The 57,671-nt window shown below is 72.8% G+C and carries 48 protein-coding genes (2 of these 48 cut by a window edge); 24 read left to right on the forward strand and 24 right to left on the reverse strand.

Annotation, left to right across the window (positions count from 1 at the left end; translation table 11 throughout):
* The 3 genes in view from O7623_RS08755 to O7623_RS08765 are tightly spaced (each overlapping or abutting the next) and all read right to left on the reverse strand, a layout consistent with a single transcriptional unit that may run on beyond the window.
* A protein-coding gene (locus O7623_RS08755; RefSeq protein ID WP_282228104.1) for a carbohydrate ABC transporter permease crosses the window boundary here: on the reverse strand, positions 1–229 show its start. It extends 755 nt beyond the left edge of the window; only the first 229 of its 984 coding nucleotides appear in the window; its start codon is at positions 227–229; the stop codon falls past the left edge of the window.
* Positions 226–1,284: an ABC transporter permease subunit gene (locus O7623_RS08760; protein ID WP_282228105.1), complete on the reverse strand. Its 1,059-nt coding sequence runs from the start codon at positions 1,282–1,284 to the stop codon at positions 226–228. Before O7623_RS08760 ends, O7623_RS08755 begins: the two co-directional genes overlap by 4 nt.
* The gene (locus O7623_RS08765; protein WP_282228106.1) at positions 1,281–2,963 is read right to left on the reverse strand and encodes an extracellular solute-binding protein; all 1,683 of its coding nucleotides are present in this window, start codon (positions 2,961–2,963) and stop codon (positions 1,281–1,283) included. The genes O7623_RS08760 and O7623_RS08765 overlap by 4 nt, the downstream gene beginning before the upstream one ends.
* A 162-nt stretch (positions 2,964–3,125) precedes the next feature.
* Between O7623_RS08765 and O7623_RS08770 the strand changes: the two genes are divergently transcribed.
* The 5 genes from O7623_RS08770 to O7623_RS08790 all read left to right on the forward strand — a co-directional run bounded on the left by O7623_RS08770 (position 3,126) and on the right by O7623_RS08790 (position 10,656).
* Positions 3,126–3,299, forward strand: a complete 174-nt coding sequence (locus tag O7623_RS08770; protein WP_282228107.1) for a hypothetical protein — start codon at positions 3,126–3,128, stop codon at positions 3,297–3,299.
* Positions 3,300–3,309: 10 nt separating this feature from the next.
* Complete coding sequence (locus tag O7623_RS08775; protein ID WP_282228108.1) at positions 3,310–4,539, forward strand: ROK family transcriptional regulator; 1,230 nt, start codon at positions 3,310–3,312, stop codon at positions 4,537–4,539.
* A 349-nt stretch (positions 4,540–4,888) separates the two neighbouring features.
* A complete protein-coding gene (locus O7623_RS08780; RefSeq protein WP_282228109.1) occupies positions 4,889–7,837 on the forward strand; it encodes a glycoside hydrolase family 3 protein in 2,949 nt (982 codons plus the stop codon).
* Positions 7,837–9,003 carry a LacI family DNA-binding transcriptional regulator gene (locus tag O7623_RS08785; RefSeq protein ID WP_282228110.1) on the forward strand — a complete coding sequence of 389 codons (1,167 nt, stop codon included), beginning with the start codon at positions 7,837–7,839 and terminating at the stop codon, positions 9,001–9,003. Before O7623_RS08780 ends, O7623_RS08785 begins: the two co-directional genes overlap by 1 nt.
* 174 nt (positions 9,004–9,177) lie before the next feature.
* Positions 9,178–10,656 carry a pyridoxal-dependent decarboxylase gene (locus O7623_RS08790; protein WP_282228111.1) on the forward strand — a complete coding sequence of 493 codons (1,479 nt, stop codon included), beginning with the start codon at positions 9,178–9,180 and terminating at the stop codon, positions 10,654–10,656.
* Here the strand turns inward: O7623_RS08790 and O7623_RS08795 are convergent, their stop codons facing one another.
* From O7623_RS08795 to pyk, 4 genes are all read right to left on the reverse strand, one after another.
* The gene (locus O7623_RS08795) at positions 10,657–11,565 is read right to left on the reverse strand and encodes a sulfite exporter TauE/SafE family protein (protein WP_282228112.1); all 909 of its coding nucleotides are present in this window, start codon (positions 11,563–11,565) and stop codon (positions 10,657–10,659) included.
* Between the two features lie 162 nt (positions 11,566–11,727).
* Complete coding sequence (locus tag O7623_RS08800; protein ID WP_282228113.1) at positions 11,728–12,189, reverse strand: Rrf2 family transcriptional regulator; 462 nt, start codon at positions 12,187–12,189, stop codon at positions 11,728–11,730.
* A 79-nt stretch (positions 12,190–12,268) separates the two neighbouring features.
* Positions 12,269–13,135 carry an acyl-CoA thioesterase II gene (locus O7623_RS08805; protein ID WP_282229354.1) on the reverse strand — a complete coding sequence of 289 codons (867 nt, stop codon included), beginning with the start codon at positions 13,133–13,135 and terminating at the stop codon, positions 12,269–12,271.
* 95 nt (positions 13,136–13,230) lie between these two features.
* Positions 13,231–14,679 carry a pyruvate kinase gene (pyk, locus tag O7623_RS08810; RefSeq protein WP_282228114.1) on the reverse strand — a complete coding sequence of 483 codons (1,449 nt, stop codon included), beginning with the start codon at positions 14,677–14,679 and terminating at the stop codon, positions 13,231–13,233.
* A gap of 281 nt (positions 14,680–14,960) precedes the next feature.
* Here pyk and O7623_RS08815 point away from each other — a divergent pair, with 281 nt between their 5' ends.
* Positions 14,961–16,223 (forward strand): endonuclease/exonuclease/phosphatase family protein, encoded by a 1,263-nt coding sequence (locus tag O7623_RS08815; RefSeq protein WP_282228115.1) that lies wholly within the window; start codon positions 14,961–14,963, stop codon positions 16,221–16,223.
* A gap of 70 nt (positions 16,224–16,293) precedes the next feature.
* On the opposite strand, the gene O7623_RS08820 is transcribed toward O7623_RS08815, so the two are convergent.
* The 3 genes from O7623_RS08820 to O7623_RS08830 are packed head-to-tail and all read right to left on the reverse strand — an operon-like array spanning position 16,294 to position 18,208.
* Complete coding sequence (locus O7623_RS08820; protein WP_282228116.1) at positions 16,294–16,905, reverse strand: hypothetical protein; 612 nt, start codon at positions 16,903–16,905, stop codon at positions 16,294–16,296.
* Complete coding sequence (locus O7623_RS08825) at positions 16,902–17,951, reverse strand: helix-turn-helix transcriptional regulator (RefSeq protein ID WP_282228117.1); 1,050 nt, start codon at positions 17,949–17,951, stop codon at positions 16,902–16,904. The genes O7623_RS08820 and O7623_RS08825 overlap by 4 nt, the downstream gene beginning before the upstream one ends.
* 35 nt (positions 17,952–17,986) lie before the next feature.
* The gene (locus O7623_RS08830; protein ID WP_282228118.1) at positions 17,987–18,208 is read right to left on the reverse strand and encodes a hypothetical protein; all 222 of its coding nucleotides are present in this window, start codon (positions 18,206–18,208) and stop codon (positions 17,987–17,989) included.
* A 68-nt stretch (positions 18,209–18,276) separates the two neighbouring features.
* On the opposite strand from O7623_RS08830, the gene O7623_RS08835 reads away from it, so the two are divergent.
* On the forward strand, positions 18,277–18,984 hold the full coding sequence (locus tag O7623_RS08835; protein WP_282228119.1) for a hypothetical protein: 708 nt from the start codon (positions 18,277–18,279) through the stop codon (positions 18,982–18,984).
* Between the two features lie 29 nt (positions 18,985–19,013).
* Here the strand turns inward: O7623_RS08835 and O7623_RS08840 are convergent, their stop codons facing one another.
* From O7623_RS08840 to O7623_RS08850, 3 genes are all read right to left on the reverse strand, one after another.
* Positions 19,014–20,747, reverse strand: a complete 1,734-nt coding sequence (locus O7623_RS08840) for a hypothetical protein (protein WP_282228120.1) — start codon at positions 20,745–20,747, stop codon at positions 19,014–19,016.
* 68 nt (positions 20,748–20,815) lie between these two features.
* Positions 20,816–21,361, reverse strand: a complete 546-nt coding sequence (locus tag O7623_RS08845; protein WP_282228121.1) for a hypothetical protein — start codon at positions 21,359–21,361, stop codon at positions 20,816–20,818.
* Positions 21,362–21,504: 143 nt separating this feature from the next.
* Entirely contained in the window at positions 21,505–22,065 is a 561-nt protein-coding gene (locus tag O7623_RS08850; RefSeq protein WP_282228122.1) for a hypothetical protein, read from the reverse strand.
* Here O7623_RS08850 and O7623_RS08855 point away from each other — a divergent pair.
* From O7623_RS08855 to grpE, 4 genes are all read left to right on the forward strand, one after another.
* Complete coding sequence (locus O7623_RS08855; protein WP_282228123.1) at positions 22,057–22,485, forward strand: hypothetical protein; 429 nt, start codon at positions 22,057–22,059, stop codon at positions 22,483–22,485. The genes O7623_RS08850 and O7623_RS08855 overlap by 9 nt on opposite strands.
* A 17-nt stretch (positions 22,486–22,502) precedes the next feature.
* Positions 22,503–22,940 carry an HIT family protein gene (locus tag O7623_RS08860; protein ID WP_282228124.1) on the forward strand — a complete coding sequence of 146 codons (438 nt, stop codon included), beginning with the start codon at positions 22,503–22,505 and terminating at the stop codon, positions 22,938–22,940.
* 128 nt (positions 22,941–23,068) lie between these two features.
* Positions 23,069–23,233, forward strand: coding sequence for a hypothetical protein (locus O7623_RS08865; protein ID WP_282228125.1), 165 nt, complete (start codon positions 23,069–23,071; stop codon positions 23,231–23,233).
* Positions 23,234–23,337: 104 nt separating this feature from the next.
* The gene (gene grpE / locus O7623_RS08870; protein WP_282228126.1) at positions 23,338–23,859 is read left to right on the forward strand and encodes a nucleotide exchange factor GrpE; all 522 of its coding nucleotides are present in this window, start codon (positions 23,338–23,340) and stop codon (positions 23,857–23,859) included.
* A 57-nt stretch (positions 23,860–23,916) separates the two neighbouring features.
* On the opposite strand, the gene O7623_RS08875 is transcribed toward grpE, so the two are convergent.
* Genes O7623_RS08875 through O7623_RS08895 form a run of 5 tightly spaced genes read right to left on the reverse strand, consistent with a single transcriptional unit; the run spans position 23,917 to position 30,949 of the window.
* Positions 23,917–25,830, reverse strand: a complete 1,914-nt coding sequence (locus tag O7623_RS08875) for an Hsp70 family protein (RefSeq protein ID WP_282228127.1) — start codon at positions 25,828–25,830, stop codon at positions 23,917–23,919.
* Between the two features lie 8 nt (positions 25,831–25,838).
* Entirely contained in the window at positions 25,839–27,716 is a 1,878-nt protein-coding gene (locus O7623_RS08880) for a dynamin family protein (RefSeq protein ID WP_282228128.1), read from the reverse strand.
* Entirely contained in the window at positions 27,689–29,320 is a 1,632-nt protein-coding gene (locus O7623_RS08885; RefSeq protein ID WP_282228129.1) for a GTPase, read from the reverse strand. Before O7623_RS08885 ends, O7623_RS08880 begins: the two co-directional genes overlap by 28 nt.
* Complete coding sequence (locus O7623_RS08890; protein WP_282228130.1) at positions 29,317–30,318, reverse strand: hypothetical protein; 1,002 nt, start codon at positions 30,316–30,318, stop codon at positions 29,317–29,319. The genes O7623_RS08885 and O7623_RS08890 overlap by 4 nt, the downstream gene beginning before the upstream one ends.
* Positions 30,319–30,355: 37 nt before the next feature.
* The gene (locus tag O7623_RS08895) at positions 30,356–30,949 is read right to left on the reverse strand and encodes an RNA polymerase sigma factor (RefSeq protein ID WP_282228131.1); all 594 of its coding nucleotides are present in this window, start codon (positions 30,947–30,949) and stop codon (positions 30,356–30,358) included.
* 220 nt (positions 30,950–31,169) lie between these two features.
* Between O7623_RS08895 and O7623_RS08900 the strand changes: the two genes are divergently transcribed.
* The 8 genes from O7623_RS08900 (at position 31,170) to O7623_RS08935 (ending at position 44,336) form a co-directional block, all read left to right on the forward strand.
* Positions 31,170–32,387: an Hsp70 family protein gene (locus O7623_RS08900; protein ID WP_282228132.1), complete on the forward strand. Its 1,218-nt coding sequence runs from the start codon at positions 31,170–31,172 to the stop codon at positions 32,385–32,387.
* Positions 32,375–33,268: a hypothetical protein gene (locus O7623_RS08905; RefSeq protein WP_282228133.1), complete on the forward strand. Its 894-nt coding sequence runs from the start codon at positions 32,375–32,377 to the stop codon at positions 33,266–33,268. The genes O7623_RS08900 and O7623_RS08905 overlap by 13 nt, the downstream gene beginning before the upstream one ends.
* Before the next feature lie 27 nt (positions 33,269–33,295).
* On the forward strand, positions 33,296–34,381 hold the full coding sequence (locus O7623_RS08910) for a hypothetical protein (RefSeq protein ID WP_282228134.1): 1,086 nt from the start codon (positions 33,296–33,298) through the stop codon (positions 34,379–34,381).
* Between the two features lie 41 nt (positions 34,382–34,422).
* Positions 34,423–35,562: a hypothetical protein gene (locus O7623_RS08915; protein WP_282228135.1), complete on the forward strand. Its 1,140-nt coding sequence runs from the start codon at positions 34,423–34,425 to the stop codon at positions 35,560–35,562.
* A 3-nt stretch (positions 35,563–35,565) separates the two neighbouring features.
* Complete coding sequence (locus O7623_RS08920) at positions 35,566–37,461, forward strand: dynamin family protein (protein ID WP_282228136.1); 1,896 nt, start codon at positions 35,566–35,568, stop codon at positions 37,459–37,461.
* Positions 37,458–38,927 (forward strand): GTPase domain-containing protein, encoded by a 1,470-nt coding sequence (locus O7623_RS08925; protein WP_282228137.1) that lies wholly within the window; start codon positions 37,458–37,460, stop codon positions 38,925–38,927. The genes O7623_RS08920 and O7623_RS08925 overlap by 4 nt, the downstream gene beginning before the upstream one ends.
* Before the next feature lie 105 nt (positions 38,928–39,032).
* Complete coding sequence (locus O7623_RS08930) at positions 39,033–41,264, forward strand: S8 family peptidase (RefSeq protein ID WP_282228138.1); 2,232 nt, start codon at positions 39,033–39,035, stop codon at positions 41,262–41,264.
* A 234-nt stretch (positions 41,265–41,498) separates the two neighbouring features.
* Entirely contained in the window at positions 41,499–44,336 is a 2,838-nt protein-coding gene (locus O7623_RS08935) for a glycoside hydrolase N-terminal domain-containing protein (RefSeq protein ID WP_282228139.1), read from the forward strand.
* A 31-nt stretch (positions 44,337–44,367) separates the two neighbouring features.
* Here O7623_RS08935 and O7623_RS08940 read toward each other — a convergent pair whose 3' ends face one another.
* Genes O7623_RS08940 through O7623_RS08950 form a run of 3 tightly spaced genes read right to left on the reverse strand, consistent with a single transcriptional unit; the run spans position 44,368 to position 47,703 of the window.
* The gene (locus O7623_RS08940) at positions 44,368–46,089 is read right to left on the reverse strand and encodes a phospholipid carrier-dependent glycosyltransferase (RefSeq protein ID WP_282228140.1); all 1,722 of its coding nucleotides are present in this window, start codon (positions 46,087–46,089) and stop codon (positions 44,368–44,370) included.
* A gap of 11 nt (positions 46,090–46,100) precedes the next feature.
* Positions 46,101–46,808: a hypothetical protein gene (locus O7623_RS08945; protein ID WP_282228141.1), complete on the reverse strand. Its 708-nt coding sequence runs from the start codon at positions 46,806–46,808 to the stop codon at positions 46,101–46,103.
* A 31-nt stretch (positions 46,809–46,839) separates the two neighbouring features.
* Complete coding sequence (locus O7623_RS08950; RefSeq protein WP_282228142.1) at positions 46,840–47,703, reverse strand: hypothetical protein; 864 nt, start codon at positions 47,701–47,703, stop codon at positions 46,840–46,842.
* Between the two features lie 133 nt (positions 47,704–47,836).
* Between O7623_RS08950 and O7623_RS08955 the strand changes: the two genes are divergently transcribed.
* Positions 47,837–50,722: a BTAD domain-containing putative transcriptional regulator gene (locus O7623_RS08955; protein ID WP_282228143.1), complete on the forward strand. Its 2,886-nt coding sequence runs from the start codon at positions 47,837–47,839 to the stop codon at positions 50,720–50,722.
* A gap of 69 nt (positions 50,723–50,791) precedes the next feature.
* On the opposite strand, the gene O7623_RS08960 is transcribed toward O7623_RS08955, so the two are convergent.
* Entirely contained in the window at positions 50,792–51,637 is an 846-nt protein-coding gene (locus O7623_RS08960) for a helix-turn-helix transcriptional regulator (protein ID WP_282228144.1), read from the reverse strand.
* Positions 51,638–51,837: 200 nt separating this feature from the next.
* On the opposite strand from O7623_RS08960, the gene O7623_RS08965 reads away from it, so the two are divergent.
* The 3 genes from O7623_RS08965 to O7623_RS08975 all read left to right on the forward strand — a co-directional run bounded on the left by O7623_RS08965 (position 51,838) and on the right by O7623_RS08975 (position 54,003).
* Positions 51,838–52,779 (forward strand): SDR family oxidoreductase, encoded by a 942-nt coding sequence (locus O7623_RS08965; protein ID WP_282228145.1) that lies wholly within the window; start codon positions 51,838–51,840, stop codon positions 52,777–52,779.
* A 145-nt stretch (positions 52,780–52,924) separates the two neighbouring features.
* Positions 52,925–53,269 (forward strand): helix-turn-helix domain-containing protein, encoded by a 345-nt coding sequence (locus O7623_RS08970; protein WP_282228146.1) that lies wholly within the window; start codon positions 52,925–52,927, stop codon positions 53,267–53,269.
* Between the two features lie 74 nt (positions 53,270–53,343).
* Positions 53,344–54,003 (forward strand): NAD(P)-binding domain-containing protein, encoded by a 660-nt coding sequence (locus O7623_RS08975; protein WP_282228147.1) that lies wholly within the window; start codon positions 53,344–53,346, stop codon positions 54,001–54,003.
* A 20-nt stretch (positions 54,004–54,023) separates the two neighbouring features.
* Here O7623_RS08975 and O7623_RS08980 read toward each other — a convergent pair whose 3' ends face one another.
* Together O7623_RS08980 and O7623_RS08985 are read right to left on the reverse strand one after the other, a co-directional pair.
* A complete protein-coding gene (locus O7623_RS08980; RefSeq protein ID WP_282228148.1) occupies positions 54,024–54,665 on the reverse strand; it encodes a response regulator in 642 nt (213 codons plus the stop codon).
* Entirely contained in the window at positions 54,662–56,905 is a 2,244-nt protein-coding gene (locus O7623_RS08985) for an ATP-binding protein (RefSeq protein ID WP_282228149.1), read from the reverse strand. Before O7623_RS08985 ends, O7623_RS08980 begins: the two co-directional genes overlap by 4 nt.
* 132 nt (positions 56,906–57,037) lie before the next feature.
* Between O7623_RS08985 and O7623_RS08990 the strand changes: the two genes are divergently transcribed.
* On the forward strand, positions 57,038–57,671 hold the 5' portion of the coding sequence (locus tag O7623_RS08990; RefSeq protein ID WP_282228150.1) for a trypsin-like peptidase domain-containing protein. Its footprint extends 188 nt past the window's final position; 634 of the gene's 822 nt are visible here — the first part of the coding sequence; the start codon lies at positions 57,038–57,040; its stop codon lies off the right edge, out of view.

Genomic DNA, 57,671 nt, shown 5'->3' on the forward strand with positions numbered 1-57,671 from the left:
TGATGGTCTCCCGGGAGGCGAGACTGGTCACCAGGACAGACCACATCGGAAAGAGCACCGCCAGCACCATGGCGGTCAGCACGACGGCCTTGACACCCTGGCCGACGACGCTCGGCGGTTCCTCCCAGACCGGTCTGGCCGGGGCACCCCGGCGGCGGCGCCCCGGCGGCGTAGCGGCCGGGTCGGGTCCCGGCCGACGGCCGCGGATCAACGGGTTGGCGATGCTCACCTGGAATACACTCCCTGCTCGCCGAGGCGGTGCGCGAACTTGTTCGCGGCGATGATCAGGACCAGACCGATGACGCCCTTGAACAGACCGGCGGCCGTGCCCATCCCCCACTGCTGCGGGATGATCGCCTGGTAGTAGACGTAGGTGTCGAGCACCTCGGCGGCCTGCCGGCCGACCGCCTCGCGTTGCAGGATGAACTGCTCGAAGCCGACGCTGAGCGCGTCACCGAGCCGCAGGATCAGCAGCAGGACGATCACCGGCCGCAGGCCTGGCAGGGTGATGTGCCACAGCCGACGCCAGCGGCCGGCCCCGTCGGCCGCCGCCGCCTCGTACAGATTCTGGTCGATGGCGCTCAGCGCCGCGAGGAAGATGATCGCGCCCCAGCCGACGTCCTTCCACACCGACTCGGCGGTGACCAGGACGATGAAGGTGTCCGGGTTGCTCATGATGTTGAGTGGCTGCAGGCCCGCCTCGCGCATCCGCTGGGCGAGCAGACCGGCACCGCCGAGCATCTGCATGAAGAACGTGACCACCAGCACCCAGCTGAAGAAGTGCGGCAGGTAGACGACGCTCTGGACGATGCCGCGAATGCGGCGCGACAGGATGCTGTGCAGCAGGATCGCCAGCAGGATCGGCAGCGGAAAGAAGAAGACCAACTGGAACGCGGTGATGGTCAGCGTGTTGAGCACCGCGTCCCAGAACGCCGGATCCCGGAACAGGGTCTCGAAGTTGCCGAAGCCGATCCACTCGCTGTAGACGAACGCCTCGAAGGCGTTGTCGCCGACCCAGGGGTTGTAGTCCTGGAAGGCGATGACGTTGCCGAGGGTCGGCAGGTAGTGGAAGACCACCAGCAGCAGCGCGGCCGGGGCCGCCATCGCCAGCAGCGGCCAGTCGCGGCGCAGCCGGGCCCGCAGCGGCACCGTCCGCCGGCGGGTGCGCCGGCTATCTGGAGTACGGCGTGACCGGCGGCCACCGTCCGGGGTGGGCTGGTCCGGCGACCGCCGACCCCGGTCGTCACCGGAGCCGGCGGTCACGGACGTCTCGACCGAAGTCATCGATCATTGTCTTCGAGCGCCTTGCGGAAGAAGTCGCGCCCCTCGTCACCGCCGCCGCTGCGCCACTCCTGGGTGATCTGCTCGAGGTCGCTGGTCGGCCGTCGGCCACGCAGCACGTCAAGGATCTTGTCCTCGGTCGGCTGGCCGACGCGGGAGTAGTTGGCCGGCAGCTCCAGCTTGATCCCCGCCCACGGGTTGGGTTCGAGCCACTTGACCGTCTCGTTGGAGTAGCCGAGCAGGGCCTCGACGAAGCCGGGGACGTCGGCGGTCTGCACGATCGCCGGGTACCGTCCGACCAGGAAGGTGTACTGGTCGGCGATCTCCTGGCGGCCCAGCTCGGTCAGCTCCGGGCTGCCGTCGGCGCCGGTGGTGTGGTGCTGGCCGGCGACGCCGTACTGCCGCAGGTGGTACTCCTCGGTGCCGAACGGGGCGGCGCACCAGTTGAGCACCCGCAGGATCTCCTCGACCCGCTCCTTGCCCAGGCCCTTCTTGACGAAGGTGTAGAAGATCGGCTTCTCCTCACCCCAGGCGACCGGGTCGCTCTGACCGTCGGCGTGAAAGATCGGCACCGGCCGCATGTCGAACGTGGGGGTGATCTGTCGCTGCTCGGAGTACATGCCGCGCCAGGCACCGACACCGTCCTCGTAGCAGATCATCCGGCCGCTGTTGAACAGCTGCTTGGCGTCGGCGGAGCCACGGCTCTCGACGATGTCCGGGTGCACCAGGCCCTCGGCGAACAGCCGGGTGGTGAACTCGAGTGCCTCGCGGTACTCCTCGGTCTCGTACTTGAACTCCAGGCCGCCGCCGTCGGTGCGCCGCCAGCCACCCTGCGCGCCCGGTACGCCGTAGAACATCTGCACCATGTTGAACACCGAGCCGAACGCCCAGACGCCCTTGGCCGGGTCGGTCATCGCCTTGCCGAACTCGTACAGCTCCTCGATGCTGGTCGGAGCCTGTACGCCAGCGGCGTCGGTGAGGTCCTTGCGGTAGAACAGCGCGTACGGGAACGGACCGTCGGTCGGCCACGGCACCGCCGCCAGCCGGCCGCCCCAGACCGCGTACTGCCAGGCGCCGGTGGGGAAGCTCGCCAGGTGCGGGTACGCCAGCGCGGCGTCCCCGGCGAGGTGCTCGGTGAGGTCCTCGAACAGCGCGCTCACCGCGTCGGAGAAGCGCGGGATCTTGTCGATCTCCCAGTTGGGGGCGCAGAGCAGGTCCGGTACGTCGCGGGCGCCGAGAGCGGCGCTGAGTTTGTCGGCGTAGGTGTTGCCGTCCTGGACGCTGAAGTCGATCGGCACGCCGAGCTGAGCGTTGACCGCCTGCAGGTAGGCGTTGCGGTCCAGGCCGGGCGGGGTCGGGCCCCACCAGGGGGTCATCGCGGTGAGCTGCTGGCCGCTGCTCGCGGGCGTCTCGGTGACCGCCTTGACCAGCTGTGTGGGGTAGGTGAGGTAGCCGTCGGCGATCGGCCGGACCCCGGCGATGTCGGGGGTGATCAGGTCGACCGGCTGGTACTTGGGCAGTACGGCGCTGATCGAGTCGACGTTGGTGGCCGTGCCCTGGGTACCGGCCGGCCGGCTGCAACCGGTGAACAATCCGCCGCCGGCGACGGCGGTGGCACCCAGGCCGAGCAGGCCCAGGAATCGACGTCGATTGGTGGCCGCGCCCGCGAGGGATGGATCCACGGCGCGCTCCCTTCGGTGATCGGGCGAGCGGTCGCCCGCGAGAAACAGGGACGATGCCACTCGGAGTGGGGGATGTGTGGGTGCGATTCGCACGCTAGAGTTAGTTCGTCTGGTGACTAAACAAAGTAGCCGACGGTGACAGGTGCCACAAGGGAGACCGACATGACGGGAAGCAGCAACGGCGGCGCACCCGACGCCGGCCCGTGTCAGGCACCTCGACGCCGCCCCGGCGGCCGGCTGGCCGCCCGCCGCCACCCGGCCCGCCGCCACCCGGCCCGGCCGGCACCATGGCGGGTCCGCACGGGTTGCCGCCGTACCATGGCGACCGGGGCGTAACGTGATCACCATGCAGAGCGGCCCGCAGCCGGCGGACCTCACTGACGTACGCGCCACCAACCTCGCCGTCGTGCTGCGCTACGTCCGTACCCACGCGCCCTGCTCCCGGGCGGACATCGCCGGTGCCACCGGGCTCAACAAGGCCACCGTCTCCAGCCTGGTGGCCGACCTGATCGACCGGCGGCTGGTCCGCGAGACCGGGCTGACCGAGCACCGGATCGGCCGACCGGCGACCATGCTGGTGATCGACGGCGACGCGTACGCCGCGATCGGCATCGAGATCAACGCCGACCACCTCACCGCCGTGGCACTCGACCTGGCCGGCGGCGAGGTGCTCTCCTGGCGGCGTGCCTTCACCGGTCTGGCCGCCACCCCGGGTCGGGCCGCCAGCACGGTGGCCGCGCTGGCCAGCCGGGCCGCCGCCCGGGTCACCCGGCAGGGCCGACAGGTGCTCGGGCTGACCGTCGGGGTGCCCGGACTGGTCGACCACGACGGCCGGGTCTGCCTCTCCCCCGAGCTCGGCTGGCGCGACGTCGACCTGCGCGCCGACCTCGTGCGCGCGCTGCGCGGGCCGACGTACGAAGTGATCGTGGACAACGACGCCCAGCTCGCCGCGTTGGCCGAGCACCGGCACGGACCGTACGCCGGCACCGCCAACCTGGTGCACCTGACCGGCGGGGCCGGCATCGGTGCCGGACTGGTGGTCGACGGCCGGCTGCTGCACGGCGGCCGGGGCTTCACCGGTGAGATCGGCCATCTGCAGCTCGACCCGGCCGGGCCGCCCTGCCGCTGCGGGGCGAACGGCTGCCTGGAGGCGCTCGCCGGCATTCCCGCCCTGATCCGTCGGGTGCTGCCCGACGCCGAGATCGACGGCCCGCTCACCGACTTCGCGCCGGAGATCGAGCGGGTCCGGGCGGCGGCCCGGGCCGGCCAGGCACCGGCCCTCGCCGCGCTGGCCGAGATCGGCCGGCACCTCGGCACCGGCGTGTCCATCCTGGCGAACCTGATCAACCCCGAGGTGGTGCTCCTCGGTGGGTACTTCGTGCCGCTCACGCCGTGGCTGTTGCCGGCCGCACAGCAGCAGCTCACCGCGCGGACCGTGGCGCCGCAGGCGGGTGGCACCGTACTCGCGGCGTCCACGTTGGCCGGTGGCGCGGCGGCTGTCGGTGGCGCGGCGCGGGCCATCGCGGCGATCGACAACGGACGGATGCCGACCCCGGTGGGCAAGCCCGCCGGCTGACCTGAGGCCGTCCGGGTCGGCACCCCACCACCACCGAGGGAGCACCGCTGACCGACCCGTCGCCCGCGACCCGTCACCGACATCAATTCGTGGCGGGCCGGCTCTTGACCGCCGATGCCGATGGATGTCAACCTCAAAGGGCTCCACGGTTAACACGTGCGAAACGCGGTCAACGGTGGGGCGTTTTTCAGGACGGCCGTCGAAGCGCTTCGAGCCAGCGCTTCCCGGGCAGGCGGCCACCCTCCACTTCGTACCGCCGCCTGCCCGCACCCTGGGCCCACGAAGCGGTTCGCCGGACCACTTCCGTCCCGACGCGGGCGTCCTTGCCGATCCCGGAAGGCGTTCCACCATGAGCGACAGCACGTTCCGCGACCCCGAACTGCCGGTCACCGCCCGGGTCACCGATCTGCTCGGCCAGCTCACCCTCGACGAGAAGATCGCCCTGCTGCACCAGCACCAGTCGGCGGTGCCCCGACTCGGCCTGCCCGCCTTCCGGACCGGCACCGAGGCCCTGCACGGCGTGGCCTGGCTCGGCCCCGCAACGGTGTTCCCACAGGCGATCGGGCTCGGCGCGACCTGGGATCCGGACCTGCTGCGGGAGATCGGCGAAGCGGTCGGCGACGAGGTCCGCGCGCTGCACCACAAGGACCCCGTCGGCGTCGGCCTGAACGTGTGGGCCCCGGTGGTCAACCCGCTGCGCGACCCGCGCTGGGGGCGCAACGAGGAAGGGTACGCCGAGGACCCCTGGCTCACCGGCGAACTGGCCACCGCGTACGCCCGGGGGTTGCGCGGCGACCACCCCCGCTACCTGCGGACCGCGCCCACCCTGAAGCACTTCCTGGGCTACAACAACGAGACCGACCGGGCCACCACCAGCAGCAACCTGCCGCCCCGGGTGCTGCACGAATACGAACTGCCCGCCTTCCGGGCACCGCTGGCCGCCGGCGCGGCGGTGGCCGTCATGGCCTCGTACAACCTGGTCAACGGCGCTCCGGCGCACCTGAGCCCACTGATCGACGGCGAACTGCGCCGTTGGAGCGCCGACGACGTGCTGGTGGTGGGCGACGCCGGCGCCGCCACCAACATCGCCGGCGTCCAGGGATTCCGCCCCGACCACGTCGCCGGCTACGCCGCCGCCCTGCGGGCCGGCATCGACAGCTTCACCGAGGACGACACCGACGCCGCGCCGACGATCGGGCGGATCAGCGCCGCGCTGGCGCAGGGTCTGCTGACCGAGGCCGACATCGACCGGGCCGTGCGGCGCATCCTCGCCGTACGGATCCGGCTCGGCGACCTGGACCCGGCAGAGGCGAATCCGTACGCGGCCACCGGCACCGATGTGATCAACTGCCCGGCGCACCAGGAGTTCGCCCGGATCGCGGTCCGCGAGTCGGTCGTGCTGCTACGCAACTCCCCCGCCGGTCCTGCCGGCCAACCGTTGCTGCCACTCGACGCCGACCAGATCCGGCGGATCGCCGTGATCGGGCCGCTGGCGGACACCGTGCAGACCGACTGGTACTCGGGAACCCTGCCGTACGCGGTGACGCCACGCGCCGGGCTGGCCACCCGGCTGGCCGGCGCGACCGTACTCCACCACGAAGGGGTCGACCGGATCGCCCTGCGGGTCGGCGCCGGCACCACGTACCTGCGGGCCAGCGGCCGTGCCGACGGCGGACCGGTCACGGCCACCGTGCCGGAGGCGGCCCAGGACACCTGGTTCGACGTGTTCAACTGGGGCGACGGGGTGATCGCGCTGCGCGGCGTCGCCAACGGCCGCTACCTGGCCGCCGACGACGACGGGATCCTGGTCGACGACCGGACCGGTCCCGGCGGCTGGGTCGTCAACGAGACGTTCCGGCTGGTCCGCACCGACGACGGCCGTACGGCGCTGCACCACCTGGCCCGCGACCGGTACGTGATGATCGACCCGGACGGGCTGCTGCGGGCCGACGGCACCAGTGCCGACGCGGCGGCGGCGTTCACCGTCGAGCTGATCAGCGACGGCGCCCGGGAGGCGGCGGCGCTGGCGCGCGAGTGCGACGTGGCGGTGGTGGTGCTGGGCAACCATCCGATGGTCTGCGGGCGGGAGACCGAGGACCGCACCGACCTGGCCCTGCCCGCCGCCCAGGCGGCGCTGCTGCGCGCGGTGCACGCCGCGAACCCGCGGACCGTGCTGGTGCTGACCAGCAGCTACCCGTACGCCGTCGACTGGGCCGACCAGCATGTCCCGGCGATCGTCTGGTCGGCCCACGGCGGGCAGGAGTACGGCACCGGGCTGGCCGAGGTGCTCTGCGGCGACGCCGATCCCGGTGGCCGACTCACCCAGACCTGGTACCGCGCCACGGCGGACCTGCCCGACCTGCTCGACTACGACATCATCGCCGCCGACGCCACCTACCTGTACTTCCGGGGCGAGCCGCTGTACCCGTTCGGACACGGCCTGAGCTACACCACGTTCGCCTACGACGACCTGCGGCTGTCCGCCGCGCAGGCGGGAGCCGACGAGGAGGTCGAGGTGACCATCACCGTCACCAACACCGGCGGGCGTGCCGGCACCGAGGTCGTCCAGCTCTACACGCGGCAGCGCACCTCGCGCGTCAAGCAGCCGCTGCGCCAACTGCGGGCCTTCCGCAAGGTCCGGCTGGAGCCGGGCCAGCGGGAGCGGGTACGGTTCCGGCTGGCCGCCGCCGACCTGGCGACCTGGGACGTCACCCAGGGGCGACGGGTGGTGGAGTCGGCCCGGCACACGGTGGCGGTCGGCCGGTCCTGCACCGACCTGGTGGCCACCGCGACGCTGACCGTACGGGGCGAGCGGATCGGCCCCCGCGACCTGCTCGCCGGCCCGCTGTGGGCGGTGGACAACGACGACTACGCCGCGGTGGCACCGACCGATCAGGTCGACGGCCGGGTGGCGGTCAGCGCGACGCAGGACGGCGGCTGGCTCGCCTTCACCGGTGTCGACTTCGGACCAGGTCCGACCACGGTGACCGCCCGGGTGGCCCAGCGCAACGTGCTCTGCCGGGCCGGCGCCGACGACGCCGCGCCCGACCGGGCCGTCGACGCCGCGACCGTGACGTTGCGGCTGGACGACCCGCTGACCGGTCCGATCGCCGGTACGCTGCGGGTGCCCGTGACGGGAGGCCGGCACGACTGGGCGGACGTCGACACGCCGCTGCGGGGTGTGTCCGGAGTTCGAGATCTGTATCTGCTGTTCAGTACGGCAGGCGCTACGGTGAGCTACCTGAACTTCGTCGGTGCCCCGCCCAGCGGCCGCGCCGGGGACGAAGGGGGAGCTTAGTGTCCACGCGGTCACTACCACCGGACGACGGGCCGGCCGGTACCGGCAAACGGCCCGACATGGTGACGATCGCCGACGTCGCCCGGCACGCCGGGGTGGCGGTGAGCACGGTGTCCTATGTGCTCAGCGGCAAGCGGGCGATCTCGGCGTCGACCCGCGAACGGGTACTGGCCAGCATCCACGCGCTCGGCTACCACCCGCACGCCGGGGCACGCGCGCTCGCCAGCCGCCGGGCCAACGTGATCGCCCTGGTCCTGCCGTTGCGCTCCGGCATGCACCTGCCGGTCCTGATGCAGTTCGCGACCAGCGTGGTCACCACCGCCCGGCAGTTCGACCACGACGTACTGCTGGTCACCGCCGATGAGGGCGCGGCCGGCCTGCGGCGGATCGCGGCCAGCGCGATGGTCGACGGCATCGTGGTGATGGACGTCGAGATGCGCGACCCTCGGGTGCCGTTGCTGCGCGAGCTGGAGCGACCCAGCGTGCTGATCGGTTTCCCGGCCGAGGCAGCCGGTCTGACGTGCGTGGATCTGGACTTCTACCGGGCCGGTGAGGTGTGTGTCGCACACCTGGCCGCTCTCGGACACCGGCGGATCGCCCTGCTCGGCGCCCCGTCGGTGGTCTACGAGCGGGAGACCGGGTTCGCCCACCGGACCCGGGCCGGGGTCACCGAGAGTGCCGCCCGGTACGGCATCGACGCCGTCGCCCAGCCCTGCGAGGAGAACTACGACGCCGTCCGTCGGGAGCTGGCCGGGCTGCTGCACCGCAACCCCGGGTTGACCGCGCTGGTGGTGCACAACGAGGCGGCGGTCGGCCACGTGCTTGCCGCGTTGCCGACGTTGGGCCGGCAGGTGCCGGACGACATCTCGGTGGTGGCGATCTGCCCGGACGAGGTGGCCGAGCGCTCCGGTCCGGCATTGACCTCGGTACTGGTGCCGGCGGAGGAGGTCGGTCGGCAGGCGGTGGCCCTGCTGATGCGCAAGGTCGACGGCGAGTCCGTCCCCGCCGCCACCCTGCTCGACCCACGGCTGACGGTACGGGCCAGCACCGGCCAGGCGGTCGAGGCGCGCGCCGAGGTGGTCCCACCGGGTGCCCGTCGACCGGGCGCCAGGCTGGGGCGAGGTGCCTCGTCGACCCGGCGGGCGGCCGGCGCCGGCACGGCCTGACCGGCAACGCTCGCGGAGCGCGGGGGATCGGCGGCGGCCGCAGACGGCGGGTCGGGCAGGCGGCGGCCGCAGACGGCGGGTCGGGCAAGCGGCGGCCGCAGACGGCGGGTCGGACCGGTCCGGATCCGCCGGATCGGGTTGTCTACCGGGCCGATTCTTGATCGACTCGACATCGTGGCGGATGACACCGAGAACCCGACGACTCCGGCAGCGCCGCAGATGGCCGCCGACGACTTCCGGCGGTACGGGCACGCGGTCGTCGACTGGATCGCCGACTACTGGCAGACGGTGGAGCAGCACCCGGTGCAGTCGACCGCCGCACCCGGCGCGGTGGCCGGGGCGCTGCCGGCCGCCCCGCCGGAGCAGGGCGAGCAGTTCGACGCGATCCTCGCCGACCTCGACCGGGTGGTGGTGCCGGGCCTGACCCACTGGCAGCATCCGGGCTTCTTCGGCTACTTCCCGGCGAACACCTCCGCGCCCAGCGTGCTCGGTGACCTGGTCAGCGCGGGGCTCGGTGTCCAGGGCATGCTCTGGGCGACCAGTCCCGCCTGCACCGAGTTGGAGACGGTGGTCATGGACTGGCTGGCGCAGTTGCTGGACCTGCCGAAGCGGTTCCGGTCGGATTCCGCCGGCGGCGGGGTCATTCAGGATTCGGCGTCGTCGGCGACGCTGGTGGCCACCCTGGCCGCGCTGCACCGGGCCAGCGGCGGCGACTGGCGCGCCGTCGGCACCGCGACCAGCACGGGCGCCGCTGGCGGCTACACCGTCTACACCTCGACCCAGGGGCACTCCTCGATCGAGAAGGCGGCCCGGATCGCCGGCGTCGGCGCCCGGGGCGTCCGGCTCGTCGACGTCGACCCGGTGACGTTGGCGATGCGCCCCGACGCGCTGCGTACGGCGTTGGCCGCCGATCTGGCCGCCGGTCGCCGCCCGGCGATCGTGGTCGCCACCATCGGCACCACCTCGACCACCGCGATCGACCCGGTGGCGGAGATCGGGCCGGTCTGCGCCGAGTACGGGGTCTGGCTGCACGTGGACGCCGCCTACGCCGGGGCGGCGGCGATCTGCCCGGAGCTGCGCTGGACGCATGCCGGCCTGGAGTGGGCCAACTCCTACTGCTTCGATCCACACAAGTGGCTGCTGACCGGCTTCGACTGTGACGCGTTCTGGGTGGCCGACCGGGCCGGGCTGGTCGAGGCGTTGACGGTGATGCCGGAGTATCTGCGCAACGCGGTCACCGAGTCGGGAGCGGTACTCGACTACCGGGACTGGCAGGTGCCGTTGGGTCGTCGGTTCCGGGCCCTCAAGCTGTGGTTCGTGCTGCGCTGGTACGGCGCCGAGGGCCTGCGGGCGCACGTGCGGGCCGGGGTGACCCACGCCGCCTGGTTCGCCGACCAGGTACGGGCCGACGACCGGTTCGACCTGGTGACCGCCGGCCCGTTCGGGCTGGTCTGCTTCCAGTTGCGGGACCGGCCGGACGAGGTCGCCGAGGCGCTGCTGCGGCGGGTCAACGCCGACGGGCGGGTGCTGCTGACCCACACCCGGGTGGCGGGCCGGTTCACGCTGCGGTTGGCGGTGGGCGGGCCGCGTACCGAACGCCGGCACGTCGCCACCGCCTGGCAGTTGATCTCCGACGCCGCGGCGGCGAGCTAGTCAGCCCACCAGTACCGACCCGTCGCGATCCCGATCCTGGTCGACGGCGGCCCGGTCGGTCCGCCGTAGCACCCGCAGCGCCAGCAGGAGGGCGACCACCCAGGCGACGAGGACGGCACCGTACCCGCCGTACCGGACGGCGTCGGGGGCGTCGAACGCGCGCAGCAGGGTCCGCGAGTTGGTCAGCACGATGAGTCCGCCGACCGCCGCGCCGAGCAGTTGGGCGGGCACGACCCGGACCAGGTAGGCGGCGAGCGGTGCGGCGATCAGCCCGCCGACCAGCAGCGCGCCGACGATCGGCAGGACGAAGCCCTGTGCGCCGAGGCCGATCAGGAAGCCGACGCTGGCGGCCGCCGCGACGAGGAACTCCGAGGTGTCGACCGAGCCGATCACCTTGCGGGGTGCCATCCGGCCGGAGACCAGCAGCGCCGGGGTGGCCACCGGGCCCCACCCGCCGCCGCCGGTGGCGTCGATGAAGCCGGCGGTCAGGCCGAGCGGGGCGAGGAACCGGCTGCGCAGCGGCGGGCGTTCGCGCCGGGCGGTGACCGGTCGGGCGAAGCGGACCAGCAGGTACGTGCCGAGGGCGAGCAGGATGCCGGCCATCCAGGGGCCGGCCGCCTCGGTGGAGATCGAGCTGAGCACGGTGGCCCCGGCGAAGGCGCCGACCGCACCCGGTACGGCGATCCGCGCCACCACCCGCCAGTCGACGTTGCCGAAGCGCCAGTGGGCGGTGCCGGAGGCCAGGGTGGTGCCGATCTCGGCCAGGTGCACCGAGGCGCTGGCCGATGCCGGTGCGACCCCGGCGAGCAGCAGCAGCGTGGTGGAGGTGACCCCGTACGCCATCCCCAGCGCACCATCGACCAGTTGCGCGAGGAGTCCGACCAGGGCAAGGACCAGCAGTTTACGCACGACACACCTACTTCGTCGACCAATCCTATCGAGTTAGTAGAGAATGCGCCTCACGACATGCTCCTGTCAACCGGCAGTATCTGGTCAGCGCGACCCGCGACGGTCAGCCGCGCGGCGACCGGGGTGGCTTCTTCAGCGGCAGAGGTGGCTGCGGGCGAGCCGTCAGCTCCAGGCGCGCGGGTCGGCGGCGAGGTCACGCACCCGGTCCGGCAACGTGCCGGTGGCGACATCGGCGACCGAGACCGATTCGAGGATCTCCCGTTCACTGGCCCGCAACGCGATCCAGACCTCCTGCAGCGCGGCGGCCGCGCCCTGGTAGCCCAGATCCTCCGGCCGGTGGCCCCGCACGTGGGCCAACGGGCCGTCGATCACCCGGATGATCTCCGCGAGGCTGATCTCCTCGGCCGGTCGGGCCAGCCAGTACCCGCCGTCGGGCCCGCGCTGCGCGTGCACCACACCGGACCGACGCAGCTGCAACAGGATGCTCTCGAGGAACTTCGCGGGGATCCCCTGGGACCGGGCCACCTGCTCGGCGGTGAGCACCGTCCGGGTCGGGGTGCCGGCGACGAACGCCAACTCGGCGATGGCGCGCAGCGCGTAGTCGACCCGGGCGGAGAGACGCATACCTCTCAGGTTACGGCACTGTTTCCGGCTCACGGCCCGCGCTGGGCGGCCTCTCCCGGGCACCGGCCCGCGCGGGGCGTCACCCGCCGACCCGGCGGAGCAACCCTTCCTGTACGGCGGTGGCGATGTGCCGGCCGTCGCGAGTGAACATCCTGCCGGTGGCCAGCCCACGCCCGCCCGCCGCAGACGGGCTCCAGCAGTCGTAGAGGAACCACTCGTCGGCGCGGAACGACCGGTGGAACCACAGGGCGTGGTCCAGGCTGGCACCGACCACGCCACCCGGACCCCACACCTCGCCGTGCACCGACAGCACCGAGTCGAGCAGCGTCAGGTCGGAGGCGTAGGTCAGCACACAGGCGTGCAGCAGCGGGTCGTCGGGCAGCTTGCCGTCGACCCGGATCCAGACCCGCTGGTACGGATCGGCCGGGCGGTCACCGGGTGCGACCAGCCCCGGCTCGCCGACGTAACGCACGTCCATCGGACGCGGGATCACCGCCCAGACGCCGAGGCGTTCAGGGTAGCGGGCGAGCCGCTCCGCCATGGTCGGCACCGCGTCCGGCGGCGGTACGTCGGGCGGCTGCGGCGCCTGGTGCTCCAGCCCGTCCTCGACATGGTGGAACGACGCCGACATGAAAAAGATCGGCTTGCCGTGCTGGTAGGCCACCGAGCGGCGGACCGAGAAGGACCGACCGTCGCGGATGTTCTCCACCTCGTAGTCGATCGGCTGGGAACTGTCGCCGGGGCGGACGAAGTAGCCGTGCAACGAGTGGACCAACCGTTGCGGGTCGACGGTGCGACCGGCGGCGACCAGCGCCTGCCCGGCGACCTGCCCGCCGAAGACCCGCTGCGGACCGACCTTCGGGCTGATCCCCCGGAAGGCGGCCGGGCCGGTCGGGGTCAGGTCGAGCACCTCCAACAGGTGGTCGACGGCGGCCTGACCACTCACCGGGCCGGCCTGCCCCGCGTCGGACGGCGTGGAGCCGGCCGCGACCCGCGGAGCTGAGCCGGCCGGGACCTGCCCGGCCGGCTGATCGCCCACGGTCACTGCAACGCCCGGGCCGCCGCGGCGTCGACCAGGGTGCCGAGCTGGTGCACCCGCAGCGTGTTCGTCGAGCCAGGGGTGCCGACCGGGCTGCCAGCGACGATCACCACGTACTCGCCGGGGTTGGCCCGGCCCAGGCCGAGCAGGGCCTGGTCGACCTGGCGGAACATGTCGTCGGTGTGCTGCACGAACGGCATCAGGAAGGTCTCCACGCCCCACGACAGGGCGAGCTGGTCGCGCACCTCGGCGACCGGGGTGAAGGCCAGCAGCGGCAGTTCGCAGTGCAACCGGGACAGCCGGCGCACCGTGTCGCCGGTCTGGGTGAAGGCGACCATCGCCCGGGCACCGATCGCCCGCGCGATCTGCGACGCCGCCGAGGTGAGGGCACCCCCATGGGTACGGGGGTCGTGCTGCAGCCGGGGCACCGAGATCGAGCCGTTCTCGGTCGTCGTGACGATCTTGGCCATGGTGCTGACGGTCAGCACCGGGTACTTGCCGACGCTCGTCTCCCCGGAGAGCATCACCGCGTCGGTGCCGTCGAGCACCGCGTTGGCCACGTCCGAGGCCTCCGCCCGGGTCGGCCGCGAATTCTCGATCATCGAGTCGAGCATCTGGGTGGCCACGATGACGGGCTTGGCGTTCTCCCGGCACAGCTGCACGGCCCGCTTCTGCACCAACGGGACCTCGTCGAGCGGCAACTCGACGCCCAGGTCGCCACGGGCCACCATGACCCCGTCGAACGCGTCGACGATGGCCTCCAGATGGGTGACCGCCTCCGGCTTCTCGACCTTGGCCAGGACCGGGCGACGGACGCCCTCCTCGTCCATGATCGCGTGGACCAGCTTGATGTCCTCCGGCGATCGCACGAAGGACAACGCGATCATGTCGGCGCCCAGGCCGAGCGCGAACCGCAGATCCTCGGCGTCCTTGTCCGACAGGGCTGGCACGCTGACCGCGACGTTCGGCAGCGAGACACCCTTGTTGTTGCTGACCGGCCCACCCTCGACGACCAGCACCCGGATGTCGGGGCCGTCGACCGCGCTGACCTCGACGGCGACCTTGCCGTCGTCGATCAGCAGCCGGTCACCGGGGCGGACCTCCTGGGGCAGCTTGCGGTAGGTGCAGGAGACCCGCTCCCGGCTGCCGAGGATGTCGTCGCTGGTGATGACGACCGAGTCACCGGTACGCCACTCGTGCGGTCCGTCGGCGAACCGGCCGAGGCGGATCTTGGGGCCCTGCAGGTCGGCGAGGACGGCGACGGCCCGCCCGGCGGCCTGGGCGGCCTCCCGGACCAGGCGGTACACCTGCTGGTGGTCGTCGTGGCTGCCGTGGCTGAAGTTCAGCCGGGCCACGTCCATGCCCGCTTCCACCAGCCCACGGATCCGCTCCGGGGACGCAGTCGCGGGGCCAAGCGTACAAACGATCTTTGCGCGGCGTGTCACGCCCATGAGGCTAGTCTCTCCCCTTGATCGACCGATCGGCCGACCCTGTCAGATGTCCGAACGAAAGTGCCCACCAGCGCCCGGCGCTCCGCGGGACATCGTACTGGGATGGGCGCGGCGGCAGCGGTGGACCGGCGGGCATCGACGACCGCGCCATCAGGGTAGCGCGCCTGCTGACCATCCCGGTACGCCCGGCCGGGCGACGCGACATCCGTTCGGCGATCATTCTCGCCCCCGTCACATTGATCCGGTTAACTGGTCGCCACCTCGACCGGAAGGCTGGCACGGTGACACAGCAGCGACACGCACGTACGGTGACCGGGCTGGCGGCGGCGCTCGCCGCCGTCCTCGCGACCGGACTGGCACCCGGGGCGGCCACCGCCGGCGGACCGGCCACCGCAGGCGGACCGGCCGACGTCCGGTTCGCCACCTTCAACGCCTCCCTCAACCGGGCCACCGCCGGCGCCCTGGTTGCCGACCTGTCCACCCCGGGCGACCAACAGGCGGCCAACGTCGCCGAGGTGATCCAGCGGGTCCGCCCCGACGTCCTGCTGATCAACGAGTTCGACCACGACCCGCAGGGCCGGGCCGTGGAGCTGTTCCAGCGCAACTACCTGTCCCGGGGGCAGGGCGGCGCCGCGCCGATCCACTACCCGTACCGGTTCAGCGCGCCGTCGAACACCGGCGTGCCCTCCGGGCACGATCTCAACCGCGACGGTACGGTCGGCGGCCCGGACGACGCGTACGGCTTCGGGACCTTCCCCGGCCAGTACGGCATGGCGGTGTACTCGCGGCACCCGATCGACCTGCGGTCGGTGCGCACCTTCCAGACGTTCCGCTGGCGGGACATGCCCGGCGCGCTGCTGCCCGACGACCCGGCGACCCCCGAGCCGGCCGACTGGTACTCCCCCGCCGCCCTGGCCGACCTGCGGCTGTCGTCGAAGAGCCACTGGGACGTGCCGGTGCGCGTCGGCCGGCAGACCGTACACCTGCTGGCCAGCCACCCCACCCCGCCGGTGTTCGACGGCCCGGAGGACCGCAACGGCCGCCGCAACCACGACGAGATCCGGTTCTGGGCCGACTACGTCTGGCCGGCCCGGTCCGGCTACGTCTACGACGACCGGGGCCGGCGGGGCGGACTCCGGCCGGGGGCCCGGTTCGTGATCGCCGGCGACCTCAACTCCGACCCGTACGACGGCGACAGCCTGCCCGGCGCGGCCCGGCAGCTCACCGGACACCCGCTGGTCGACGACCGGCGGCCACCGGCCAGCGCGGGCGGTCCGGCGGCGGCGCAGCGCCAGGGTGGGGCGAACCTGACCCACGTCGGCGACCCACGCTTCGACACCGCCGACTTCGCCGACGGTACGCCCGGCAACCTGCGGGTCGACTACCTGCTGCCCGGTCGGGGCCTGCCGGTACGCGGTGCCGGCGTGTTCTGGCCGACGCCGGACGACCCGCTGTTCCGGCTGGTCGGCGACTACGATCCGGCGCTGCCCGGCGGGTTCCCCACCTCGGATCACCGCCTGGTCTGGCTCGACGTGCGTCGTTGACCGGGCAGGTACGCCGCTGACGACCGGGCCGGGCGTGCCGGCGAGGCACGCGCCGGCCGACCGGGCCGGCTCAGACGCAGGTGCCGCAGATCGGGTCGGGCGTGTGGTCACGGCTCGGCACCATCACCACGGGGATGTCCCGGACCCGTACGTCGTCGGTGCCGATCGGGAAGACCGTGGTCACCCGGGGCAGCCCCGCCGTGTCGAGTCCGACGCAGGCGAGCCGGACCAGGCCGTTGAGCAGCACACAGTGTGCCTGCGGCTGGTCGGACTCCGACAGGGTGTCCGACCGGACGTCGACAGTGGTGGTGAACCACGTCGGCCCGCTGGCCGCACCGTAGCCACGCAGCGGCGGACGCACCGTGGAGAAGGTCGCCTGGCGGCCGGTGTAGGTGAGCGTGGCGAACTGGGCACCGGCCGGCAGCTCGGCGCAGGGCTCGATCCACCCGGTCAACCGCACCCGGTTCACCGGGGGCAGTCCACCGACCGGCTCGACGGTGTGCCCGGTGAAGGCGGCGGTGGCGCACGACGCCGGCGTCCAGGTCACCGCGCTCGCGGCGGCCGGTGCCCCCGGTAGACAGGCCAGTAGCGCGGCCACCACGGCGGCGAACGCGGTGCCGCCGACCGTGCGGCGAGGGACCGTACGGCGCGGTCCGGTCCGGTCGACCACGGTCGGGGTCATCGGTGTTTCTCCTCGGTGTCGGTACGGCGATGCGGTGCCGCGGTGTGGGCCGCCCCCAGGGCCAGCCCGAGTTGGAACCGGTTCGTCACGCCGAGCCGCTCCATCAGCGACCGGAGCACGTTCGACACCGACCGGGGGCTGATCCGCAGCTCCCGCGCGGCGGTGACGTCGGTGTGTCCCTGCGCCAGCAGAGCGACGAGCGCGCGCTCCCGGGGACTGAGGTCGATCTGCGGCACAGTGCACTCCTGCAGTCTCTCGGCGTCGTTCCAGTGCTGCTCGAACAGCGCCACGAGCGCGGCGACGATCGGGGGTTGGGCCACCTCGAGGTAGCCGCGTTCGACGTCGTCGGGCGCGACGGGGAAGAAGGCGTACTTGCGGTCGACGACGAGCAGCTTGACCGGCAACGTCGCCGCCATGCGGTACTCGGGCAGGCATCGGGTCGGCTCCGACCGGTGCTGGACCACCGGGCCGGGTTCGGGTGGCTGCACCCCGAGGATCCGCATCCGCACGCCCCGGGCCAGCAGCGTGCGGTCCATCGGCGCGGCCGAGCGCAGCGCCTCGGCGTCGAACGTCTGCTCCGGGTGCATCGCGAGATGCTCGTGGCGGGCCACCGCGACGAGCTCGGCCAGCCGGGCCCGGGTCGCGGCCCGGCTGGCCAGATGCCGTACGCCGTCACCGAGCTGGCGCACGTCGACCCCGGTGGCGGCGAGCCGGCGCGCCAACGCGGGGCGTACCGCACCGGGCGCGGCGTTCGTCGTCGGTCGACGCACCGGTGGGGCCAGCGCCGACAGCGGTCTGGCCGCCCATCGCGGGTCGGCCGAGGTGGCGGACGGCCGACGGGCCACCGCGCCGATGGCGGCGAGTTCGTCGAGCGCGGCGCCGACCCGGCGACGCGCCATGCCCAGCTCACCGGCCACCTCGGAGACCAGCGCCGGACCGGAGCCGAGCAGGTGCCGGTAGATCAGGTCGGCGTCCGGGGAACGCCCACGACAGGTCAGTGACGGTACGGCGGTCCGGGCCGGCGAGGGCCAACGTGACTGCGGCATGGCTTTCCACCTCCCCCATGTGCCTGACCATGCAATCAGCAGATCGTCACCGCGACAAGATCGTTACCTGACCGTGCCCGAAGCGTGCGGGAAACCGCACCCTGGCGGATGCCGGCCGCGAACCGCCTGACACCCGGCACCGCACAGTCGGCGGCACGGAGGGTGCGTCCATCCGCAACGGACACCTTCGCGATCACGAAGGTTTCGGCCTTCAGCGATCCACCGCCGCGATTTCCTTGAGCCGTGCCACGACGCACCGGTAGACCAGGCAGCGGACGGCCGACGGGACCGCGCGTGCCGTTGGCGATCGGCAGAGGAGATCCTCATGGCACACGTGGTCAGCGTGCTGACCGTCGCACCGGGTGTGGGGAGCAACGAGGTCTGGGACCTCGACAACGGCGAGGCACTCGACTTCGGCACCTGCCGGTGCGGCGGCTGTCGTCGCACGGCGACCGTGTGCGTGCCGGGCCCGACGGCGCTGCGGGGGCGCATCGTCGCCCACCCGGACCACTGGCGCGTCGACAACCCCGGCCCGACAAGTTTCCTCGTCGAGGACCTGGAACAGCCGCACAACACGATCACCGTCGTCGCCGGCCGGGCCGCCGTGGTCATCCCCTTCGAACTGGGCCGGGTACGGGCCGGTGCCGTCGCGCTGCTGACCGTGTTCGGGCCGGAACCGGCAACCGTCGAGGTCTCGACCGTGCCGGGTTGCCCCTCCGACCGCGCGCGGGACGCCGGTGACCTGACCCCCGGCACCGGCTACTTCGAGGTGCTGCGGGTGTTGTGCGAACCCCGGCTGCGCGGCGAGGTCCACCGTCCGCTGGCCACCTCGGCGGAGATCGCCGCGACCCTCACCGGTCGGGGCAGCCCGATCAGCGCTCGCGCCGTCGACGCGCACATCTGCTACCTGGTCGGCAAGCTCGGGCTCGCCGGTGTCCGCGACGGGCTGCGCGCACACCGGAGCTGGCGAAAGGAGGCCCTGGTCAGCGCCGCACTGCGGTGGGGGCTGGTCGGCCCACAGCACCTGCCGTGAACAGCCGACGCCGTGCCGCCACCCGGCGGTCATGTCGCGGCCCCGCCCACCCCGTCCCACCAGGCCCCGGCACAGCCCGTCGCGGCGATCTGCCGCAGTCGCAGCGCGGCGTACAGGTCGATGAGCCCGTACTCGGACACGGACCAGGCGGCGCCGCCGGCGTAGCCGGCGAGCGCGGATTCGGCGACGGCGGCCAGCCGCCGCCGGACCGGATCCGTCGACGGTGCCGTACCCGCCGCGTCATCGAGCAGGCAGACCACTTCGGCACCGCGCCAGACCTCGGTGGCCCCACCGGTGGCGATACGCCGCCGGGCCGCGTCGATCAGCTGGTGCGGCTGCGGCAACCCGGTCGGCACCTGGCAGGCGGCGGCCGCGACGTGCAGCAGTGCCGCGTAGTCGACGCCGACCCCGTCGGCGAGGTCGTCGACGACCCCGCTGACCAGCTCCCGCAGGTGCTCCGCGCGTCGCTGCGCCCGGGCACAGTCGCCGGTCACCGCGTAGGCGTGCATCGTGACCGCCGCGTGGTGCAGCCCGTCGAACGTCACGTCGTCGAGCAGCTGCGCCGGCACCTGCGGCACCGTACCGGGAGAACGCAGCCCGAGCGCCTCGATCACCGTGTCGACCGCGAGCCCGTCCGGCGGAGCGGGCCGTGGCGTCACCGGCAGGTCGACGCCGAGCAGCGCGCCGGTCGCCGGGGCGAGCACCGTGGTCAGCCCGGCGCTGTCCACCGCGTACGGCACCCGGCCGGCGGTCAGCAGGGCCATCTGTACCCGTCGCAGCAGTCCCGGTGGATAGCGCGGCGGTGCGGGGTGCAGCAGATCGAAGAAGGCCAGGTCGTCGAGGTCGAGTCGCAGGACACCGGCGTCGGCCTGCTGCTGCAGTGCGTCGACCGCCCGCCGGTGCAATGCCGCAAGGTCGCCGGGCGGGCGGTAACCGGCGTCAGCCACCGTCCCGACCTCGGCGATCAGCGCCAACGTCCGCAGGTCGCCACCGCCGATCTCGCCTCGGGAGCGGATGGCACCGAGGTAGCTGCCGACGGCGGCGTCGGCCGCGTCGGTCACCAGGTCCGGGTCGCCCTGGCACAACGGCCGAGCCGGCGTCGCCGGCAGCCAGTCGAAGGTGGTGTCCTCGCCGAGCTCGACGGGGTCGGCCAGCCGCGCGGCCAGTTCGGCGCAGCCGCCGCGAGGCAGTGCCAGCGTCCGGTCACCGGCCAGGTGCCCGAGGCGCATCGCCCAGAGCCGGTGCACCCCGGTCAGCTGCGGCGACCGGGCCAGCGCCGCGACCCTGGCCGCCACCGGCGGTGGGGTCGACAGCGGCTCGTGGCCGGCGGTGACCAGGTCCTGGTTGAGCCGGTCCCACTGCCAGATGGCGAAGTACGCCGGATAGTCAGCGGTCTCGTCGCTGGCGACCGACGGGTACCGGTCCAGGTAGGCGGCCCAGTCGGCGGCGGTGAGGTCGCGTACCCCGGCGAGCAGACTCGGATGGAGCTGGCCCCGGCGCTGCAGCGCCCCGGCGGCGGTCATCACGTGTCGCAGCTGTGGACCGCCCTGCGGGTAGAGGACCTCCGCCGTATCCGACTGGCGGACCACCAGTGCCTCGAAGGCCTGCGCGATGTCGGGCGGGCCTGGCGCTGCCACCGGTGCGCCGGCGGAATGGCGGACGGTGAGTACGGCGGCTGTGGCGACCAGCGCCACCGCCACGGCCAGGACAACGACCAGTGGGGCGGACACCAGGCGGCCCGACGCCCGGGACGTACGCGACATGGGGTTCCCTTCACCGATGGGCGACGGCCGAGGTGACGCGCACCCCGGCCGTACCCGCACGCGGACTCCTAGCTCGACTTGTTGGCGTACGCCACGGTGTAGCGGGTGTTGTTGCCGTTGATGAACCGGGCCTCGGCGTTGTAGTAGAACTTGTCGGTGCCGGCACCGGCGTAGATGAACCCGGACTGGCTCACCCTGCGGTAGTTGCCCGAACCGGAGCCGGAGTGGTAGTCCTTTCCGAAGAAGCTGCCGCTGCTGGCCGTACAGCCGGGCGGCCAGGAGATGGTGCAGCTGTTGACACCCGTGCCGGTGAGCTGCCAGGAGACCGAAACCCGGATGTTGCTGATCGTCACCGGGCTGGTGCCGCTGCAGGTGTAGGAGTGCGCCTGGCCCCAGTTGTTGCCGACGACGAGTCGCTTCGACTGGAAGTCGACAGTGCCGCCGGTGACGACGTAGCCACGGGCACCGGACTTGAAGGCACCGCAGGTGTCGTACTTGTAGGCGTACCAGCTCTGCGCGGCCGCGTTGGCGGGCGCGGCGACGACTCCCATGCCGACGGTCACGGCGACGGCGGCGAGCAGGCCGATGGCCGCCCGCCGGATTCGATGTCTCATGGTGAGCATCCCTTCTCGACGTCCCGGCCCAAGGTGGGCGGGTGGACGGTGGAAGGCTCGCAGCGATCCGGCAGGCGGGGAATCCGCGACGTCGCAGAGCCCGACAGCTTGGCGTCCGGTCGTCCGGTGTGGTAGGCGCCGACTCAGTCGGTGCCGGTGGCCGCCAGCGAGCCCGGCGGCCGGACGTCGCGGGACGCGATCGCCGACGTCGGGATCCGCGCCGGCCGCACCCCCATGTCGCGGCGCGCCCACCGGTAGAACTCGGCACGGGCCTGCCGGTAGTCGGCGAAGCCCTCCCGCCAGGCCTGCTCGTCGACCGGCTCGTCACCGGTGGCGAAGGCCTCCAGCCGCCACAGCGTCTCGGTCAGCGTCTGCGCGGCGGTGATCGTGGGCTCGTCGGCGAGCAGCAGGACCGACTCGAACTGCACCGAACGGTCCGACTCGGCCTGCCCCAGCAGGGCCAGACCCTCGTCCCGCCCGATCGGGCTGATGGCGGTCACCACGCCCTGGCTGGCCAGCACCCGGGAGGAGAGCAGCGCGATCCGTTTGGCGGTGGCGGCGAACTCGACGTAGCCGGCGAGCCGGCGTTCGTCCCACCGTACGGCCTGCTCCCGCTGCCAGCGGCTGCGCTCGGTCAGCCCGGTGCCGACATAGGTCAGCACCCCGCCGACGACCACCGCGAGTATCGTCGGCAGATGCTCCACGAGCGACATTCTGGTCCTTCCCCGGCGGCCGGGCTTCAGAGTAGAAGGCGACGTCGAGGGACGCCGTCCACTGCGGCCGGGACGCACGGGCCCGCCCTGCTGGCCCTCGGCTGCCTGCTGGCGCTCGGCGCGTGCACGTCGGCGCCGACCGGCGCACCGCCACCCGGGGCGGTCCCGGCACCGCTCGGCACCGTCGGCCTGCGCCCCGGGCAGCTGTGGATCAGTTTCGACTGCGTCGCCGACGACGGACCCGGCCAGCTGGCGGTGATCGTGGAGTCGGGGTCGCGGTTCGACATCGACTGCCCGGCCGACGAGGTGTACCTGACCCGCAACCTCGATCAGGACCACCCCGGCGGGCCGACCGGCATCCGGGTCGAGACCGGCCCCGACGTGCGCTGGAACCTGCTGATCGAGCAGTGACCGGTTAGCCTGCGACGATGACCACCTGCGTGTTCTGCCGGATCGTCGCCGGGGACTCCCCCGCCTGGCGGGTCGTCGACTCCGCCGCCGGCGTGGCGTTCCTGGACACCCGCCCGGTGTTCCGTGGGCACGTGCTGATCAGCCCGCGTCCGCACGTGGTCACGCTGACCGATCTGCCGCCGGCCGCGCTGCCGGACTACTTCGCGCTGGTGCAGCGGGTGGCGGCGGCGGTCGAGGCCGGTCTCGGCGCGGGCGGCACCTTCGTGGCGATCAACAACCGGGTGTCGCAGTCGGTGCCACATCTGCACACCCACGTCGTACCGCGGACCAGGGGCGACGGGCTGCGCGGCTTCTTCTGGCCGCGCAGCCGCTACGCCGACGACGCCGAGGCCCAGCGGTACGCCGAGCGGATCGCCGCCGCCCTGCCGCCGACCGCCCTGCCGCCGACCGCCTGATCAGCGGATCGTCGGCCGGACCACGGTGTACGGCAGCACCGGGGCCGCTCGCCCCGTACCGAAAGTCGACCACCAGCAGGCCGCGGCCGTCGAACGCGACCGTCGACGGCCCGTGCAGCCGGGGGGCGGTGACCCGGGCCGCACTGCCCGCAGTGGATGGCGTGGTGCTCCCGTTGACCGACGAGATACCCGCTCCGGAGCTGGGGCTGGTGTGGCGGCGGGACGCGACGCCACCGGCCCGGCTGGCGCTCGCCCCGGTCGTCGGACGACTCGCCCACGACCGCCGCTGGTAGGCCGGTGGCACGCTCACCGGGCATCGGTGCGCCCGCTGGAAACAACGACCACCTGTCGAACGTCAAACTGGTACTCGTCGTCGTTCCGCGACCGGAGGTGGCCCGTGTCCGACCGTAATGGGATCTCCCGACAGGTGTTCGCCCTGTTGACCGGTGCGGTCGCCGGCTGGGCGATAGGCCGGTTCGGATCGAGGCCCACCGCCGGCTACGAGCGAGCGCCCTGGCCACGTACCGACGTCGACGAGGACGCCGCGCCCGACGGCACGGACCAGGTCGAGCCGGATGCCGGGCCGACGTCGCCCGGCGGAGCCGGCGAACCCGCCGGCGGGGCCGACACCGACCGTACGGAGCTGGTCCGGATCTGCATCGACCTCGCCGACCGACTCCGCGACCAGGAGCCGGCGTTGTGGCAGCGCCTCACCGACCGGCTGTCCGACGCCGGCGTGCAGACCGTTCTCGCCGATGGTGAGCGCTTCGATCCGCAGGTCCACGAGGCGGTCGGCCAGGTCCCCACCGACGACCCGGCGGCGCACCTGCTGGTGGCGTCGACTGAGTTCGCCGGCTACCGCGACGGCGGTGCGTGGCTGCGCCGGCCGGAGGTCGTCGTGTACCGCACCGCGCAGTGACCGGTCCGGACGGACACACCGGACCGCTCCGGCAAGTGCGCGAGGTACGGTCTCCGGTCACCTCCCAGCCTGGACCGCGAACGCCGTCACCGCGCGGTCGATCACCACGAGCGCGTCCCGGACGGCCGCCAACTCCCGGTTGACGACCGCCGCCGGTGCGGGGCCCGGCCCGCGCGGCGCATCGAGTACGGCCAGACTCGTGGCGCGCGCTGCCAGCACCACGGCCAACGGCTCCCGCAGCGACGGGATCCAGTCGGACAGCGAGGAGACGAGCGGTGCGGTCTCCGTGGCCACCGACGCCGACGCGCAGAAGGCGACGACATCGGCCAGGTACGCGTCGACCGCTGCCCACCGGTCGAGCGACTGGGCCCGCACCGTCCGCCGCAGCAGCCCGTCGACCGGCTGCGGCACCGGCGGCAGCGGAAGCACCCGGTACGTCGCGCCGACGAACTCGTCGATGTCCGCCATCAGCGCGTCGCACTCGGCGATGAGAGCGCTCACCTCGGCGCCGCTGACGACCGGGCGACGGCTGAGCGCACGTAACCGGGCGGCGAACGCCTGCCACTCGTCGCGGTGTCGCGGTGCCGCCATGGCGAGCTGACCCAGGACACGTTCCGGGGTGGCACCCACCGACGGCACCGCCTCCCGTCCCAGACAGAAGCGACTCACCTCGACGAGGTAGCGCGACACCTGGCCGAACAGCACCGGGAGTTCGACAGCCAGCTCGTCTGCGGCGACCTGCCGACCGCGCCCGGTCGGGCGCAGCCTCGGCGGGGTGGGCGGCCGAAGCTGCGGCGGGTCACCTGGCTGCCGCGACAGCGACGCCGCCGCGACGGGCCGCTCCGGCGGGGTGCCGATCGGCGCGCTGTCGGGTGCCGGGGTCGCAGCGGCCATGGACCGGGCCACCCTGGACCGGCCGGCCGACGCGGCCCACCGCAGTGCGCCGTGGACCACGGTCTGGTGGGGTTGCGCCAGGACGAGCCGCTGCTGTCCGGTGATCCGTACGAGGGTCTCCGCGACGGCGGGAATCCTGCTCGACCCACCGGTCAGACAGACCGCAGCCAGTTCCCCGCCGCCGGGCACGGCGGCGTCGATCGTGCGGCGCAGCTCGTCGGCCCCGGCGACGAGCAGATGCGCGATCGCCGATTCGAACTCGCCACGCACCACCCGGATCTGCCGGACGAATCCGGGCAGCCGCGCATGCTGCACCGGGGTACGGGACAGGCCCTCCTTCGTCCGGATCACCTCGGCCCACAGCAGGCTCCGGTCCGGGCCGGCGCCCTCGACCAGCGCAAGCCACCGCTCGGCGTCGACCTGCTGGGCGTAGTCGCCGAGGATCCGGACGAGTTCCTCGTCGAAGTCCGCCCCACCGAGGTGCGGATCGCCGCCGGGCTCCCCCACCAACCGGTAGTCGTGTCCGGACCACTCCAGCACCGCCGTGTCCAGCGTGCGGCCGCCGAGGTCGTACACGGCGACGGGGCCGTCGGTCGCGACGGTCGCGTCGACACACGCCACCGCTGCGGCGACCGGTTCCGCCACCAACTCCGGATCCGGCAGCCCGGCCTGCACGGCGGCGGCGGTCAGCAGGTCGCGTTCGACGGCTGTCCACCCGGCAGGGCAGCTGAGGACGGTACGGACCGGCCGGCGGCCCTGTCGGTGGACGGCGTACCGCGCGCAGTGCCGTAACAGGGTGGCGACCAGCTCGGTGGCGGGGTAGGCCCGGTCGCCGAGCAGGACACCGGGCCCGGCGACGAGGGCCCGCCGGGGTGCCTGTTCGGCACGGTCGGGGTGCCGCTCGGCGATACGCTGCGCCCGTCGCCCGGCCACCAGCCGGCTGTCGTCGTCGACCGCCACCGTGGACGGCATCCGGCGTACCCCGTCGACCTCCACCACCTCGATCCGGCCGTCCTCGCCGACGCCGGTCGTCGTGTACGACGTGCCGATGTCGACCCCGAGCGTCCAGCCGGCCATGGTCGCGGTCAACCCTGGCCGTCGAGCCGGTGCCGCAGGGCCGACAGATCCTCGCCCAACGTCTGGAGTCGACTCAGCCGGTGCCGCACCTCGTCGCGCTGCGGGCCGAGACGCGACTCGCTGTCGGCACGATCGGTCAGCACCCGCCGTACCTCGGAGTCGACCTCGGCCCGGACGCCATCGAGCCGCTGCTCGACCTGGGTGACGAGCTCCCGGTGCAGGTCGTCGACCGTGCTGGCCAGCACCTGCGGCAACTCGCCCGCCAACTGGCGCAGCGTCTGCTCGACCTGGGCCCGGAGCCGGTCGCGGCTCTGCTGGTGAGCGAGCCGACCGAACATCGCGGCGGCGCCGGCGACCAGCGCGACGAACGCGCCGATGCCGACCGCGAGGGCGACGTTACGGCCGGCCGGACCGAGCTGGCGGTAGCCGGCGGCGGTCCGGGCGGCGATCGTCCCGAGTTGTGGCCCGGCCCGGGTGGTCCAGTCCACCGGAAGCCAGGGCAGTTGGGGCAGGCGGGTGCCGGTCGGAGCCGCCTGGTCGACGATCAGGTCCGGCGCGAGTCCGCGCGCCCCGGCCGGTGCCCGCAGGTCGACCCGACGCGCCGTCAACCCGTCGAGGCCCAGCTCACCGGCGAGCTGGACGGCGATCACCGGCGCATGGACGTTGATCAGGTTCTCCAGTTCGAGGACCAACCCACGGGATCCTTCGACGAGGTCGGCCGGTACCGACGTCAGCGCCTCCCGCCCGCCGTCGCGCAGCGCGGCCTGTGCGCTGCCGAGCAGGGTGGCGATCCGAGCGTCGGCGTCGGTACGCAACTCGGCGAGCAGGTCAGTGAACCGCTCCGCCAGCTTCGACCGCCAGGGTGCCTCCGGCGCGGTGAGGGTGGCGAGTTCCGCCTGCCGTGCCGACAGGGCGGCGAGCAGGTCCGCGTCGGCCGACAGCGACCGGAGCCGCTGCCGTTGGTCGCTCTCCAGGTCGGCCAGCACCGCGGCCGCTGTCTCGGCGAGGCCGACCAACCGGGCGTGCCGACCACGGAGCAGGACGCGGAGCCGCAACTCGGCGATCAGCACCTCGGTCCCGCTGTCGGCCAGCAGCTGCGCCGCGCCCTGCGGATCGACGGCCGCCTCCTGCTGGGCAAGGTGGCGCAACCGGGCACTGACGGCGAACCACGGCGCGTCGGCGAACCCGGGGGCGTGCTCGCGCAACAGGTGCCGGTTGCGCTCCAACACCTCCGGCCAATGCGGGAAGGTGTCGGTGCGGGTCAGGACGAAGACCACGGCCCGGGTACGCCGGGTGGCCTCGCCGAGGAAGGCGAGTTCCGACCGGGTCAGTTCGGTCGCACCGTTGACCACGAACAGCAGCGCGTCGGCGCGCGGCAGCGTCGCCAGGGTCACCGTCGTGTGCCCGGTGACCAACGCCCCGATCCCGGGGGTGTCGATCAGGATGAGTCCGTCGGCGAGCAGTGGCGCCGGTATCCCGACCTCCACCCGCTCCACGTTCGGGTGCGCGGGTGTGCCGTCGGTGCCCAACGCGGCGTACCGGGTCAGCTCGTCCAGGGGGATCTGCCGGCCCTGCGGGTCGTCGGTCGAGATGACGGTCGCGACGTCCTCGGGGGCGTAGCCGACCACGATCCGGGTGTCCGTCGCCACGTCGGCGTCGACCGGTAGCAGTCCGGGCCGGTCCAGCAACGCGTTGATCAGAGAACTCTTCCCCCGCTTCTGCTCGCCGACCACGACCACCACGGATCCGGCGAAGCGCGTCACCCGGACCTCGTCGACGAGCAGGTCGGCGGAGTCGGGGCGGCCGTACTCGCGGGCGGCCGCCGCTATCTGGTCCATCAGGTCGACGGTGGCGTCGGTCAGCGGATGGTCGGTTCCTCTGCGCATCGCGGTGCCTTTCTGCCGGTGGCCGACCTGTTGGACGATTCCGCCCCGTGCGGTGTTTCCGGCGGCCGGGCCGCACCCGCGTCGACCGCCACGGCCAACTCGGCCGCCGCGCCCGCCTCGGCGAAGTAGCTGAGTTCGAGGACCTCGCGCACGTCGGTGACCAGGCGTCGGTGCGCCCGTGGGGTACGGCTCTCCAGGCTCCGCCACCGCCGGGTCAGTTCCCGCAACCGGTCGCGCAGCTCAGCGGGGGTGTCGGCGGCGAGCCCGAATCGCTCGACGGTGGTGCGTCCGCTGACCAGGTCGCGCAGGTGCCCCGACGCGTCCTCGGGCAGCACGAGGTCGCCACGGACGTGCGCTTGGAGTACGTCGGCCAGGGCGACCCGACGCAGTTCGGGCTCTCGGGCCAGCCGGGCGAACGTCTCGCGCAGCGCCTGACGCCCCGGCCCGTCCGCGACCGAGACCGGCGTACGGGCCAGGGCCGCCCGCACCTGCTCCAGCGCCGAGTGGGCGCGCAGCGGGTCGGCGACCGAGATGAACCGGTCCCGCAGGGTGCCCACCACCTGCTCGATGCCGCATCGGTGCGCGAGCACGGCGAGCAGGTCCGGGGTGTCCGCCACGCCGGAGTCGAGGACGGACAGTGCCTCCCGGATGCCGAACCGGCCGAGCAGGTCCAGCAGTTCGCGGCAGTCCTCGACGGGAACCGGGATCGGCAGCTGCCCCAGTCGACCGAGGAACCGTTGGTCGTCGACGTCGAGCAGCCGGGCGCGGGCGGGTTCGTCGAGCCCGGCCAGGCCGCGCAGCGCGGTCGCGTGCCGCTCGGTGAAGTCCACGCCCCGGGCGGTCTGCGCCACCAGGCCGGCGACCGGCAGTACCTCGGCGACCAGGCCGGCCAGCCGCTGGGCGGCGCGGGCGGCGAGCCGGTGCGCGTCGGCACGCCGCTGATCCGGCGGCCGGTCGTCGCTGACCGCGTCCATCCGGCTCAGCACGCCGAGCACGTTGCGCGCGGGCAGCCCCGCGCCGGTGACGGTGGCCTGGAACTCTTCGAGCGCCTGCCGGTCGACCTCACCGGGGCTGTGCATGACGTACAGCAGCACGTCCGCCTGCCGTACGGCCGCCATCGCGTAGTCGTCCAGATGTGTCGGGGAGTCACTACCCGGGGTGTCGATGAGGACGAACTCCCGGTCGATCCGGCGGTCCGGGGTCCGGACGGTCAGATGACTGACCTGGCGGTGGTCGACGGGCAGGTCGACCGGCACCCCACCACCCGGCCCGGCGGCGACCAGGGTCGACGTTCCGTCCACCAGGTGCACGGTCACGCCGGGCAACGGGTGGTACCGGAACCAGACGTTCACGGTGGTGCGCTCGGTAGCTCCACTGGCAGCGAGGCGCTGCCCCAGCAACGCGTTGACCAGCGTCGACTTTCCGGCGTTGAGTCGCCCCCCGACGGCGACCCGGATCGTGCGGTCCGCCAGCCGGCGCGTCACGGCCTCGACGTCGGTCCGCAGTGGGCCATCGGGCAGCAGCTCGACGGCCCAGCGCAGTTGCGCCGCCGTACGGGCGCACAGCGGCGCCGCCTCGTCGCTGGCGTACGGCACGGAGGTCACGTCGGATCCGACCCGGACATGCCGTACCCGTGATCGACGCTGTGGTGGTGGTCCCCGTCGTCACCGTTCCAGCTGCTCGTGGTGTCTGCTTCCAGTGCCCGGTGCCCACCGACCGGCTCGTGGCCGGTGGCGTCGTGGCCGGCGGGGTCGTGGCCGGCGGGGTCGTGGTCGTGCACGTCGTAGCCGGTCGGATCGTGGTCTGCATAGTCGTAGCCGGTCGAATCGTGGTCGGAGTAGTCGTAGCCGGCGGTGTCGTCGAGCAGGTCGAGCAGCTCGGCGGCGGTGATCGCCGCGAGGGCGCCGACGGCCGCGCTGCCGATCGCGGCGCCCCCGATCGCGAGCACCGTGCCGAAATCGACGTCCGGCGCGGCCGGGTCGTCCAGTCGGGACCGTCGCCCGGCGGCGTGTGGCGGACGGCCCGGTACCTGGATCCACGCGGAGGCCTGGAACTGTTTCTCCTCGATGACCACCTCGACCGGCCGGAACGACCGCGCGTACAGTCCGCCGTACTCCTGCTCGACGATGCTGTGGAAAAGGGTGTCGTCGACGATCAGGGCGAGGTCGCTGTTCTGGTGTTCGACGAGCGCCGTACGCAGCACCGCCGAGTCGAGCAGTCGGCAGGCGTGCACCACCGCGTCGCCGGCGTACCCGGTCGCGGCGACGTGCACGATTCCCTGGCTGAGCGCCGCCCGCAGCCGGATCCGCCCGCCCGGGCCGGGCCGGTCGTTGGCGTCGTACAGTGCCTCGTTGAGGCAGTGCAGGAAGCCGGGTACCACCTTGCTCTCGTCGATCCCGGCAGGCAGGACGATGAGCAGACCGTCGCCGCGGTCCTGCCGGCCGGAGCGGGACAGGTCGATGCCGGCGTCGGCGCAGGCGCGCCGCACCACCAGCAGCAGGCGTCGCTGTACGTCGATCTGCTGTGGATGTAGTCGGCGGGTGTAACCCTCGATGTCGACGACGACACAGAGTCGCCGCACGCCGGGCGGTTGGGGTGGCATCGGACCTCCGTCGGGTCGGTGAGCGTCGGTGGCCGGCTCACGCCGGCTCGGTGGCCCCCAGGGCGGCACGCAGCGCCCGCCGCGCCCGCCAGAGCCGGGACCGGACGGTCGCTTCCGGGATTCCGCACAGTTGCGCGATCTCGGCGTACGGGTAGCCGAGCTTGTCGGCCAGGACGCTGACCGTCCGGTACGGCGCCGGCAGTCCGGTGATCGCCCAGTTCAGGTGCGCCCGGTCGACGATCGCCTGCTCCGGCGAGACATCTGATCCGGAACGGTCGGTCTGCGGATCGAACGGCGTCGCGGCGCGCGCCTGGCGGCGATATTCGTCGATGGCCGCGTTCGCGACGATCCGGTACAGCCAGGTCCTGACGCTCGACCGATTGTCGAACTGACCGATCCGTCGCCACGCCTTGATCATCGATTCCTGGAGGAGATCGTCACGGTCGTGCTGGTCGTGGAAGTAGCGCTGACAGAACGCCACCATGTCGGGCCGGTAGCGGCTGATCAGTGTGTCGAATGCGGACCCGTCACCCTCGGCGCTCCGGCTGATCAGCGCCTCGTCGGTGACGTCGTGGTCGTGCCGGCCCTGGCTCCGGTGGCGCGTCGCCAGCAGTGGCGATGTCGTGGTCATCGCGTCCCTCCTGCGTACCGGCCGCCGACCCGTCCGGCGGGGGTGCCGGACGGATGCAGCTGCCTACCGGCAGGTTAGGAATCGGCGCGGTCTTCGGATCTCGTCAAACGAGGGGATTCGCTGCGGGATGTCGCGGTGCCGACATTCGGCGGGAAACAACGACGGCGAATCCGTCGTCCAACACATCGCCACACCACCGACGGCGGAAGGAGGGGATCCAGTGGGTTCGTGGTCCCTTGCGATCGACTTCGGCACCAGCTTCACCACCGCTGCGGCAAAAATGTCCGACGGCGTCCCGGAACTGCTCGAAATCGAGAATAGTAGATACTTTCCGTCGCTGGTCTGCCTGGACACCGATGGGACCCTGTTGAGCGGCAGCGCCGCCCGCCAGCTCGCGGCGCAACTGCCCGGCCACGCCGAGCGCTCCCCCAAACGGGCGCTGGCCAGCGCTGCGCAGGTGCGGCTGGCTGGGCGCAGCGTCGCGACGACCGACCTGGTGGCCGCCGTACTGGCCCGGGTCCACACCGAGGCGGTCCAGCGGTACGGCGGACCACCCGCCGACGTGGTGCTGACCCATCCGGCGGCCTGGTCGACGGAGGAGCTGGCCCTGCTGCGGACTGCGGCACGGACCGCCGGGATGCCGGACGTCACGCTGGTCAGCGAACCGGTCGCGGCGGCGCTGCACTACGCCACCGGCAAGCCGGCCCCGATCGGCAGCCACCTGGCGATCTACGACCTCGGCGGCGGCACCTTCGACACCGCGGTCGTCCGCCGTACGCAGGACCCGCCCGGTCTCGTCGTGGTCGGCGCACCGGGAGGGGACCCCTTCCTCGGCGGCGAGGATTTCGACGAGGCACTCCGCGACCTGGTGGGTGCGCTCGCCGTGACCCGGGACCCCGGGCCGTGGGAGGCGCTGTGGTCGGGCACCGACCGACCGGCGCTGCGGGCCCAGCGGATGCTGCGCCGGGACGTCACCGAGGCCAGGGAGACGTTGTCGACCAGGACGACGGTGCAGCTGCACGTACCGGGCTACGCCGATCTGCTGGTGGTCCACCGACCCCAGTTCGAGGCGGCGATCGACCCGCTGCTGCGACGCAGTGTCGACGAGTTGCTGTCCACCGTCTCGGGTGCCGGGCTGCACGTGGACGACCTCGCCGCCGTGGTGCTCACCGGCGGCGCGAGCCGGACGCCCAGGGTGTCGGACCTGATCGCCGAGCGACTCGGTCGGTTGCCGGACGCCGCGCCGGATCCGAAGGGGGTCGTCGCCCTCGGCGCCCTGCTCGGGGACCACGCACCGGCACCGGCGCACCGGTCGCCGGGCCGGCCGACGCCACAGCCGGGGCGGCGGCCACTGATCCACCTGGGAATGGAACGCGACCTGTTCAGCGACGACCCGCCGCATCCGGCGACCGACGGGAGGAATCCATGGAGATCGTGATGCTGGGCCACAGCGCCGCCGGCAAGACCACCTACGTCTCACTGATGTACGCGTTGATGCACACCGGCTACGGCGGATTCTCGCTGCGGGCCGCTGACCAGGGCGACCACCAGAGCCTGATCGGTGCCGCCGAGTGGATCCTCGCGGGCCGCTACCCGCCAGCGAGCGACCAGCGCGCGGTGTTCGAGCTGGTCCTGCGGCACGACGGCGCCGACGTGTTTCCGTTCAGCTGGCGCGACTACCGGGGCGGCACCCTCAGCGAACGCTCGGACAGCCCGCAGGCGGCGCAGCTGCACGCGGACCTGCGGTCCGCCGGCGGCATCGTCATCTTCTGCGACTCGGCGACGCTGCTCACCGACCGACGGGCCGGCCGCGACGTACGGACCATCGTCAGCCACGTGCAGCGGGCGCTCGACGCGCGGGGCGACGAGATCACTCCCCTGGTGATCGTGCTGACCAAGGCAGACCTGGTGGATCTCGACGACGAGAAGGTCACCGAACAGTTGGGCGCCCCGTTCATGCCGTTGATCGAGGCGGTGGCCAGGACGAGCCACATCATCGGCACCCTGGTCCCGGTGGCCTGTGGTCCGCGACCGATGAACGTCGCGGTGCCGGTGCTGTGGGCACTGCGCTTCGGCATCATCGGCCGGGCCCGGTCGCTGGCCGCGTCGGTCGACCGCAGCGTCGCCGCGGCCGACCGGGCGGCCGCTGGCGACACCCTCGGCAACCGCTTCCTCAGCTGGCTCAACGACGAGACCCCGAACTGGCGCATCAGCCTGCGGCACCGCCAGGAGGCCGAGGCCGAACGGGCGCGGTACGCCCCGCTCGTCGCGCCGGCCGAGCGCCTCGGCGAACTGCTCGACGGATTCCCCGGATTCTGAGCATCCCACCCATGACGGGAGACGAGAGTGGACACACCCACGATCACCTTGACCTTGCTGGGGGCCAGCGGCTCCGGCAAGACCCTGTTCCTGCACGGCATGTACGCCACCCTGTCTGCCGGGGTCGCCGGCTACTTCGTCTACACCCGCGACCCGGACGACGACGTGGACCTGATGGACGTCTGGGACCGGCTCAACGACAAAGGCACGCTGCCGCCGCCGACCGACATGGACGGGCAGAAGTCCTACGAGTTCGTCTTCACCCACGGCATCGATCCGCTGCTGCACATCGACTGCGTCGACTTCCGGGGTGGAGCGACCGACGGCAAGAGCGGTGACGCTGACGACTCCCAGGCGATCCACGACCGGCTCCTCGTGTCGGACAGCATCTACCTCGTGCTCGACGGCGAGCATCTGGCCAACTGGGTGCTGGCGATCAGGGATCTCGACGACGTGGGCGCGTCACGGCCGAACCGCAGCCGAGACCCGATGAAGGTCGCCGGACTGAGCCGCCTGATCTACACGGCGGTCAAGGCCCGGCAGGAGCAGGGCAAGCTGCCGCCGTCGCTGGTGCTGCTGATCACCAAGTCGGACCTGATCGAGCCGATCACCGGCATGTCACGCGGCACGGCACTGAGCATCGCCGCCCGGCACATGAAGGCACTCGTACCGATCGCGTACAGCGACGGCATGACCTCGCTCGTCTGTCCGGTGCAGATCGGTCGACTCGGCACCGAACTGCACGGCACGGTGGATCCGGACGCTCTGGATCCGGTCGGCCTGCACCGCCCGTTCGTCTTCTCGCTCTGGTACTACCTGGTGGAGCAGATCCAGAACAACCGGACGGCCCTCAGCTACCTGCGCGAGCAGCGCTCCGATGCCCGCCAGACGGTAGACGAGCTACGGAGCCGGCTCGGCGGGACGCTCCTGCACCGCGGGAAGATCCGCGCGGGGGAACGCACGGTAGGCACCCGCGACCAACAGATCCAGGAGGTCGAACGGGAGCTGGCCGCGTTGCAGTCGCTGGCCGACAAGCTGATCGCCGAGTTGGGTCGACTGCCGATCGTCACCGACGGACGGGCCCGCCTGGTTCTGGAAGAGGTGCAGCGGTGACGCCTGGGGCGGGACCTCCGACGTCCGGGCCCGGTCCGACCGTGCCCGGGGCGGACGCAGCGGATCGGTACTGGGCACCGGTGGTGTACGGCCGCACCGGCACCGCCGACTTCTGGTGGCGCGCGGTGCCGGAGCACCTGGCCCATCACCGTGGCTGGCTGGAGTCGAGCGTGCGGGCGGTGGTGGGCGGCGGCACCGGCCTCGACCGACCCCGCTTCGTGCTCAGCTGCGACGGCGACCACCTGTTGGTCGGCGTCGCCTGCCACGCCGACCAGCTCAACGACCGGATGAACTCCCACCAGGGGCGCAGGCTCTACTGCTTCGTCGGCTGGATGGCACCCGGTGGCGCCGGGCGAGCCGCCCGGTCGGCACCGGGACTCAACGAGTTGCTCCGCAGGTGGCGCGCCTGGGCCGGCCCGGTCTACGAGGAGTGGGTCGGCCGCGACTGGCAGCAGCACCCCAGCGATGTGCGACGGCCGCACCGCAGCGTCGCTGCGCCGGCACCGTGGGCGGAGGATCTGGACAATCGTGACAGGCCGGCGGTGTGGCGCACCTCCGACGGCAAGCTCTACCGGCTCACCAGCAGGTCGGGGCAGGTGTATCTGGTCCAGCCGGACGAGGCCGCCGCCCTGTGGGAGCTCGGGTTACGCGAGTTCACCGAATTCACGCTGGTGTCGGGCTGGACATCGGCCGCGCGGGCCGAACTGGCTTCGGTGACCCACCTGAGCGCCGACGACGTGACCCGCTCCGACTACATCGAGGTCCCCGGGGCGTCGTGCGCCGCGTCGCCCTCGTCACCGCCGAACCCGTCCAGGTCGCCAGCCACCGACCGCAACGCCGGCGGCGGCCCAGGTACGTCAGGCAGCCCGACGGCAGCCGGCGACGCGGTCATCGGTGGGCCTCGGGTAGCGCGGGATCTGCCCAGGTACGGGAGTATCCCTGGGGCAGGTCTCGTCCTCGATGTCGGGCGATGGGTCGGACGGCGCTTGACGTCAGCCGGGCGCACCGTACCGGCCGACGATACGGACCGGGCGCGACCGGGCACGACGCCCGCGTCGGCAGACCATGACTACTACGGCGGTCTCGGCAGGGCGCATGGTCCCCGGCCGACACCCGCGCTGCCCGACGATCGCGGCAGCACCGACCCGACGACCGCCAACTACGACGGTTCCTGGGACTGACCGATGACCACGACCGCAGCCGAGGAGACCGTGATGCCATCTACCGAGACACCGGCCGACCGGGCCGCCCATCCGCTGGGCACGGCGGTGGTCGGATGCTGTACGTCCGCCGCCGACCTGGTGGCCCGGCTCGGTGACCCGCAGGAGCAGGCGGCGGTGCCGCTGCTGCGCGCGGAGTGCGACCGGATCCACGGTGGTGCCGCGACCCTGGTGGTCGTCGGTGAGAAGAAGCGCGGCAAGAGTTCGCTGATCAATGCGCTGATCGGCCACGACGGCCTGCTGCCGGTCGACTTCGACGTCGCCACCGGGGTCCATTTGACCGTCGCCGACGCCGCGCGACTGACCGCGACCGCGTACCTCGACTCGGTGCCGACCGGGACGCCGATCGAGGTCGGGCAGGTCCACGAGTACGCCGCCGTCGATCCGCAGACCCAGCAGCCGTACCGCGACGACGTGCAGCGGGTGGAGCTGGGGGTGCCGTCCGACCTGCTCGCCCGGGGGCTCGTGCTGATCGACACACCGGGGGTCGGTGGCCTGGTGGCCGGGCACACCGAGATCACCATGGCGACGTTGAGTCGGGCGGACGCGCTCGTCCTCGTGGTCGACGGTTCGAGCGAGCTGACCCGCTCCGAGCTGCATTTCCTGGAGCGGGCCAGCAGCCGGGTCGACACGGTCCTGTTCGTGCTGACGAAGATCGACATGTACGACGCCTGGCCGCAGATCCTGCAGCGCAACCAGGAGCTGCTCCGCCAGCACGCGCCCCGCTACGGGTCGGCACCGTGGTTCGCGGTCAGCAGCCGAGCCAAGCTGGATGCGGACGCCGCCGGCCGCGACGGCGACGACGACACCGCGGCCGCGCGACTCGCGGAGAGCAACTTCACCCCGCTGGTCGACGCCCTCGTCGACGAGGTCGCGCAGCAGGCCGAGGCGATCCGGCTGCGCAACGCCCTGTACGTGGCAGCGACGGTGGTGGAGCCGGTGCGGGCCCGTCACCACCGTACGGTGCGTTCCCTGGCGCAGGATCCGACGCTGTCGGCCGAGGTCACTGCCCGGGAGGCGGCGCTGGACCGGCTCCGCCGCCAGGACGCCCACTGGCGCAAACTGCTCAGTGGTCGGATGAAGGAGCTGGAAGGCGTCCTGCGACTGGGATTCCAGCGGCACGTGAACGATCTGCGGGCGCTCGCCGAGGAGAAGATCAACACTTCGAAGTCTGACGGGTTGACCGAGGTGCCGGACGATCTCGAGGCGGGCATCCGGGGCATCTGGATGCAGCTGGAGAACGCCGCGCAGGACGGCCTGACCCGGATCACCACGGAGTTGGCGCAGGAGTTCGGCGAGGCCGGGATCGCGGAGTTGGCGGCGGAGCTGGAGCTGCCGGAGCGGATTCAGCGGCTTCCCGGCCTGGTCGAGCAGGCACACGACAGCCGGGGACTGTTCGCCGGACTGGAGCGGCTCTTCCCGGCCGCCAGCGCCGGCACGTTGGTGTTCACCGTCCTGTCCGTGCTGACCGGGGGATTGCTCATCCCGGCCGTCGCCGGTATCGGTCTCATCGCCGGCCTGATGGGGCGGCGCAAGCGCCGGGAGGAGCTCGCGCGCCGCCGGGGCGACGCCAACCGGTACCTGAACCGGGTGATCAGCGAGCTGCACACCGAAGTGCCGCCCAAGATCCATGAGAGCCTGGTCGCCGCCGGGCGGGCCCTGGCCGAGTCGCTGTCCGGGTGGCTCACCAACGAACAGGAGAAGGTTCGCGCCGAGCTGGCCGAGCATCAGCAGGATCTGGCCGCCGCCGCCGCGGACCTCGCGGCGCGACGTGCACAGGCCACCGCCGACCTCGCCGAACTGACTGAGGTTTCCCGACGGATCACCGAGCTGCGCGGCTATCTCGGGGCCACCGGATGACCGCACCGGGTACGGGCGGGGCCGGGCTGGCCGACCGGGTCGCCGCAGCGGCCCGGTCGGCCCGGCCCGGCGTGCCCGCCGGCCCGGTCGCCGACGCCGTGGACGCCGTCGTCGACCGGCTGGCCGACCGGCGGCTGCGGATCGCGGTGGGTGGACGGATGAACGCCGGCAAGTCGACGCTGATCAACGCGCTGGTCGGCCAGCGGGTAGCGGCCACGGCGGCGACCGAGTGCACCAGGCTCGTCGCCTGGTTCCGGGGGTCGCACCAGAACCGGATCGAGGTACGGCGGACCGATGGCACCAGCTACCACGTACCAGGGCGACCCGGCGGTGGCGTACCCGATGACCTGACCCTGCTGGGCGCCGACCGCGCGTCGGTCCGCGAGCTCGTGGTGGAGGTGGTCAACGACCGGCTCGACCAGCGTTACACCATCGTCGACACGCCGGGCATGGATTCCCTCAGCGGCCTCGACGAGATCGCGATGGCGGCGTTGGCGCGCGCCGACGCGCTGCTCTACGTGATGCCGCACCCCGGTGCGGGTGACACGGCCGCCATCGAGGCGTTGCGCCGACAGGCCGGGGAGCGGCTGACCGCCGCCAACGTCCTCGGCGTGTTGAGCCGGGTCGACGAGTTGGGCGACGGCGTCGGTGATCCCTGGCCCCGCGCCCGCCGCCTCACCTCGACGTACGGGGCCCGCCTGCGCGGAGTCGTCGGCGACGTCGTACCGGTCGTCGGGCTGCTGGCGGCGACGGCGGCGGGCGACACCTTCACGGAGGACGACGCCGCGCTGGTCCGGCGACTCGCGGTAGCCGACGCCGAGGCGCTGGGCCGCGCCCTCTACTCAGGAAGGACTTTCCGCGCCTGGTCCACCGGTCCGCTGTCGTCCGACGAACGCGATCTGCTCGCGGCCCGGCTCGGCCGCTACGGCATCACGGTCGCGACCGACGCGTGCCGGAAGGGGATCTCCGGTGCCGCCCCGCTGCTCGCCGAACTCCGCCGCCACAGCGGCATCGACGCGCTCGAGTCGGCCATCACCGACCGGTTCGTCGCGGTCGCGGACCGGCTGCGGGCCGGTTTCGCGATCAGTACGCTCGAACGTGTCGTCCGAGCGGCGCCACCCGGGCCGCCGGCCCTGGTCACACTGGCGACGACGCTGGCGACCCTGCGCCGGGATCCCCGGCTGCGCCAGGCGGACCTGGGAACGGCGCTGGTCGACCTCGGTGCCGGTCGGCTGCGGCTGACGGACGAGGATGCCGCCGCTCTCGTCACCCTGGCGACTGCCGCCGACCCGGCGGGATGTGTCGGCCTCGACGCCGACGCAAGTGCCGAGCAGCTGCGGCAGGCCGCCGATCGGGAGATCCTGCGCTGGCGTCGACGTGAGGACGATCCGTCGCGGCTGGTCCAGCGGCACGCCCGGACCGCCCGCGAGGTCTGTGAGGCGATCTTCTTCAGCGTCACCTCGTAGCCGGCACCCGGCAACAACCTCAAGTTCGCCAATGAAACGTTTTCATCGCACTTCATCGATGTTTCTCTGTCCAGGACGGATCAGGTCCCGGAGAGGAGCAGATCGATGGTGTCAACACGTTCCAGGGTGCTGGTGGTGGCGGCGGCGCTGCTGGCCCTGGCACCGGCCGTACCGGCGGTCGCCGCCGTACCCGAAGCGACGGTCCACGCGGTCGGCGGCCCGACCGCCGTCACCAACTCCTACATCGTCGTCCTCACCGACACCGCAACCACGGTCGCCACAGTGGACCGTACGGCGCACGCGGTGGCCGACCGACACGGCGGCACCGTCGCCCGCACCTGGCGCCACGCCCTGCACGGCTTCGAAGCCCACCTGACGCCGCGCCAGGCCCGCCGGCTCGCCGCCGACCCCCGCGTCGACTCGGTCACCCAGAACCACACCGTGACCGCCGCCGACATCCAGTCCCCCGCGCCGTCCTGGGGACTGGACCGGATCGACCAACGCAGCCAGCCACTCGACGGCACCTTCAGCTACCCCCCGGTCGCGCCGATCGTCCGGGTGTACGTCATCGACAGCGGGATCCGGATGTCGCACACCGAGTTCACCGGCCGGGTCCGGGCCGGCCGCGACACGATCGACAACGACGACGACCCGACCGACTGTCGTGGACACGGCACGCACGTCGCCGGTACGGTCGGCGGCACCACGTACGGTGTGGCCAAGAACGTGGAGCTGGTCGCGGTACGGGTGCTCGACTGCAACGGCAACGGCAACGTCGCCACCGTGATCACCGGCATCGACTGGGTGACCGCCGATCATGATCCGGGTGAGCCGGCGGTGGCGAACATGAGCCTCGGCGGGCCCGCCTACGATCCGATGGACGAGGCGATCGCCCGCTCCACCGCCGACGGCGTCACCTACGTCGTCTCCGCCGGGAACGACAGCGGCGCCGACGCATGCGCCTACTCCCCTGCCCGGGCCCCGCAGGCGATCACCGTCGCCGCCACCGGCCCGGACGACACCCGCGCGGCGTTCTCCAACATCGGCGGCTGCGTCGACGTCTTCGCCCCCGGTGTCGACATCGTCTCCGCCGGCATCACCGACGACACCGCAGCCCGTCCGGCCAGCGGCACCTCGATGGCCGCCCCGCACGTCGCCGGCGCGGCCGCGCTGATCCTCGCCGAACACCCCGACCACACCCCCGCCCAGGTCACCGCCGCACTCCTCGGCAACGCCACCCCCGGGGTGGTCGGCAACCCCGGCGCCGGCACGACCGACCGGCTCCTCTACGTCGACGACACCATCCCCGGTCACGACTTCACCCTCGCCGCCGGCCCGGCCCACACCACGGTCACCGCCGGCGGCACCGCCACCACCACCATCACCGCGACCGTCACCGCCGGCACGGTGCAGACCGTCTCCCTGAGCGCCGCCGGCTTGCCTCGCGGTGCCACCGCCACCTTCACCCCACCCACCATCGACTCGACCGGCACCACCACGCTGACCGTCTCCACGACAGCGACCACCGCCGCCGGCACGTACCCGATCGTGGTCTTCGGCACCGGCACCACCGCCACCCGGATGGCCAGGTTCACCCTCACCGTCGAGGCGCTCCCGGGCTGCGTCGGGGCGAACGACACCGACATGCCGCTGCCGTTGTTCGGCGGAACCGTCGACGTTCCGATCACCATCGCCGGCTGCGCCGGCAACGCCGCCCACAACAGCACCGTCGCGGTCCGCATCGTGCACAGCGGAATCCATGATCTGAAGGTGGACCTGTACGCCCCGGACGGCACCCGGCACTTCCTGCTGTCCCGCACCGGATTGTGGGCAGGCCCGGACGTGGACCACACGTTCACCTACGATCTGTCCGGCGCGGTGGCCAACGGGACCTGGATCCTGCGGGTCAGCGACGAGGGTCCGGTGGGCACCGGGTTCTTCGACTCCTGGACGCTGAACCTCGCCGGCACCGACCTGCCCGTCCCGGTCTGCGGCGGGCTGGCCACCGCCGACGTGCCGATCGGGGACGTCAGCACCGTCGAGAGCCCGATCACGGTGACCGGGTGTTCCCGGGCCGCGAGCCGCAGCGGCTACGTCGACGTCCGCGTGGTGCACCCGTGGTCGCGGCATCTCAGTTTCGACCTCGTCGCCCCGGACGGTCAGGTGTTCGAACTGCAGGGTGTCAACGGCATGGGAATACCGAACATGATCCGGACCTTCGTCGTCGACCTGTCTGGGTACGCCACCGCCAACGGCACCTGGAAGCTGCGGGTCGCCGACCACTACTGGGGCGGGTCGGGCCCGGCGTACATCGACAGTTGGCGGCTCACTCTCTGACCCGATGCCGTTGACACTCATCGATCTATTTCGTTAGCGTTAACAACGACGGACTTCATTGGGGAATGAGGGATCGGCCGGCCCGGTCTCCGCCGTACGGCCTCGGGCAGGGGTCGGTCGGTGAGAGCGCACACACGGGCTGTCCGGCCGGTGTCGTCGCGGACCCGCCTCATCGCGCGGGTCCGCGACGGCCCGTCGGTCCGCCGCAGCGCCCCCGCACCCTTGGAGACCACGATGTCTGACATCACCCGACGGAGACTCCTCACCGCTGGCGCGGCCGGCGCGGGGGCCATGCTGCTGCCGACGGGGTGGACGGCCCTCGCCCGCGCCGATCCGGCGACGCCGGCGCAGGTGCTCGCCGCCGGTGACCTGGCACTCTGGTACGACGAGCCCGCCGGCACCGACTGGCTGCGCGCGTTGCCCGTCGGCAACGGCAGACTCGGCGCGATGGTCTTCGGCAACGTCGACACCGACCGGCTCCAGCTCAACGAGGACACCATCTGGGCCGGCGGCCCCTACGACTCCGCCAACCCGCGCGGCGCGGGCGCGCTGGCCGAGATCCGCCGGCTGGTCTTCGCCGACCAGTGGAGTCAGGCACAGAACCTGATCAACCAGACGATGATGGGCACCCCCGGCGGACAACTGGCCTACCAGCCGGTCGGCAACCTACGGCTGGCCTTCGGAAACGCCAGCGGTGTGTCGCAGTACCACCGCACCCTCGATCTCACCACGGCGGTCGTCACCACCAGCTACGTACAGAACGGTGTGCGGTACCAACGGGACGTGTTCGCCAGCGCCCCGGACCAGGTGATCGTCACCCGGCTCACCGCCGACCGGGCCAACGCGATCACCTTCACCGCCACCTTCGACAGCCCACAGCGGACCACCGTATCCAGCCCGGACTCCACCACGATCGCCCTCGACGGCATCTGCGGCACCATGGAGGGCGTCACCGGCAGGGTACGGTTCCTCGCTCTGGCGAACGTCGTCGCCACCGGCGGTACGGTCAGCAGCTCCGGCGGCACGCTGCGGGTGTCCGGTGCCACCAGCGTCACGGTGCTGGTGTCGATCGGCTCCAGCTACGTCAACTTCCGCACCGTCGACGGCGACTACCAGGGCAGCGCCCGCAACCGGCTGGCCGCCGCCCGTACCGTCGGGCACGACCAGCTGCGCAGCCGGCACCTCGCCGACTACCAGGCACTGTTCAACCGGGTGTCGATCGACCTGGGCCGTACGGCGGCGGCCGACCAGCCCACCGACGTCCGGATCGCCCAGCACGCGAGCGTCGACGACCCGCAGTTCTCCGCGTTGCTGTTCCAGTACGGCCGCTACCTGCTGATCTCCTCGTCGCGGCCCGGTACCCAGCCGGCCAACCTGCAGGGCATCTGGAACGACTCGATGACCCCGCCGTGGGATTCGAAGTACACGATCAACGCGAACCTGCCGATGAACTACTGGCCCGCCGACACGACGAACCTCTCCGAATGCTTCCTGCCGGTCTTCGACCTGGTCCGGGACCTGGCAGTGAGCGGTGCCCGCACCGCGCAGGCACAGTACGGCGCGGGTGGCTGGGTGACCCACCACAACACCGACGGGTGGCGGGGCTCCTCGGTCGTCGACGGCGCGTTCTGGGGCATGTGGCCCACCGGTGGCGCGTGGCTGGCCAGCCTCGTCTGGGAGCACTACCAGTTCACCGGTGACGTCACGTTCCTGCAGACCAACTACCCGGCGATGAAGGGCGCGGCCCAGTTCTTCCTCGACACCCTGGTCACCCATCCGACCCTGGGATATCTGGTCACCAACCCGTCGAACTCCCCCGAGATCGCCCACCACGGCGACGCCAGCGTCTGCGCCGGACCCACGATGGACAACCAGATCCTGCGGGACCTGTTCGAGGGCGTCGCCCGGGCCAGCGAGGTCCTCGGCGTGGACCCGACGTTGCGGACCCAGGTACGGGCGGCCCGGGACCGGCTGGCGCCGATGCGGATCGGCTCCCGGGGCAACATCCAGGAGTGGCTGTCCGACTGGGTCGAGCCGGAACGCAACCACCGGCACGTCTCCCACCTCTACGGACTGCACCCCAGCAACCAGATCACCCGACGGATCACGCCGACGCTGTTCGAGGCCGCCCGCCGGACCCTGGAGATCCGGGGCGACGACGGCACCGGCTGGTCACTGGCCTGGAAAATCAACTTCTGGGCCCGGCTGGAGGACGCCGCCCGCGCCCACAAGCTGCTCCGCGATCTGGTCCGCACCGACCGGCTGGCGCCGAACATGTTCGACCTGCACCCGCCGTTCCAGATCGACGGGAACTTCGGCGCGACCTCCGGCGTCGCCGAGATGCTGCTGCAGAGCCACAACGGCGAACTGCACCTGCTGCCGGCGCTGCCGAGCGCCTGGCCGACCGGGCAGGTGGCCGGGCTGCGCGGCCGGGGCGGCTACACGGTCGCGATGCGGTGGCGCGACGGCCAGGCCGACGAGTTCCACGTCCGCGCCGACCGCGACGGCACCGTACGGCTGCGGGCCCGGCTGTTCACCGGCGGCTTCACCCTCACCGACGTCGACGACGGCAGCACGCCGGTCAGCACCCGGCCCGAGGGCGACGTGGTCGCGTTCGCCGTCCGCGCCGGACGCACCTACCGGCTCGCCCGCCCCGGTGCGTCACCGTCACCGACGCCGACCCTGTCACCGAGCCCGACCGTGAGCCCGTCGCCGTCGGTGTCGCCGACGTTCTCACCCACCCCTGGCCCGACCAGTCCGCCGCCGACCACCGGGGCGCGGGCGACGTACGCGGTCACCGGCTCGTGGCCCGGTGGCTTCCAGGGCGAGGTCACGGTCACCGCCGGGGCCGCACCGATCCAGGGCTGGGCCGTCACCTGGACCTTCACCAACGGGCAGGTCATCAACCAGCTCTGGAGCGGCACCCACACCCAGAACGGCGCGAACGTGCGGGTCACCAACGCCGCCTACAACGGGTCGCTGCCGGCCGGCGGCTCCACCACGTTCGGCTTCATCGCCAGCGTCAGCGGGACGAACGACCCGCCGACCAACATCACCGCTACGGCGACCTGACCCGCCTCCCGGGGCGGGCCGGCCCCGGCGGTCAGCGGCGGTAGATCGTGATCGAGTGACCGACCTGGTCGATCGGCTCACTGCTGTCGATCAGCTCGCGCAGCTCACCGCCGGTGGTCGCCACCCAACTGTTCGACACCACCAGCAGGCCGCGTACCTCCTCGGACGGCACCTCACGCGGGTCGCCGGCGGTGATGCCGTAGTACTCCGGCACGCCGGCACCCTTGTAGGCCAGCCACACCCGCTCGTCCGGGTAGCGCTGCCGCAGCCGGTCGGCCAGCCGCGCCAGGTCCTGCCCCCAGTCCACGTTCGAGTCGTGCAGATGCTGGTAGGTGCGGGCCGGTCCACCGAACGCCTCGTTGGCGTACGGCAGGTAGAACGGGAACGCGCGGACCGAGCTGATCGCGACCAGCGCGACCAGCACGGCCGCCGCCGGGCGGGCGAACCGGGCGGCGACGGCCGGCGACCGTACGGCGGTCACGGCCGCCGCCGCCACGGCCAGGAACACCGGGACGAAGATCGCGTACCGCACGCCGAGGTCACGGTCGCTGGTCATCGCGGCGGCCAGCAGGACCGCCGCCGGTGCCAGCAGGTACGCGGCGGCCGTACGCAGCCGGGGCAGCGCCACCATCGCCGCCGCACCGACCAGCCACAGCACCAACGCCCCGAGTGGCGTCTTCACCAGCAGCGCCGCCGGCAGGTAGTACCAGAGCGAACCGGAGTACGTCTCACCGAACAGGTAGCCGCCCCACACCCAGTCCTCGAAGCCGAACTGGATCAGCATGCCGTCGCGGAACGAACCGGGAAACGGCAGCCAGTCGACCACCGTCGCGCGCAGCCCGTCGACCGTCGGCACCGCGTCCGGTGCCGGCCGCCGCAGGCGCGGGTCGACGACCAGGTAGCTGACCCAGACCGTGGCCACCGCGAGCAGCCCGGTCGCGGTCGCCGCCGCGCCAGCGACGGCGAGCCGCCGGGCCCGCGACGATCCCGCCCGTACGTGCCACACCGACCAGGCGGCCAACGCCAGCAGCACCGGCACCGCCGCCAACGCGCTCATCTTGGTGGCCAGCGCCGCGCCGAGCGCCAGGCCGGCGGCCGGCAGGTAGAACCAGGGCCGCCGGCGGGCCCGCCACAGCAGCCAGGCCGAGGTCAGCAGGAAACCAGCGGTCGGTACGTCGAGGGTCGCCAGCGAGCCGTGCGCGATCACGTCGGGGGTGAACGCGTACACCGCCAGGGCCACCAGGGCGCCGGCCCGGCCGGTCAGGTCCCGGGCGAACGCGAGGACCACCAGGCCGAAGGCAAGGGTCAGCCCGATCATCGGCAGCCGGGCCAGCAACAGCAGCTGGTCGGCGTCGTTGCCCGCCTCGTACAGCACGTGCCGGCCGAGGTCGGACTGGTTGCCCCGGAAGGTGGGGTCGATGTGGGGGTCGGCGAACACCAGACCGGCACCGATGATCAGCTTGCCCAGCGGCGGATGTTCCGGGTTGACCTGCAGGCCGCCGCCCTGCTGGTACAGCGCGGCCGCTCCCACGTACACCGGCTCGTCGATGGTCGGTGCCTGCGCCAGCGCGGTGGTGACCATCGCGAACGCCATCTGGCCCAGCAGCACGACCACGACCAGCGGATACCACCAGCGCCGGTGACGCCGCAGCCAACCGGGCCGGTCCGAGTCCTGCTCCGCCGGGGCCGGGCGGCCGTCCGGGACGAGGGGTACATCCCGGTCGAGGACTCCCGGCTTGCGCAAATGACTCACGGGCAGTCAGCCTACCGCGCGGCGGTGCCGGGTCTGCCTTGTCCACGTTGCGGCGGTATCCCGTAGATTCCACCGTCGACGGCGTCATCGATCGTGCGCGGATCGACACTCCAGCGCCCGGCTATCGCCAGCACCGTCCACTCCGACGGACCGGCGTCGACCCAGGCGTCCCACTCCTCCTCCGACCAGTGCTGGCTCTCCGGCCCCGGTTCGCCGACGCTCACCCCCAGCTCGATCTCGTCGACGGACGGTTCGCCGACGCACAGCGCCGCCTCCTGCCGGCTGTAGTCGAAGCAGTACGCGCGCAGGATCACGCCGGCAACGGCGCGGGCCCACACGTGGTATTCGGAAACCCGTTCGGTGGCGAAGAACTGCACCTCGCCAAGCCGCTGGCTGAGCCCGCTCAGCCACTGCGGAAAGGCCCGATCGGTGGCGTCGAACCCGGGCGGAAGCTGCGTCCGACCGTGCGCGAGGGTCCAGCCCGGCACCGGTGCGGTCACGTACACACCCCGGCGGTACGCCAGGTCGGTGCCGGCGGCCCAGTCGGCGCTCGCCCTCTCCCGCAGGTCGAGCGCGTCGGCCACCTCGTCCGGGGTCCGGTCCCGGACCGCCAACCACGAGGTCTTGTAACTGAACCCGGCCATACCGCTGATGATCGCACCACCGTCCGGCCGGCCACGGACGGCAAGATGCGGCCCGGTGACCGCTCGCGCGGTCACCGGGCCTGCCGGGATCATCGGGGCCGTCGGTTCAGGCGCAGACCGCCTGGATCGCCAGCCCGTCGGTGGGCACACCGGTCAGCGACAGTCGGACCGAGGTGAGACCGGCGTCCGGGTAGAGCGAGCTCAGGAAGGTCTGCCCGGCGGCGCCCGGTCCGGTCGCCCCGCCGACCGAGTGCACCTGCTCGGTGCTGGACGCGCAGGAGTAGCTGGCCGAGGCGACCCCGGTCCGCACCGTTCCTTCGGCCTGCGCACCCACCGGGTCAGCGCAGATGGCGTACGCGGTGACCTGCCAGTTGCCGGAGTAGGCGCCGGCCTCGGCGGCGGCGGCCCGGGCGATGTCGAGTGGGCCGGAGGCCCGGGACATCTGCAGGCCGACGTTGCCGAACCCGCCACCGGCGATGCTGGCCCCGCTGCCGATCACCCGCTGGCTGCCGGAGCAGCCCGCCGCGGTGCTGCGGGTCGCGGCCGACGAGTAGCCGGAGCCCTGCGCGACGATGGTGTAGCCGGGCACCGAGGCCGCCGGCGCGCAGATGGCGTACCCCTCCAGCGCCCAGTTGCCGCTGATGCCGCCCGGCGGCTCGTCGGCCCAGACCTCGTACCGGTCGGTCTGACCGGGACCGCTGACCGGCTGCAACGCGCTCAGCCGGATCGAGTTGGCGGCCGGGCCGCTGACCCGGGCGCCGCCGCCGATCACCCGCATCCCGTTCGGGCATTCGGCCGCCCGGAACTTCGGTGACTGCGAGTCGGTGGCGGTGGCGACGTGAGTGGTGCGGATCAGGCCGCTGACCGCCGCGGCCGGGCCGGCCACGGCGAGCTGGCCGGCCGCACCGACGGTCAGGGTGGCGAGCACTGCCGCCAGCCGCAGACCGGTACGTCGGTGGTTCGTGTTCATCGCTCCTCATTTCGATTGATCGAGGTGACTGGCGGATGCCGTCGAACCAGACAGTGGCCGGTGGACCTTCGGAAAAGTTTCGGCAGTCGTTAAATAGGCTGCTCAACCGCGCGATGCGGAGGACCCTGCAGGGATGGACACTGCGCGGAACCGGGTCGAGATGTTGGTCCTCGGTGAGGTGACGGCGCGGGTCGACGGGGTCGATCTCGACCTGGGGCACGCCCGGCAACGCGCCGTCCTGGTCGCGCTGCTGGTCGACGCGGGCCGGCTGGTGCCCACCGACCGGCTGCTGGACCGGGTCTGGGGCGACCGGCCACCGCAGCGGGCCCGCAACGCGCTCGCCGGCTACCTGTCCCGGCTGCGGCAGGTGCTGGCCCCGGCCGACCAGGTGCGGATCGTCCGCCGGCCCGGCGGCTACCTGCTGCAGGTCGACCCGACCCAGGTCGACCTGCACCTGTTCGGCCAGCTGGTCCGGCGGGCCAGGGCCGCCGCGGCACCCGCGCGGACCGGCGGGACGCCGGCCGCCGACGATCCGGTGGCGCTGCTGACCCGGGCGCTGTCGCTGTGGCGCGGTACGCCGTTCGGCACCCTGGAATCGGCCTGGCTGGACACGGTACGCGGCGCGTTGGTCGCCGACCGGCTCGCCGCCCAACTGGACCTGGTCGACCTACGGTTGGCCGCCGGTGGACACGCCGACCTGCTCGGCGAGTTGACCACGCTGGCGGCGGAGCATCCGCTGGACGAGCGGATCGCCGGTCAGCTGATGCGGGCGCTGTACGGGGCGGGCCGCCAGGCGCAGGCGTTGCGGCACTACCAGGTGGTCCGGGCCCGGCTCGCCGACGAGCTGGGCACCGACCCGGGGGCGGCGCTGCGGCAGACGTACCACCGGATCCTGACCGCGGACCCGGCACTGGGGACGGCGGCCGCACCACCGGCCGCGCCACCGGCCCCACGCGGCGCGCCGGAGCAGGTGGCGGGAAGCAAGCCGGCGGCGGGACGTGGGCCGGCGGCTGAGGTGCCGCGTCAGCTGCCGGCCGCGCCGACCGGCTTCACCGGCCGGGCCGCCGCCCTCGCCGCGCTGGACGCGATGGTCGACGACGCGGCGCCGCTGGCGCTGGTGACCGGCACCGCCGGGGTCGGCAAGAGCAGCCTGGTGCTGCACTGGGCACACCGGCGCGTCGACCGGTTCCCCGACGGACAGCTGTACGTGAACCTGCGCGGGTTCGACCCGGCCGGCGCGGCGCTGGACCCCGCCGAGGTGGTACGCGGATTCCTGGCCGCCCTCGGGGTCGCCCCGCAGCGGATGCCGATCGGGCTGGCCGCGCAGACCGCCCGCTACCGCAGCCTGGTCGCCGGCCGGCGGCTGCTGATCGTGCTGGACAACGCCCGCGACGCCGACCAGGTCCGCCCGCTGCTGCCCGGCGCGCCAGGCTGTGTCACCGTGGTGACCAGCCGGGGGCAGCTGGGTGGACTGGTCGCCGTCGACGGGGCCCGGCCGGTCGCCCTGGACCTGTTCACCGACGCCGAGGCCCGACGGCTGCTGGCGACCCGGCTGGGGCGGGCCCGGGTCGACGCGGAGCCGGCCGCCGCGCAGGAGATCGTCGACCGCTGTGCCCGGCTGCCGCTGGCGCTCGCCGTCGCCTCGGCGCGGGTGCTGGTGAACCCGGCGGTCACCCTGACCGATCTGGCCGGCGAGCTGACCGAGGCCGGTGCCGGGCTCGACGCCTTCGACGGCGACGACCCGGCGGCCGACGTACGGGCGGTGTTCTCCTGGTCGTACCGGGCCCTCGACCCGGGCGCCGCTGGGCTGTTCCGGCTGATCGGGCTGCATCCGGGGCCGGAGCTGACGGTGCCGGCGGTGGCGAGCCTGGCCGGTGTCACGGTGTCCGCCGCCCGCCGGGGGTTGGCGGTGCTGACCCGCGCCAGCCTGCTCACCGAGCAGGCTCCCGGCCGGTACGTGCTGCACGACCTGCTGCGGGCGTACGCCGCCGAGCTGGCCGAGGCGCAGGAGCCGGCGGCCCGGCGACGGGCCGCGACCGCTCGGCTGCTCGACCACCTGCTGCACACCGCGTACGCCGCCGACCGGCTGCTCTACCCGCACCGCGACCCGATCATGCTGGACTGCCCGGCGTCCGGGGTGGTGGTGCCGGCGTTGGCCGACGGCGCGGCGGCGATGCGCTGGCTGGTGGCCGAGCACCGGGTGCTGCTCGGCGCGGTCGACCTGGCGGCCCGCGACCGGTGGGACCGGCACGCCTGGGAGCTCGCCTGGAGCCTGACCAGCTACGTCAACCTGCGGGCGTTGTGGCACGACCAGCTGACCGTGCAGGGTGCCGCGGTGCCGTCGGCGGTGCGGCTGGGCGACCGGGCGGCGCAGGCGCACCTGCACCGCAATCTGGGTCGGGCGTTGACCCAGCTGGACCGCACCGACGAGGCGGCCGGGCACCTGACGCAGGCCCTGGCCGGGTTCGTGGCCGTCGGGGACCGGGCCAACCAGGCGCAGACCCACGTGAACATCGCCCGGCTGCGGGAACGGCAGGGCCGCGACGTCGAGGCCCTCGACTACGACCTGCGGTCGTTGGAGCTGTACCGGCAGGCCGGGCACCTGACCGGGCAGGCGCGGGCGATGAACAACATCGCCTGGACCCGGATCCGGCTCGGCGAGCCCGAGCAGGCCCGTGAGCTGTGCCGGCAGGCGCTGGCCATCAACACCGAGCTCGGCAACCGGCACGGAGCGGCCACCAACTGGCGTACCGCCGGTTGTGCCGAGGCGGCGGCGGGTGAGCATCGCGCGGCGGTCGACTGCCACGAACGGGCGCTGCGGTTGTTCCGCGCGATCGGTGACCGGGGCGGCGAGGCGGACACCCTGGCCGACCTCGGCGACGCCCGGTACGCCTGTGGCGAGGTCGACGCGGCCCGGATCGCCTGGGCGGCGGCGTTGGTGCTGCTGGAGGCGGCCGGCCATCCGGACGCCGCCGCCGTGCGCGCCCGGCTGACGCACCACGCCGCCCCGGTCAGCTGAGCGGCTGGGCGTCCCGGTCAGCTGACGCAGCTGGGCGTCCCGGTCAGCTGACGCAGCTGGGCGTCCCGGTCAGTGCAGCGGCTGGGCGCCGATGACGGACAGCAGGTGCAGCTTGTCGTGGCTTTCGCTGCCGGGGATGGCCGTGTAGACCAGCAGCGAGTGGGCCTGTCCGGGGTCGACCAGCCGTTGGCAGGTCAACTCCAGGGCGCCGACCTGCGGGTGGACGAAGTGTTTGACGTCGTGCGGGCGGACGCCGATCTCGTAGGCGTCCCACGCCTGGCGGAACTCCTCGTTGGAGTCGAGGAGCAGCTCGGCCAGGTGCGCCGCCCGGGAGTCGGGGCCGCGCAGGGTGACGATCTGCCGCAGGCCCGAGGCGTACATCCGGGTCAGGAACGGGTGTTCCTGCGGCGCGTAGCGGTCCCGGGCGGTCGGATCGGTGAACCACCGGTAGCCGACGCTGCGGGCCGGCCCGGTGAACCGGGTGGTGTCGCCGGTGAGGGCGACCCCCAGCGGGGTCTGCCGCAGCGTCTCGCCGAGTTCGGTGACGATCTCCGCCGGGGTGTCGACCAGCCGGTCGAGGACCCGCAGCAGGCCGGGGCTGATGTGTTCGTTGATCCCGCCGCCGCCACGGGTCGGCGGCTGGTGTCCGGCGAGGCGGAACAGGTGGTCCCGTTCGTCGAGTGACAGGTGCAGGCCCTGGGCGATCGAGGCGAGCATCTGACCCGACGGCTGCGGCCCGCGTTCGCGCTCCAGCCGGGAGTAGTAGTCGGTCGACATGTGGCACAGGGCCGCGACCTCCTCGCGCCGCAGCCCGCTGGTGCGTCGGCGGGGGCCACGCGGCAGGCCGACGTCCTCCGGTTGCAGCGCCTCGCGGCGGCTGCGGAGGAACTCGGCCAGCCCGGCGCGGTCGATCATCAGGGTGCCTCCTTCGCGGTCCTGCCCCGTTTCTACCGTCCGTCGCCGGCGGTAACCACGGATCGCCGATCCACCCCTGCGGCGGAACGGACGGGCCGGCAGACCGATGGGGGGGCGGCCGGGGCCGGGGATCGGCAGGCCGTGGTTGCGGTGCCGGCGACGCCTGAGGATCGGTGGGTACCCGACGAAGGAGACGCACCATGGCACGGCGAACGATCGACATCACGATTCCCGACCTGTCCGGGAAGCGGGCGCTGGTCACCGGCGCGAGTGACGGGATGGGCCTGGTGATCGCCACCCGGCTGGCCGCCGCCGGCGCGGAGGTGATCATGCCGGTACGGAATCGCCGCAAGGGCGAGGCGGCGATGTCGGTGATCCGGTCGACGGCCCCGCGCGCGGACGTCTCACTGCGCGATCTCGACCTGTCCAGCCTCGCGTCGGTCACCGCGCTCAGCGAGAGCCTGCTCACGGAGGACCGGCCGATCAACATCCTGATCAACAACGCCGGGGTGATGACACCACCGCAGCGGCAGACGACGACGGACGGGCACGAGCTGCAGTTCGGCACGAACCATCTCGGGCACTTCGCGCTGGTCGGCAACCTGCTGCCGCTGCTGCGGGCGGGGCGGGCCCGGGTGACCTCGCAGATCAGCATCGCGGCCCGCAGCGGCACCATCAACTGGGACGATCTGGACTGGAAACGCGGCTACCACGGGCAGCACGCCTACAGCCAGTCCAAGATCGCGTTCGGGTTGTTCGGGCTGGAGCTGGACCGCCGCAGCCAGGCCGAGGGCTGGGGCATCACCAGCAACCTGTCCCACCCCGGGGTGGCCCCGACCAGCCTGCTCGCCGCCCGCCCGGAGGTCGGTCGCGGTAAGGACACCCCGCAGGTACGGCTGATCCGTGCCCTGTCGGCCCGGGGCATCCTGCTCGGCACCGTCGAGACCGCAGCCCTGCCGGCGCTGCTCGCCGCGACGTCGCCCACCGCGAAAGGCGGTGTGCTGTACGGGCCCAGCGGCCTGGGCAACCTCGGCGGCCCGCCGGTGGAGCACCGGACCTTCTCCCCACTGCTCACCGGAGACGCCGCCCGGGTGTGGCAGGTCTCGGAGCAGCTGACCCGGACCAGGATCCCGGCCGGCTGACCTCGCCGACTGACCTCGCCGACTGACCTCGCCTGCGGTCGCCCGGCGGCGAGGTCAGCCGGCGGCGGTGGATGCTTACCGGCATGGATCGCAACCCGCTGGCCGCCGCCGGGTACGTCGCGACAGGTTCCCGGGGCGGTGCCGCATGAGCGACTTCGACGTGTTCCTCGCCGACTGCCCCGCCCGTACGACGCTGAACCTGGTGGCCGACACCTGGTCGGTCGTCGTGGTGTTCGGGCTGGGGCGCGGCCCGCTACGGTACGGCGAGCTGCACGAGCGGATCGGCGGGATCAGCAAGAAGATGCTCACCCAGACGCTGCGCAAGTTGGAACGCGGCAACCTGGTCACGCGGCGGACCCTGGCGACCGCACCGGCCGGGGTGGAGTACCGGCTGACCGACCTCGGTCAGAGCCTGCTCGAACCGGTGTCGGTGCTGGCCCGGTGGGCCGAGGAGCACGCCGACGAGCTCGCCGGGGACGACGGCTCCTGACCCGGACCGGCCCGCACTCACGGCGTTGCCGCAGGGAACCGGTTGGTGCCCCACGCCCGCCTACCGTCGGCGGCATGAGGATCGGAATCATCGGCGCGGGGGCGATGGCCGCCGCGCTCGGCACCCGGTGGGCGGCGGCCGGCCACGAACTGATGGTCGCGGGCCGCACCGCCGGCAAGGCGGACGAGTTGGCCCGCAGGTGGGGCGGCCGGTCGGCGACCGTACCGGAGGTGGCCGCCTTCGGTGACGTCGTGCTCGTCGCGGTCCGCTACCAGCAGGTGCCGGCGGTGCTGGCCGCCATCGGCGACACGCTGCACGGCACTCCGGTCGTCGACTGCACCAACCCGGTGGAGACCACACACTTCACTCTGGTCACCGAGCCGGGACGGTCGATGGCGCAGGAGATCGCCGAGGCGACCGGGGGGCACGTCGTGAAGGCGTTCAACCTCTGCGAAGCGCGCGTGTGGCAGCTGGACCCGCCGATGTTCGACGGTCGCCGGCTGACCGTTCCCTACTGCGGCGACAATGCCGCCGCGCTGGAGCTGACCCGGCGGCTCATCGCCGACCTCGGTGGTGACCCGCTGCCGGTCGGCGACCTGCGGCACGCCCACCACCTGGAGGCCATGGCGGCGATCGTGATCTCGCTGCTGTTCGGTGGGCACGATCCGTACACGGTGTTCAATCTCGTCACGACGGACCCCGGACACCGGCACCCGGCCCAGCCCGCGAGGTGACCGGCGCGGGCCGGCAGGGGTCAGAGTTCGTCGGTGGTGATCAGCCCGTCCTGCAGGGCCCGGGCCACCAGGGCGGCCTTGGTCGGCGCCTCCCGGCCGACGTTGGCGTACTTGACCCGGACCCGTTCCAGGCAGGAGTTGACCCGGTGCACGGTCAGGCGCAGCCGGTGGGCGACCATCTCCTTCGACTCGGAGTGGAACCATTCGATCAGCACCTGATGTTCACGCGGCGACAGCCGGGGACGTTGCGGGCGTTCGTCGGTGCCGAACGCCCCGGCCAGCGCCGGCGAGGTGTACGGCGTACCGGCTGCGGCGGCGGTGACCGCGGCGACCAGGTGATCGGCGCCCTCGGCCTTGGTGAGGTAGGTGAACGCGCCGATGTCCAGGGCGGTCAGGGCGCTGTCCCGGTCGTCGCGCATGCTGTACACGACGACCTGACGGCCGGCGTCGACGAGCCGTTTCAGATCGCCGTACGCCGGTCCGGTGACGTCGAGCTGCAGGTCGAGGACGACCACGTCGGCACTCGCGCCGGGGTCGAGCCAGGCGACGGCGACGGTGGGGCCGGCGGCGACGACCTCGATCGGCGGGTCGGCCAGTGCGCACCAGGCACGCACCCCGGCGACGACGACGGGGTGGTCGTCCACGACTACCGCAGTGATCATTGTTCTCCTTGCCAGGTGGCCTGGATCCAGCACCGACCGCCGGTGACCATGGTGGACAGCTGGACCCCGTCGGCGGTGGGCGTCGGCGGCGGGGGCGGGCAGACGGCGACGACGCTGACGGTCACCGACCGGCCGGTGCTGGCCACGGTGAGCCGGGCCGCCGTACCGCTGCGGGCGGTGGCGAGGGCGGCGATCGCCGGCTCGACGAGCCGCCGGCGCACCGGCGGCGGCAGCTCGCGGCGGGTGCCCCGGTCGGCGAAGGTCACCGTGACCCCGTTGCGTTCGGCCAGTTCGATGCAGGCCCGTAGTTCGTGGGCGAGGGAGTCGGCGGTGCCGGTGTCCTCGGCGACGAGCCGACGCATCCGGGCGGCTTCGGCCGCACAGGACCGGCGGACCGCCTCGTCGCCGGGGTCAAGCTCGTCGCGGGCCAGGCCGTCGAGCAGCGGTACGGCGGTGGCCGCCAGCGCCGACATCCGGTCGGTGCGGTCGGCGTGCAGGTGCCGGGCGACCGCCTCGGCGGTGCGTACCTGCTCGGCGGCGCCCAGCGCCTTCGCCGACGAGGTCGCCATGGCGCGCAGCACGGCGGCGATCATCGCGATCGCGAGCTGGAAGGCGAGCACCGCCCAGGTGGCGCTGACCGCACCGGCGACGCTCAGGGCGGCCTCGCCGGCGAGAGCGGCCTGCCCGAACGTCATCAGGTACTGGGCGGCGAGGACGGCAGCGAAGGCTGCGACCCGGGTGTCCAACATCAACAGCACGACCTGCCAGCCGGCGTCGCCTTCGGACCAGTGCGCCGGGCCGAGCAGGTACGCCGGGCGCACCGAGGAGGTCGCCAGCGCGGACAGCCCGAAGACCAGCGCGAGCAGCGGCAGCCGCCACCGGCCGAGCGGGCGGTCGCGCCAGGTGGCGACGCCCACGACCAGGGTCACCGCCGTCAGGCCGGCCCAGGTGAGCAGTTGCGGCCAGAGCGAGGTGTACGCCTCGCGGCTGGCCAGCAGCCGGGGCAGGTCGAGCAGCAGCAGGATCGCCAGGCTCAGCACGACGACGGCCCAGCGCAGTCCCCGCTGGAACGAGGCGGCGATGACGTCCTGGTCGGTGCCGACGACCTCGGACACCGTCCGGGGGCAGGTCAGGGTGACGGTGGTGCCGTGGCCGGGGCGGGCGTCGATCCGGGCCTGACCGCCGATGCGGGTCATCCGCTCGGCAAGGGAGCGGGTCACCCCGTACCGGTCGGGGCGGACCTGGGCCGGGTCGAAGCCGACGCCCCGGTCGATGATCGACACGGTGACCTGGTCGGGGCTCTGGTCGGCCCGGACCTCGGCCCGGTCGGTACCGGCGTGCCGGGCCACGTTGGTCAGCGCCTCGCGGACGCTGCGGCTGAGCGCCACGGCGTCGGCGGCCGGCAGCGACAGTCGGTCGGGGGTGTGCCAGGTGACCTGTACGGCGGCGGTGGCGGCGTCACGCAGCAGCGGGACCAGGTCGGTCTCGCCCTGGGCGACGTCCGCGGAGCGTCGCAGTTCCCGCAGGTCGCGGCGGGCCTGGTCGGCGAGCCACTGCGAGTTGCCGGTCAGTACGCCGTTGCCGACCATCAGCAGGGTCGCGGCGGCGGTGTCGTGCAGCGCCGCGAGGTACTCCCGTTCGTCGCGCCGGCGGGCCGCCGCGATCGCCGCCGCCCGGCGCAGCTGCGCGGCGCGGTCGACGGCCCGGTCGGCGGCGCGGGCACCGCGCCGGACGAACCGGTACAGCCCCCAGGAGAGCGCCGCCTGCGCCGCCGTCCAGGGACCGATCGCCGGGTCGGCGAGCCAGCCGCCCGGGTCGGCCAGGGTCGCGCCGACGAAGTAGGCGGCCACGATCGCGACGGTGCCGCTGGCGAGCAGCGGCCAGTCGACCTGCCAGGGGTAGGTGACGACGACCAGGTTCACGACGACGAGGACCCAGGTCGATCCGCCGCGCGGGTCCGACACGACGGTCCAGGTCTGGGTGAGGCAGGCACCGCAGACCACCGCGACGTCGACCAGCGGCAGCCATCGACGGGCCCGGCGGGAGCCGCGTGCCAGGGCGACGGCGTAGCCCAGACTCCAGCCGTTGAGCGCCAGCACCACGGCCACGGCCACCGCCGGGTCGGGTGCGGCGCCGACGGCCAGGTAGACCGCGCTGGACAGTCCGATCACGACCGTACGCAGACCGAGCGCGTACCGCAGCCCGTGACGGAGAAGCCGCTGTTCCACCGCGCCCGGCACGGCCCTGATCGTATCGACGCCGCGCCACGCTCCGGAGCGTCGATGGGGGTCGAACGACCATCACCGACCCCCCACCAGCGCACTTACGCTCGATCACACAGGTGGGACGGTGAGTGGTCTCATGGGGGTGTCATGGCAACGGGGATGCTGCGCTGGGCCGCCGCGACAGGGCTCACGGCCGTACTGATCGCGCTCACGGTGACCGTCACCGTCCAGGCGGGGCAGATCGATCAGCTGCGCGACGATCTGGCCGGGGCGCAGCGGACCGCGCAGGACACCGCCGACGGCACCGACCAGCGGCTGGACAGCCTGGCCGGCCGGCTCGCCGCAGTCGAGGACGACGCCCAGCAGGCCTTCGACCCGCCGGCGGTCGCCGCCGCCGTGCTGCCCAGCGTCTTCCAGGTGATCGCCGACGACTTCTCCGGCAGCGCCTTCGCCGTCGCCCGACCTGGGGAGGCAGGGTCCGGTGAGAGCGCGTCCGGAGGCACCGGCCGGACCAACGTGCTGACCGCCTTCCACGTGATCGAGTCGGTGTGGACGGCCGACGGCAGGTCGGTGCAGCTGGAACGCGACGGCAAGCGGTACACGGCGGTGATCGCCGACGTGGATCCGTCGCAGGACATCGCCCTGCTGAAGGTCGACACCACCTTCGCCGGGCTGCCGGCCGCCGCCGGTCCTCCCGGCCCCGGCGAGAGCGTCCTGGTCGTCGGCGCGCCGCTCGGGCTCACCCAGACCATCACCACCGGCGTGGTCAGCGCGGTCCGGG

The organism is Solwaraspora sp. WMMD791 (assembly GCF_029581195.1).
Taxonomy (GTDB): domain Bacteria; phylum Actinomycetota; class Actinomycetes; order Mycobacteriales; family Micromonosporaceae; genus Micromonospora_E.

What these genes read in the sequence shown, in the direction of transcription:
- O7623_RS08760 (WP_282228105.1), bottom strand. Translation starts at nt 1,284, where the DNA reads ATGACTTCGGTCGAGACGTCCGTGACCGCCGGCTCCGGTGACGACCGG.
- O7623_RS08770 (WP_282228107.1), top strand. Translation starts at nt 3,126, where the DNA reads ATGACGGGAAGCAGCAACGGCGGCGCACCCGACGCCGGCCCGTGTCAG.
- O7623_RS08775 (WP_282228108.1), top strand. Translation starts at nt 3,310, where the DNA reads ATGCAGAGCGGCCCGCAGCCGGCGGACCTCACTGACGTACGCGCCACC.
- O7623_RS08780 (WP_282228109.1), top strand. Translation starts at nt 4,889, where the DNA reads ATGAGCGACAGCACGTTCCGCGACCCCGAACTGCCGGTCACCGCCCGG.
- O7623_RS08800 (WP_282228113.1), bottom strand. Translation starts at nt 12,189, where the DNA reads ATGCGTCTCTCCGCCCGGGTCGACTACGCGCTGCGCGCCATCGCCGAG.
- pyk (WP_282228114.1), bottom strand. Translation starts at nt 14,679, where the DNA reads ATGGGCGTGACACGCCGCGCAAAGATCGTTTGTACGCTTGGCCCCGCG.
- O7623_RS08820 (WP_282228116.1), bottom strand. Translation starts at nt 16,905, where the DNA reads ATGACCCCGACCGTGGTCGACCGGACCGGACCGCGCCGTACGGTCCCT.
- O7623_RS08825 (WP_282228117.1), bottom strand. Translation starts at nt 17,951, where the DNA reads ATGCCGCAGTCACGTTGGCCCTCGCCGGCCCGGACCGCCGTACCGTCA.
- O7623_RS08835 (WP_282228119.1), top strand. Translation starts at nt 18,277, where the DNA reads ATGGCACACGTGGTCAGCGTGCTGACCGTCGCACCGGGTGTGGGGAGC.
- O7623_RS08840 (WP_282228120.1), bottom strand. Translation starts at nt 20,747, where the DNA reads ATGTCGCGTACGTCCCGGGCGTCGGGCCGCCTGGTGTCCGCCCCACTG.
- O7623_RS08845 (WP_282228121.1), bottom strand. Translation starts at nt 21,361, where the DNA reads ATGAGACATCGAATCCGGCGGGCGGCCATCGGCCTGCTCGCCGCCGTC.
- O7623_RS08855 (WP_282228123.1), top strand. Translation starts at nt 22,057, where the DNA reads ATGCTCCACGAGCGACATTCTGGTCCTTCCCCGGCGGCCGGGCTTCAG.
- O7623_RS08860 (WP_282228124.1), top strand. Translation starts at nt 22,503, where the DNA reads ATGACCACCTGCGTGTTCTGCCGGATCGTCGCCGGGGACTCCCCCGCC.
- O7623_RS08875 (WP_282228127.1), bottom strand. Translation starts at nt 25,830, where the DNA reads ATGGCCGGCTGGACGCTCGGGGTCGACATCGGCACGTCGTACACGACG.
- O7623_RS08880 (WP_282228128.1), bottom strand. Translation starts at nt 27,716, where the DNA reads ATGCGCAGAGGAACCGACCATCCGCTGACCGACGCCACCGTCGACCTG.
- O7623_RS08890 (WP_282228130.1), bottom strand. Translation starts at nt 30,318, where the DNA reads ATGCCACCCCAACCGCCCGGCGTGCGGCGACTCTGTGTCGTCGTCGAC.
- O7623_RS08895 (WP_282228131.1), bottom strand. Translation starts at nt 30,949, where the DNA reads ATGACCACGACATCGCCACTGCTGGCGACGCGCCACCGGAGCCAGGGC.
- O7623_RS08905 (WP_282228133.1), top strand. Translation starts at nt 32,375, where the DNA reads ATGGAGATCGTGATGCTGGGCCACAGCGCCGCCGGCAAGACCACCTAC.
- O7623_RS08920 (WP_282228136.1), top strand. Translation starts at nt 35,566, where the DNA reads ATGACCACGACCGCAGCCGAGGAGACCGTGATGCCATCTACCGAGACA.
- O7623_RS08925 (WP_282228137.1), top strand. Translation starts at nt 37,458, where the DNA reads ATGACCGCACCGGGTACGGGCGGGGCCGGGCTGGCCGACCGGGTCGCC.
- O7623_RS08930 (WP_282228138.1), top strand. Translation starts at nt 39,033, where the DNA reads ATGGTGTCAACACGTTCCAGGGTGCTGGTGGTGGCGGCGGCGCTGCTG.
- O7623_RS08935 (WP_282228139.1), top strand. Translation starts at nt 41,499, where the DNA reads ATGTCTGACATCACCCGACGGAGACTCCTCACCGCTGGCGCGGCCGGC.
- O7623_RS08950 (WP_282228142.1), bottom strand. Translation starts at nt 47,703, where the DNA reads ATGAACACGAACCACCGACGTACCGGTCTGCGGCTGGCGGCAGTGCTC.
- O7623_RS08955 (WP_282228143.1), top strand. Translation starts at nt 47,837, where the DNA reads ATGGACACTGCGCGGAACCGGGTCGAGATGTTGGTCCTCGGTGAGGTG.
- O7623_RS08960 (WP_282228144.1), bottom strand. Translation starts at nt 51,637, where the DNA reads ATGATCGACCGCGCCGGGCTGGCCGAGTTCCTCCGCAGCCGCCGCGAG.
- O7623_RS08965 (WP_282228145.1), top strand. Translation starts at nt 51,838, where the DNA reads ATGGCACGGCGAACGATCGACATCACGATTCCCGACCTGTCCGGGAAG.
- O7623_RS08970 (WP_282228146.1), top strand. Translation starts at nt 52,925, where the DNA reads ATGAGCGACTTCGACGTGTTCCTCGCCGACTGCCCCGCCCGTACGACG.
- O7623_RS08975 (WP_282228147.1), top strand. Translation starts at nt 53,344, where the DNA reads ATGAGGATCGGAATCATCGGCGCGGGGGCGATGGCCGCCGCGCTCGGC.
- O7623_RS08980 (WP_282228148.1), bottom strand. Translation starts at nt 54,665, where the DNA reads ATGATCACTGCGGTAGTCGTGGACGACCACCCCGTCGTCGTCGCCGGG.